This window comes from Vulcanisaeta sp. (assembly GCF_049966235.1).
GTDB lineage: Archaea > Thermoproteota > Thermoprotei > Thermoproteales > Thermocladiaceae > Vulcanisaeta > Vulcanisaeta moutnovskia.
The window spans coordinates 1-57,671 of sequence record NZ_JBMFVA010000010.1 but is presented as its reverse complement, the minus strand read 5'-3'; the positions used below and the strand labels follow the sequence as shown (position 1 = coordinate 57,671).

The following is a 57,671-nucleotide window of genomic DNA, read 5'->3' as shown; positions in this document are numbered from 1 at the left end:
CCTCCTTGAACTGCTGCATCCTCAACCAATTCACCTCATTCCAACACCTCGCAGTCACCACAGCCAGCCCCCTAAGCTTCCCATGAGCATTCCTATCCACAACGAGCTTAACCACATTAGTCCTCCTCATCCTCTTTCCCCCACTGCTCCTCAATATATTTCCTTATGGTTTCACTTGATACGTTACCAGCTGTTGATACGAAGTAGCTTCTAGTCCAGAGTTTTCCGTTGGTGTACTTTCTCAACTCTGGGAATTTCTTCAAAACCAGTCTAGCCGATTTTCCTTTGAAGTAGTTAGCTAAATATGATGGTGAGTATCTCGGCGGGCAGTTAACGAAGAGGTGTATGTGGTCTGGCATCACCTCTAGGGCTATTATTTCACAACCCAACTCTTCTGCAATTGATTTCAAGACCTCCTTAGTGTATTCAGCAATCTCCCCGACTAATACATCTCTACGATACTTAGGAATCCATACGAAATGGTAGTTACACAAATATTTTACATGCCTCGTCGACTTATATTCCACAATACTTTAAAGTATTCAGATTTTAAAAACCTAACCCCACCCCTGGAAGGGGCGAAGCTTGACGCTCATTTGGTCAGGGTTATTCCACTAATCTCTCCATTTAATCCTCGGCTTAAACAATGCCTCAATCCTCTTAATCCTATCAGTGTATGGCTTAAGGTCCTTAAGCATTGTAACAACCTCATCCTCCATTACCCTAGTAAGCCTATAAATACCGAGTTTGGGCAACACCCTTTTCTCTGGCTCGTAGAGCAAGTCCTCCTCAGGCTCAACCCTTGGATTAGGTAGATGCGTTATCTCCGGTTCATAACCAAGCACTTGCTTAGCGGCTCTCCTAACTAATTCGGCCATTCCATTCAGCGTCTTTATCTCCCTATAATGATGCACAGTCCTAAACTCACCAGGCTCCGGCGGATTCTCTATTAATGCAGCTAATGCAGTTATCGTATCCTCAAGAGACGTGAAACCCTTCTTCTGTAAACCACTACCGTATATAGTCAATGGATGATTAACAACAGCCTCAGCACAGAACCTATTTATTACCGTACCCCACACATCATCAACATCAAACCTAGTGAATAACTCCTCCGAAATAATGTCAGTAGTCCTAGTCCCGTACACAGGGCCCTGATGAAAATCAGTTATTGTTAAGCCCCACAATTTATTCGCGTAGAGGAGCATGTATGAATCAAACACCTTACTCCAGTGGTACCAAGAGCCGGCCCACCTGGGCACGGTAATCCTATCCCTAACCCCCTGAATAATGGCATCAATAAAGGCATCCTCCGGTATCCTAAATGCTGGGTAGCCATACTCACCCAGGGTACCCATCTTCAATATGTGGATATCCCTCCTAACCTCCTTGACGGCGTATATCACATTTAGCGTTGACGTTAGGTTATTAATGATTGTGTACTTGGCATGATTAACATCAATCATTGAGTATGGCGCTGACCTCTGCTCAGCAAAGTGAACAATGGTATCGGGTCTATACCTCTCAACGACCTTCCTTACCAAGTCATAATTAGCGACATCACCCTCAATAAACTCTAAACTGGCGCCAAAGATCTCCTCAATAGCCCTAATCCTATCCTGCATTGAGAGTATGGGTAATGCCGAGTCAGAACCAACCTCATTCACGGCCCTTCTTGTATAGAAATTATCAACGCCAACAATCTCGTGTCCTTTCCTAATTAGCCTTAATGCCAATGCCCAGCCCAAATACCCATCAATACCAAGTATTAATACTCTCATTGTATTTCCTAGCATCGAAATTATGCAAAAATAAATTTATTACCCAAGCGATTAATGAACCATAAATTAGGTGGCATAACTTTAAAAGGGGCAGACAATCTTCAAGAATCCAAATAGAATGCCAGGTGCAGTACCAGTACATGTTGGTGTTATACCAGATGGGAATAGGAGGTGGGCTAGGAAGGTTGGATTACCAATAACAGAGGCCTATAGAATTGGCTCAGATAAGGTTGAGGAGTTTCTAGATTGGTCTTTGGATTTTGGTATAAAGGTTGTTACAGTGTACGTATTATCCACCGAAAACTTCCTTAGAAGATCCAAGCTGGAACTTGATCTACTGTATAGTTTGTTAAAGGAGAAACTGATCAAGATTAGAAGAGATGTGAGGATTCATAGGAATAGGGTTAGGGTTAGGGTCATTGGTAGGACTTGGCTCTTACCTGAGGATGTACGTAGAGAAATAGAACTTACTGAGGAGACTACGGCAGATTACTCAGATCATTATTTAAACCTGGCGGTGGTTTATGGTGGTAGGCAGGAAATAATTGATGCAATGAAGAAATTGCTTATTGATTATAATAGTGGTAAAGTAAACATTAGTGACCTTGATGAAAATGCGTTATTTAAGTACCTATACGTGAGTGATGAGCCCTACCCTGAACCAGACCTAGTAATTAGGACTGGAGGAGAACATAGGATAAGTAATTTCCTGCTATATGAAACTGCATACTCCGAACTCTACATCCTGAATAAATATTGGCCAGAAATAACCAGAGAGGATCTTAAGCAGGCAATTGACGAGTATGAAAGGAGAGAAAGGAGGTTTGGCAGGTAATTCTTACTTTAGTAATGATAGCACATTAACTACTGGTATCGCACCATCCCTGGTTATTATAAATGTATCCTCAACCTGAGCCACTAAGCCTTTACCATGCTCTATCAACACGGGGTAACCATAAATATGACCCTTTACGTATAACCCGTTTATTAAATCACCAACTTTATCGCCAAACCTAGGAACAAGCCACCTTGGGGTGAATGGCAACGGTCCAATCTCACTACTTATGTATGAGAGCACGTCATAGTGAGGATCTGTAGGGCTTGGGTTCTTAAGTAGGTGGTAAATCGTGACTTGCGGCCCATCATCTACATAACCAGCTCCATTCGTTGAGAAAGGCTCGACAGCATACACCTCACCCTCAACTATCTTCTGCTTATCACCATTATCATAATTGGGAATTGACTTACCAGCGTGAAGTACATATTTTCTTATTAAATGCCCACTTAGGTTCTTAATGGGCTTAAACCCGAAGGACCTTATAGCCCTCTCTATTTGCGCACCCACTGACGTTAATGTAACGCCAGGTTTCATGATTAATTGAGCAGCCTCTAGCGCTTTCATAGAGGACTTAACTAATTGATTATACATTGGATTAAATGTAACCGTAACCGCGGTGTCCACTATGTAGCCGTCGATATGCGCACCAAGGTCTATCTTAACAATGGCGCCCTTAGGTATTACTGATTTATCGCCTATAGTCGCTGTGTAGTGAGCAGCAACTTCATTAACACTTACATTAACAGGGAATGCTGGCTTTGCACCACTTTGCCTAATCCTATTCTCAACCCTCTCACATAGCTCAAGTATCGGCATTCCAGGTTCTACCATTGACATCGCATAATTAAGCGCATCCCTTGCAATAACACCAAGTCTCTCATAAATCCTCACTAGGTCCGAAGACACGTAAGCTGATCGCATAGACTCCTTTAAATAGCCTTGTCCTATTAGTAATTGTATTGAGTAGGATTAGTAATGTGTGAGATAGTGAGAGAAAATAATGATACTCAATCAAGGTAGTCTAACTATCCACAAAGGGAATCAGGTGAGAAGAGGAGTAAGGCCTGTACTTTGCTAGGAATAACCATAGGCGAAATCATTTTAACCTAGTTTAGTCATGAAGTACTTGGTGTCGTAATGGGAGCCTTAACAATTGTGGCTAAGTACCTAATAGTCGCTAATGTGGAGGTTCAGGGAACTGTGGAGAAGTACGACATAATAGGCGCATTATTCAGCCAAACAGAGGGACTTTTAGGCAATGAACTTGATTTGAGGGAACTTCAAATGAATGGCAGGATTGGCAGGATAGAGGTTGAGACCGAGTATAAGGGTGATAAGACCGTTGGTAAGGTCTACATACCATCGAACCTGGATAGGTATGAAACTGCCCTTGTGGCTGCAATGATAGAGACTGTGGATAAGGTAGGGCCTTACAACGCTAAGGTTCAGGTGGTTGAGATTAAGGATCTCAGGGAGGAGAAGAGGAAGAGGATCTTTGATAGGGCTAGGGAGTTGCTTAAGCTTGTTGAGCATGAGGCATTACCCGATACTAAGGAGTTGATTACGAAGTTTATGGAGAACATTAGGGAAACCGAGGTTATTGAGTATGGACCAGAAAAATTACCTGCAGGGTCTGAAGTGGATAAGGCTGATACAGTAATAATTGTTGAAGGTAGAGCAGACGTACTTAATCTAGTTAAGCATGGGTTTAAGAACGTAATAGGCCTTGGAGGATCAAGCGGTGGTGTTCCGAAAACCGTGATTGAATTAAGTAAGAAAAAGACCACAATCGCCTTTGTTGATGGAGATAGAGGTGGTGAAATGCTACTTAAGGAGTTGCTTAAGTATGCTGATATTGATTACATAGCTAAGGCGCCGCCTGGTAAGGAGGTTGAACAATTAACGGCTAAGGAAATAACAAAGGCGCTTAGAAATAAGGTACCTGCTGAGGAGTACCTAGCGAGCCTTGAGAAGAAAGAAAGGAAGATGATTGAGGAAGCAAGACAAGCACAGACACAACAGGAAATACCACAGGCACAGGCAATAGAAGTTCCAATTCAGGAACAACCGCAACAAACCGAGAAGGTTCAAATAACACCACAGCCACAGCAAGCGCAAGCAGTAACTCCGGTACAAGCTACCACTCCACAACCAGCACCTCAGCCTCAGCAGGCAAGCCTTGAATTACCTCAATTGCCTCAGAATATTATTGATGAGATGAAGAAATTAAGCGGAACCCTAGAGGCAATAATATATGATGACCACTGGACTGAGGTAAAGAGGATACCCGTGAGAGACCTTGTTGATACACTGCAGCAATTACCCAATGCATATGCCGTTGTGTTTGATGGCGTCTGCACACAACGCCTAGTGGATGTTGCATCAAGCAAAGGCGTCAAGTTACTAATTATGTCGAGAGTGGGCAACATAACGAAGGTACCCACTGACATGCTAATACTAACCATAGATGAGTACCTAAGTAAGGTAAATACTGAAACCAAGTAATAAGAACCTTAAGTAAAATAATCCTAGGTTAAATATTTTCATAAGTTATGAGAAGTAGTCAAGTATTGATTTACCTGCCTTACCCTCCATAAGCTGTGACTCCTTAATCCCCAAAACCTCGAGTATCCTCATAGCGGCAGGAACTATCTGCTTCTCAACATAGTAATCAACATCAATCTCCCTAATATCCTTAACAAGTATGTATGGCTTAACCTTATAAGCCAACTTGGCGCCTCCACCCTTAACAACTACGTAACCAATCATGTCACCCTTACCAACCTTATAACCAGCCTCCACCAACTGCTTAGCCGCAGCAACATGCGGCGTCAAAACCTTATACTCATTCAACGACTTATCCAGGGTCTTCCATATTATGATATCATCAATATCGAATTGATACGCCTTAACCTTATCAATTATGGACTTAACATAAGAAACCGCCTTACTAACATCACCCGTTGTTAGCACTATCTCGGCGACGTTTTCCTGAACATCCTTAGCAATCTCAGCCCAGTCGCCTCTAGCGGCCTCAAAACCAACAATGTCTATCTCACCATCGATTGTTAAACCAACATACCTCTTCTTAGCCTCCGTGAACAAAACCCTCCTATACACCTTATCAACCTTTACATCAAATCCAAGCTCATTATTTACGTAGTTAATTAATGCATCAACCTTATCACTGATATTCCTAACAAATAGGCTGTCAGTATCACCATAAATAATTGGAAGGCTCAGGGATTTAGCCTTCTCAATAACAGTCTTGAGCAAGTTTCTGCCCCATGCCGTGACAGCTTCGGCGACCTCACGCCTATACCACCTAGCCCCCAACCAACCACAGTATCCGTACATGGCATTAGCCATAACCTTAAGCGCCCTCTGTCTCTCGTTCAAAAGGATCCACTCAGGACTATTCTCTGGATATTTCTTCATTAACTCCCTTACTTTACGTCTACTTTCAACTAACATCCTAAGTAAACCTGGATATAATCCCTCGGGTGACTTTCTAAACTTGTAATTAACCTCAGGCGCTACGTGGCAATCATCACAATCCCCAAGTACTAGCGTATCTGGTGAAACATTATACTTCATCATGATGCTCGGGTACATACTTGAGAAGTCTATCACGGCAATGTCCTCATGAAGACCAGGCCTTGGCTCAAGCACGACAGCGCCCTTATAGGTCTCGTAGGGTCTCTCCTCACGATTAGGCGCTAACTCGCCTCTCTTAACAGCCTCATAAAATATCATCCACTCAACCCTAGCACCCACACTAGCCGCACCTACTTGATCCAGTGGAAGCCCTGATATTGAGGATAATTGAATAGCAAATGGAAGAAGTTTCTCAGCTAAGCCGTAAGTACTGACCACATCATCCCTGGCATACTTAAGTAGTTGATCGCGTTTAGACTTATCATCCCAGTACTCATGTATTCTGTGGCCAGGTATTAAAACACGTTCATCCCTCTTCATTATTCCAAAAAACTCCGCAGCTCTATCGAGACTTTTCACCTTTATCTCACCAACCTCCTCAATGAAGTTATATAGGTCGACATTTGCTCTGCCAATTATTGACCAGTGGCCATAAACGCTGGGTTCAGGTGGATTACTCATCCTGGATAGGGCCAGCCTAACGCCGATCCTCGAGGATCTATTAACTAGGTAAGGCCAATCAAAACCATTATTATTATAACCAACCACAACATCAGGGTCGTACCTCTTAAAGTAATCTAGGAATTCCCTAATTATTTTAGCATCGTTCTTATCATCATTCACCACAAACATTTTAACACCATCCTCTTTGGTCATCGTTGATATTATTATCACGGGGTCCCTGTCAGGATTTGGCATACCCCTTGGGTTGTAAACCTCAATATCAAATGCAAGGATCTTGAAACTAGGTAATTTATGTTCTTCAATCATCCTAGGCCTTGTTTTAGCAAGACAAACCAGGTCAACCTGGTAATTACCCTTAGTTTCCTCACACTGATCAACAACAACCCAATTGCTCGGCTTAACACCCATATCCAGTAAGTACCTCTGTGAGAACCTAATGTCGGCCTCAAGTACATCCTCGACACCTGGAACCTCAGCAGCGAGTTCCCTAAGTTCCCTAACCTTCTCAGGAATTGTCGCAATTACCTTAATAGCATCAACCTCATTACTAAATAACCTACGCTTAACAATCTCCACATTCAATACCTTACCCTCCAACTTACGCTTAACGTTAGTGAATACATTATTGACATCGCCTGACGGTAATACATAGAAGTAAGGTCGAAAGGATCTATCAAGAACAAGAACCCTTTTATCATCGTTAGTAATACCAAATAATCTAAGCTCTGGTGCGTTACCGACAACACCGTATGTTACGTCCAATAACCAGAATGTTAATTCCATTATTAAGTTAGTAAAGAACAAATATCTTAAACTTACTCTTCATGAATTAATTTAAAGCAACTACGGTAGTTAATCCTTTCCTTTTAGATGGGTAATCTTGGATCCTCCTTAATGACCTTAGCCACTATCAATGTTGATGTTCTCTCAACCTCCTCCATATTCATTATCTGCTCAAGTATCCTAAGAATCTCATCCTTACCACTAGCCCTAACCTGCAATACAAAGTCCCACTCACCAAATATGTAATAAACAATAGTCACGCCACCAATACTCGCCAACTTTTGGCCAACCTTCTCGTGGTAACCAGGACCGTACCTAGCCTTAACTAATACCACAGCCACATAATCCTTACCCATTTTCTCAGGGCTTAACTTGGCGTGACAGCCAAGTATTATGCCAAGTCTCTCAAGCTTCTTAATCCTATAGTAAACCGTTGATTTTGAAATCTTCAGCTTATTAGCCATTTCATCGAGGGTTATCCTGCAATCATCCTGCAACATCTTTAAAATTTCAATATCGGTCTGGTCTATCTCCTCGGTTATTGACATCAATGAAGTACCCAGTGAACTCATTTAAAAAACATTCGCTTGTTATAAAAATATTCATAACGCACATAACCACTTTACATAATTATCTTTTCCACATACCTATTTAGAGATCAATTAACCATGATGATGATCATAAAAGCGTAAATAATTCATGCATACTTAAACCCTGAAAAAACATGAATGCTATAGAGTAATTAATGAATTAATCAAAGAAAATGTTTTTATATTAGTTATCAACGATTGTTCAGCACAAAAGACCTTCTTTGGTGATGACCATGTCAAGTAGACAAACACCTGGATTGAGTAAGGATGAAACGGACGAGAGAATAAAGCAGGCCCTATATTACCTAACTAGGGTTGTTCAGGACATGGGTATACCTAGAAATATTAGAAGGGCCGCCAGTGAGGCTGTTAGGATATTAATGGACCCAAACATGAGCCCAGGCCTAAAGGCTTCAACGGTTATTAGTATACTCGATGATGCATTGGCGGACCCAAACATGCCACTTTTTAGTAGGGTTATTTTCTGGCAGGTAATTTCATTACTTGAACAGATTAAGGACTCAGTATAATTTAAGCCATGTCACTCAGTAAGTCCTTTATTAATCCCTTACCAAATAAGGTCTCAATCATTAACCTAGCACTAGCAATAACTTCCTTAGCTTTCTCATACTCCTCCTTCCAGGTTAAGGACCTCCTAGCAACACCCAGTTCAGCAGCCTTAACAGCAACAGCAGCAGCAACTCTTGGGTAGAAGTCCCACTCCTCCATCGTCGGTAGTATCTTGTCCTCACTCAATTTATCACCAACGAAATTCGCTATTTCCTGAGCAGCGGCTATTATCATTTCATCAGTTATCGTCTTAACCCTAGCATCCAGCGAACCTCTGAAAACGCCTGGAAACACCAGGGAATTATTCACTTGATTAGGGAAGTCGCTCCTACCTGTAGCCACAACCTTAGCACCAGCCTCCTTAGCCTCCCAAGGCCAGATCTCCGGTATTGGGTTTGCTAGGGCAAAGACTATTGGATCCTTATTCATTGACCTAACCCACTCCTTCTTAATCACGCCGGGTCCCTGAACAGATGCGGCAACCACGGCATCTATCCCTACAAGAGCCTCCTTAATACCGCCCTTCCTCCTCTCAGCATTAGTCTTTATTGCTAAGTCATACTTCCAGGGATTAGTAAGCATTAGTTTATCCATGTCCTCTCTCTCAGGGTGTAGTATTCCCTTACTATCAACGAGTATTATATTACCTGGCTTAACACCGTACTTAATCAATACCCTGGCAGCGGCTATGTTCGATGCACCAGCGCCTATGAATGCTATTGTTGAATCCTCGATCTTCTTACCAACGACCTTAAAGGCATTTATTAGACCGGCCAATATTGCACCGGCTGTTCCCTGTTGATCATCATGCCAAACAGCAATCTTCAGCTCCTCCCTTAATTTCTCGAGTATGTAGAAACACTTTGGTGACTCAATATCCTCTAGGTTAATACCACCGAAGGCAGGTTCTATTGTCTTACCAATATTAACAATATCGTCCTGCGTCTTAACCCTTACAGGTAATGGTACTGCATCAACACCGCCAAGGTACTTAAAGAGGAGCGATTTGCCCTCCATGACTGGCATCGCCGCCTCTGGACCAACATTGCCAAGCCCAAGTACCCTACTACCATCAGTTAAAATCGCAATTGCGTTCCACCTCCATGTGTACTCAAAGGATTTATCAACATCCACGTTTATCTCCTTTGAAACCGCGGCAACACCTGGTGTGTACCATATTGAGAAATCCTGTAAACTCCTAACAGGTACCTTTGGTAATATCATTATCTTCCCCCCATACCTTTTTGATGCTTCAATGGCCATCTTAAACCATTTGCTTGACTCCTCACTCATCGCAAGATTCACAACTTAAGGATTTATATTGATTTCTGAATATGAATTCGACAATTGATCAATATAGAAATTATATGAAAAATATTCAACTGAATACAGATTCATTAATTCAATCCTTAATTACATGAACACTTTCCCTAGGTATTAAAAGTAAAACCTTATCGCCAGGCTTGAAGGCACTACTCGATATTGCCGTTAAAGATAGGTTATTACCTATCGAAACCAATAATTGATACCCAAATCTACTCCTAATTACCTCATTAACAACACCCCTAAGCACATTATGACCATCAATATTAACACCTTCATCCCTAGCGACCCTAATCCATTCCGGCCGTACACAAACATAAACCTCACCATCAACGTACTCATCAATACGTAACTCAATCTCATTACTAAGCCTAACGATACTGCCCTCCGCAATACCTCTGATTATGTTTTGAAAACCGAGGAATTTAGCTGTGAAAACCCTGCTTGGTTTATTAAATACTTGCTCAGGATTTCCCTCCTCTATTATCCTGCCCTCCCTCATAATAAATACCTTATCAGCCAGTGAGTATGCCTCATCCCAATCATGAGTCACGTGAATTACCGTAATACCATACCTCCCAGGCAATTCCCTCAGCATAATCATTATCCTATCCCTAGTCTCCCTATCAAGCATTGAGAGGGGCTCATCCAATAGCAGGACCTTAGGTCTAATAACGAGCGCCCTAGCCAACGCAACCCTCTGCTGCTCACCACCACTTAAATTAACTGCCCTCCTATTGAGCAAATAATCAATACCTAAGTCCTTAGCAATCTCCTGAATAAGCCTACGCCTATCCTGCCTTGGCACACCTCTAAATCTAAGCCCATACTCAATATTCTCATAAACAGTCATATGGTCAAAGACCGCGTATCCCTGTGGCACATACGACACATTACGGGACTCTGGCGGCTCCCTAGTCACATCAACACTATCAATCAATATATTACCCATACTAGCCCTATAAATACCTGCAATTACCTTAAGCAATGTGCTCTTACCTGATCCTGTTGGCCCAAGAACCACATTATACGTCTCACGCCCAAATACAGTACTTATGGGGCCTAGGGTAAAGTATCTAAGCCTTGTGACAACCCCTCTCAACTCAACCATGTTAGGCATGACCACCACCTATACTAATTAAGACCCTGTAGATTACGAAAATTACGAGAATAACCGCGACAAGAGCCGCTGAAAACTCCACGGCATTTACTAAACCAATACCTACGTAACTCTCATAGATATAGACAGAGGCTGGGTAAACAAGATTCTTACCAAGTAGTACATAGTATGCAACAATAAACAGGGCACCAGCCTCAGAGACCGATCTTGCCCATGACAAAATGGCACCGGTCGCCATCGACCTCCAGATCCTCGGGAGTATTACTGAAGTGAAGACTCTTAGTGGACTTGCACCTAGTGTTCTTGCGACAGCCTCCATCTCAGGATTTATCATTACAATTGATGACTCAACAACTCTTATGTAGTATGTCGATGAGAGGAAAGCCACGGCAGTTGTGGCCCCCCAAAGCGTATTTATGAAGTTAATACCGTGCGCCTTCAGGATAGGGCCAAGTCCGTAGTATGATGCGAAGGCCAATACAACCATTATTCCAACTATTATATGCGGTATCATTATTGGTATGTCAATCACAGCATCAACAATACTCTTTAGGTGGAAGTTGTATCGAGCCATTACGTAGGCTATTGGTGTCCCCATGATTATGGCTATTAAGGCTGATAGTGTTGACATGGTCACAGTAACCTCAATGGCCTGTATGAAACTCATCACGGATAAAGCCTTAGGTATCAATGGGAAACCAAGCACTATAAGTAGGGCTAGTGGGTATATTATGAGAATTGAGAAAATAAATACGGAGATTAGTAGGATTAGGATTATGGGTATGTTTGATTTTAATGAATGCATACCTTTAATTCCCTTAGCCTTGGCTTGGGAATATGGATGCATACTGTGGGTACTGGCTTAGGGGCGCAACAAAGGGTTTAATTGCATTAGGCACAGCGCTGTAATTACCATATACAATACCGGGTATTATGGGTACAATACCATTCTCCTCAAGTATCTTCTGACCAATTGGACTATAGAGCAGTAATAGGAAGTACTCACCAGCCTCCTTATTCGGTGCCTGGAATGGTATCGTTATTGTGTAAACCACTGGATTGCATGCAAAGGTCTTTGTGACACCATTCTCGGTCCAGGTAACACTAACCTGGTGGTAATAATTAACATAGCTCAAATTGCCGAGGTTTATGAAAGGCGGTAATGTTATGAATACGGTATTGTGATAAGTCTGCGTTTGTGGTATTGCATTGCTCTCGTAGGCTGATAATATGAAGTCCACCTGCCCAGAGGTCATTAGTGTTAGTAGGTCTATCTCTGTATTCCTCATCATGTACTTACTTGGGTTTCCATAAATGGCGTTGTAGAGGTACGATGCATTATTAAAGAAAGCAAGTCCTGCGAGCTTAACGACACACTGTGCTTGGTAACCAGATGGATCCGTGAATGGGTTTGAAACACCAACTACAGTGCTTGAGTTAAGGGCTATTATCTGCCATATTTTCTGCCAGGTCTCGTTATACTGTGCAGATAATGGTGGATACGACTGAGCCTGTTGCCATAGTTGATAAACCTCCTGACCAGCAGTGGTGTTTAGGTCAACTATTATTACCATTTGTGTGATTCCAAAGGCTATCTCATAATTAGTGTAGTTGGGGAATAGTACAGAAGGTATTGTCGTAGTGTCCGCAGAAGCCACAACACTGAATTGCTGAGTAGTTGCCTCAGTATGAGCAACCTCACCACTGCCCTTAAACATGGCAGGGGCTATCGTTATGCTTGGGTACATGCTCTGCATAACATTAAGTATATCACCAAAGGCAAACTTTAGTGTACCAGCAGCACCAACTGCAAATGGTGCCGTTGATACCGTAGTCGTAGTAGTGACGGGGGTAGTTACATTAGTTGTGGTGGTTACATTAACGTATTTAGTAACAGTAACTGTCTTAGGCGGCATTACTGCATAACCAATCGCTATACCAACCACAAGACCCACTATTAATCCAACGACTAACCAAACGGTTGTGCTTGCCATACGCTTGAACCAATTTTTGCCCGTATTAAAGTTTTATTTTTTATCTGATAATTGATAATAACTTTCATTTTTAAATAAACTATAATCACTCTGGCGGTATCTCGGTATATGCCACAGATATGTCAATGCCGTATTTCCTAAGATTAACATAGCGTGACAATAGGTACACCACTATACCGAGTATTACTGCGCCGAGTTCTACGCCGTAGGCCAGCCAATTACCACCCCAAATCTGCGGATAGGCTAGGAATTCATATGTTATGTATGCCATTACACCCACCATCAATACACCAAATATTGTTAAGATTGCCCTGGACCTACTACCCATATTGAATGATGAGTATCTAAGTGTTGCTATTATGATGGCGGCGATGCCAACTACCATATAGTATATTATTGCCTCAACAACGGCACCGTACAATGCCGTAAATGTATTATAGAGGAAACCAGCTGCGGCTATTAACACCGCCGTTACCACCAGGTCAAATGTATGTGCATATATTGGTGTTCCAAACCTAGGGCTTACGTAGGCAAAGAAGCTAGGCCAAACCCTATCAAAGGCAAGGGCAAACCAATACCTAACAACAACAATAGCACCATAAGCTAAAACCGCCAAGTACCAAACAACAGATGCAATGCCTATAAACCAACTTAGCGCTGCATTGTGTGAGGCAACCATTGCCACAGTCCAGAAATTAATAATGCCATTGAGGTTGGGGTTAGACAATGCAGCAGTCACGAAATTGAAGCCCAGTGAGTAGTACATTGCCTCAAACCCGAGGGTTAGGAACACTAATGAGAATAGGAATGCCATAGGCACGTTCCAGTGAAGTGCGTTTTTACCCTTTATCTCGGAGGCGATTGCCGGACCTGCTTGTAACCAGGGGTAGACGTATATTGCGAAGAATGGTAGTAGCATTAGTATTGTATTCATGGAGAAGAAAGGCCCAGAATAACTATGGGTTACACCCATGTATGTATAACCAGTTGGTAGTAATGAGGATATCGCATTAATAACCTGCGTCTTGGGCATAATGAAGAGTATTGCCATGGCGATTATCAACCCAAGTAGTGATACTGTGGTTAGCGCGGTCATTAACTTAATACCATACTTGGTTCCTAGGATGTTTGCAAGCACGATCACCGCAAAGAAGGCTATGCCTATGCTAACCTCCTGAATTGGCGTTAATGAAACATTAACACCAAGTATTGGTAATACAGATTCCAGCTGAAAAACTGCTGCAAATGCTATTAATGCATAGTACGTTAAGCTCTCTATTATGAAGCCAAAAACAAGACCGTTTGTTAACCATGCTAGTTTTGATCCTAGGGCTCTACCTAGCCATACATAGTCCCCACCTACCCTTGGTATGTGTCTAATTAGCGTTGAGTATACGATGACTTGGGGTATCGCGAATAATGCGGCTATTAATGAGGCATAAACAAGATTCGCGCCAGCTACAGTTGGTAAGGCAGCCAAAGTAAAACCGATAGTAGCTAAGGCGGCACCAATGGACATGTTGGCAATATTTATTGAAACAGCATCCCAAAAACCAGCCGACTTAACCAAGCCCGTGGACTCCCTAACAAAGACTTGGTATTCCTTACCCATCATTATAATAGTTATTTTAAATAATTTATAAATCCTCTGTTCACTATTATCGTTTATTGTTTAATAATTTGATTAAACAATAGATTTAACGCATACTTTAAAAATAGTATGTATTATAGACATGCCGTGTTTGAAGTCGAGGTTAAGTATAGGGTTCCTGGTCACGATGCAATTAAGGAGAAATTGAAGGCATTAAACGCTAAATTTCTCGAACATACTGAGGAAACTGATATCTATTTCAACAGTCCAATAAGGGATTTTGCGAAGACCGATGAGGCGCTTAGGGTTAGGATTTATGGTGATGGTACTGTAGTACTAACGTATAAAGGGCCTCGTATTGGTGGTATTGGGAAGACACGTGAGGAGCTGAGTGTAACCGTTAATGACCTCGAAAGCCTTTTAGAAATCCTTAGGAGACTTGATTTTAAGGAGGTTGCTAGGGTTATTAAGAGGAGGGATATTTATAATTATGAGAATTTTACGATATACATAGACATTGTTGAGGGTTTGGGGAATTTCGTTGAGGTTGAGACTATGGTAAATGATAGGGAATTAATAAATAAGGCTACGGAGGAAGTTCTTCAGCTTGGTGATAAGCTAGGACTTAGGAGGGATTGGATTGAGAGAAAGACGTACCTTGAATTAGTACTTGAGAAGAATAGTATGAATAAACCTTAATAATCATGGCTATAGCATTAATTGTGCAATTTGATAATGTCATAATCATTGAGGATAGGTACAGGAATTATTATCCCATATCAATTAGTACACCGCTGAGTGACATAGTAATAGGTGGTCTTCGTTACTATGAACATATAGTACTGTGGCTCATGAGTCTAGGGTATGATGCTAATATCTACGTAATAACCCGCAATTACTTAGCAAAGTATTGGCGAGGAATTGCCGAGTCATTACTGACAAGGCTCAACATGAAGTACTCAATAAGGTACTTAGATAGTATTGAGGATATTAATGGCCCATCCCTCATAATTCACACCTCATTAGTTCCACAAATAGACACATTAAATAAAATATTAAGAAATGTTAGTGCAGGGATTGAGGTTAGGTGTGACGATAGGGTATTAATTAATGTCGTGAATGATAGAGGTAATGAGACGGATAGGGACGTAATTAATAATTGTGATTTGCTAATGAATAATGGTATTTGGTCAGTAATTAAGTGGAACACGGAGTTACTCCGCAGTAATTCCAAGTATTTAATAAAGTTGCTTGGTAGTAAGAACCTGGATTCCGATATTTCAAGTAATGCAATTATTGATGAAAGGGCTGGTGATGTAATAACAATAAACTCCACAGTAGAACCCCTGTCCTATGTTAAGGGTCCTTCATTACTAGGACCTGATTCTAGGGTATTGCCCCATGCATACATTAGGGAAGGCACTGTTCTATACATGAATAATGCCGTTGGTGGTGAGATTAAGAATTCAATAATGGACGTGAACAGCCTTAAGGAACACTTTAGTTACTTAGGTGATTCTTACGTGAGTAGGTGGGTGAATATCGGAGCTGGTTCTGTAACGTCTAATTTGAAAAACACTATTGGTGATATTAGGTATATGGGTATTGATACGGGCATGATTAAGCTTGGCTCAATAATTGGTGATTGGGTTAAGGTTGGGATTAATACATCAATAATGAGCGGCAAGTACATTGGGCAGGGAAGTAGTGTTATTGGTTTTGTCCGGAATAATATACCACCATTTAATATGTGCATAAATAATGACTGTGAGAGGTTTAGGATTGATAAGGTTATTGAGGTTTACAGAAGATTTGTGGAATTAAGGAGGTCTAGCGTTAATGAAATGGAAATTTCATTGATTAAGGCTGTTTATGACGCATCACTCCATGAACCTCCTCCTTAACTCTCTCTTTTCCAACTCATGAATTACGAGCACCAACTTATCAACGTCATTTATCTTTGGCAGGAACTCCTCAATATCATCAATCCTAACCCTACTTGACAATGCCAATACTGCTAATTTACCATGCTTACTAACTAGCTCTGCCGTCTTACCTATGTACTGAATTAACTCATTGTCATCAGACTTAGCCCTACCTTCTCTCCACCTCTCCACAATCTGCCTAATCTTCTCTTCATCAATCTTTAACGCGCCAAGTCTTTCCGAACCACACCTGGGGCACTTGGGTTTTTCTGGCAGGTCTTTGTTCCTAACTGAACCAACCCAACCACAGTTAAGGCATACTAAGGTCATTGATTCATTTAGTAGCCTAGCCTTAACACTCTCCCTAACCAACTTGTCGAGTCTTTCCGGCGCCATTACCTCTAGTCTATGGCTTATCTTATCCACGATCTCCCTACTCATTGGACTAAACTCACTCCTTTCCATCGTTATTAACTTCCTCTCACCATTAGCTAATGACTTTAGGAATAAGTACGTATTATCCAGGTCGAAGTCCCTCGTTAATACCTCCTTAAGGGTTTCCGTAAATACCGGCGACCCTCTATAAAGCTCTACGAGGTTCGTTATCGCTAAGTCACTTAATTCCCTGTCTTTCCTAATAACATTGAATCTCCGGGCAACATGAACAAACTTTCTCTTGAAAATACCAGTCCTTGTTATCGCCCTCATTGCATAGTCAATGAAAACCTTATCATCCATGTTAGCCACATCCATTATTGTGTGTACAATTAGTGTTGTGTCAATACCAGGCCTTGGCAATTGTAGGATAACGGCATAGGCATCCTGCTGAACACCAACTGGATAACCAAGTCTCTCAGTAAGTACCTCACCAAGTATTCTGGCTATTGTCCTGTTAACTAACGTACCACCATGCGTATACAATATTATTAAATCACCAACACGCTCAAGAAGAATGAGCCTATGCGATGGCATTGGAACACCGCTTTCAAGATGCTCCATGACCCTATCAATAACATACTTAATAGTATCCCTAGAAATGCCTAGCTTCGTTGCGAAGACCTCACTGGTCGCTTCAGGACCAACCTTAGTAATGTAATTACTTATCTCCTCCTTAATACTACCAACATCCTGCGCGACCTCAAAGGGTACTGGGATCTCCTCACCAACCCACGATGGTATCGCACCAACAGTATCCTTAGCAGGGGCTACATAGATAGTTTCACCAACAATTTTCTGCAAAACCCAAACACCACCTCTAAACACGAATTTTACGCCGGGCTCCCCATACTCAGCCACAAAAGCCTCATCAAGTACTCCAATGGGTTCCTCATTGGCCTGGTTAATCACCAGGTAATGCTTCTCGTCAGGTATCATGGACATTTGGCTAAAGAAATATCTATACATTTCCCTCCTAGCCCTGAAACCACTTGGCTTAAGTACGACTCCCTCATCCTCAATGAAGTATGCAAGCCTTGGGTTGAGGACCTCACTCATGAACCTCAATACACCCTTAAGCTCCTCAACTGATAACTTCCTGTATGGGTAAGCCCTACTTATTAAATCATAGAGTTCATCAATGGACCACCTATTCTTAATCATTAATAGGCTAACTATTTGATGAACAAGCACGTCATAGGGCTTATCAGGTATTTGCGTAGCCTCAAGAAGCCCAGACTTAGCCCTATTAATTATTGCCACAGCCTCAAGCGTATCATTTAGATCCTCAGTTATTACAACACCCCTTGGTACCTTATCAAGCCTATGACCACTCCTACCAATCCTCTGAACAAGCCTAACCACTTGGTGAGGCGATAAGTATTGGATTACGAAATCCACACGACCAATATCAATACCAAGCTCAAGACTCGATGTGGCTATTACGGCCTTCAACTTACCGTCCTTAAAGGCCCTCTCCGTGGTTATTCTCGAAACCTTAGACAAGGAACTATGGTGTATACCTACGGAATCATAACCAAGCATGGCAAATCTATACATTAATAGCTCGGCCATTGATCGTGTATTCACAAAAACTATTGTAGCGCCATTCTTACTCACTAAGTCCCTAATGAGCCTAAGTCTTGCGATTGCATCTGGGTATAAATAAACGTTCTTAGCTACCTCCTCATCCTCACTCGTAGTTTCTGGACGAACCACATCCAGCTGCATCTCCCTAACAATACTTGACTGTATTATGTCGCACTCATCGTCATTACCGACGAGGAATTTTGCAACCTCCTCAGGACTGCCAACTGTTGCTGATAAACCAATTATCTGTGGCTTTCTACCAATCAACCACTTAATCCTCTCAAGGGTTAAGGCCAGTTGTGTGCCTCTCTTATCCTCGGCAAACTCATGAATTTCATCCACTATTATCCACTTAAGCTTTGTTAAATGCTCTCTCAACCTCTTACCAGCTAGAATTGCTTGGAGTGTTTCGGGAGTTGTTATGAGCATCTGCGGCGGATCCCTACTTTGCTTAACCCTATCACTCTGATCAGTATCCCCATGCCTAACACCAACCTTAACACCGATTTTCTCACCCCACCAAACAAGCCTATCAAGCAGGTCCCTATTTAACGCCCTAAGTGGCGTAACGTAGAGTATGTATATACCCTTATCAATAAATTCGCCCTTATCCATACCCCACCTAAACATTGAGAGCACGGGCAGTACCGCGGCCTCCGTCTTACCACTACCTGTTGGTGCTATTATTAGTACATTACGACCATTAAGTATCCTTGGAATAGCCGATTTCTGGGGCTCCGTAGCCCTTAGGAAACCCCTCTCAACAAGTGCCGATTGAATTATAGGATGAAGTAACTTATAAACATCATCTAACTCCTTGACAGATGCAGAAACTTCAGCACTATGGCTATTCATTGTACCAACACTATACAATTAACACCATGGACCCTACCCATTTTAAACCATTTGCTTCAGTTAAAGTGAAAGTCAAAACCACGAAACTTATAAATAAAGGGTACATAGTATTTCATAAATATTATTTTTTGCGGTGGCGTAAACCTAATATTGATTAGTTATCAATCAATAACAATGCTTAAGTGCAGTGCATGTGGTTCGGTTAAGGTAACTGTTTTGATTAATGGAAAGCCGTATTGCACGTATTGTGGAGCAAAGATACTTAGGACGCACCTAGTAAGGACATTACTAAATATGAAGAAGGAGGGACTAATTACATCAATAATAGACGTGGAAAGTTACGAAGACCCCTAAAGGAAAACTAAAATAAAACCCAGCATCTATTTCCTCAAGTGATGAATAAGCATAGTCTATCGCCCATGGTATTACCGCTCGGAGTGACCCTAGTTCTTTTGATGAGCATAGCAATAACCCATGCAGAAGCCGGCGTGGTCACAAGCCAAATAAATAATGGTATTAGAGAAGCCCTGGAAAAATGCAAGGTGAACCCATATACCGTGTCTATCACGTCAATCACACCAACAATACAAAATAACACAGTGATCATAGATGCCACGCTTAGTAATAATTATAACCTTGAAATAACAATGAACTTAACGAATAAGTTAATACCAATTAATGACATAAACGTAGTTGTAATGAACCGTAATTCAATAATTTGTGGTTCATCAAATATCACAATAAGTAATCCATCAACTAATTATAGCAATACTATTGTAAAGGCAAATCATTTTATTGAGATAATATCATACACAGGATCTTCGCCAATGACAACCAGTAGCACAAATACAGTGGTAGTGTACGGCACAAGCATAAGCTCTGTAATAGTCATATTAAATATGACAGCTTACACAGGTAATATAGTGTGTAGCACGGGATCCCCATTAACACCGATTTACATTGTTGCGCCCAGTAGATCAATACCACTTATGTACATAATACAACCATCAAGACCCATCACATCACTACTATGCAGATATAGTCAAACATTAGGTAGTAGCTACTTATTAATGGCTATCCTTATAGGAATAGCGGCCGCATTACTTTACGAAGCAGTATTAATAATAGTAAGGATGAACCACCTAAAAAATACTTAATAGCCAATCACCTAAGGCCCTAAATGCCTTGGCTCTATGGGATAACCTATTCTTAATGTCAATACCTAACTCAGCGAAGGTTTTGTCATAATCACTCGGTATGAATATTGGGTCAAAGCCAAAGCCCTCAGAGCCCCTGGGCTCCATAGCTATATTTCCATACACAACACCAGTAAATAGCTTAATAGTTGCCTTAGGGCCGCATAGACCAACCACGGATTTGAAGTATGCCGTCCTATCATCAACACCACTCATTAGTTTTAAGATCCCTGTAAGCCCTATCGTCTTGTAGACATAGGATGAGTACGGTCCTGGGAAACCATTCAGTTTATTTATGAAAAGGCCGTCATCCTCAACTACGAAATAGTCACCAGTATTGCCATTGCATATTTCCTTTAGGGCATTGCTAACAATATCTTCAAGATTATCACTTTGAATTTCAACCTTCCTATGATTGGTATCAATTAGGAGATCTATGCCGAATTCCTTAAGTACCAGGGATGCCTCACGAAACTTAGCCTTATTACTTGTAACGAAGAATACCCTCATAGTCTCATTTTACGTTGAAATGAAAAATTTATATTTTTAAGGTATTTTTAACTCACTGTAGATTAACGCCACTATAATCAAGTACCTTCTTTAATAAGTCGCTCTCTGGAGGAACTCCTATAAACTCAACATTACCAACGTCCTGATCCTCCCTCTTAAGGACCACAGTCGGTACGGCAGTCACCTGATACATATCTGCAATATCACCCTCTTCATAGGCTTCAATAGTTACTGATACGACCTTACCCTTACTGTCATAAGCAAACATATTAGCCATTAAGACGGCGTATGGGCAGTATGGGCATGATGGCGTAACCACTGTCATGACCTCAACCTTCTTACTATTGCTTGAATTTAGTAGAGCTTCGAGCCCCTTCTTAGTCCTTGGCCTTAACTTGGTTTCACCGACGGATATCCTTACTATGGTCTCTATGAATGCTCGAACTTCCTCACCGAGCGGCGCGCCTAAGTACTTAATTGCACCATCCAGTAGGTATATGACGGGAACTCTTTGTGGTTCAACATTATACTTTGTGAATGTCTCATTGTTTTCCTCGTATTTTACCTTCCTCAGTATTAACTTACCAGGGGGTGCTAATTCAGCGAGTAAGTCCAGTAGTTCCTCTGTTGGTACACACCAATTAGTGTCCCTGTTACCACAAGTATTGCTTGTGAAGAATAAGACCTCAACCGGATTCTTCATCTGTGACAGTATCTCCTTTATTATTTCCTTAGTCTCTTCATCAACCTCTATGTGCGGTACCTCTACTGCGCCTTGTGTTTTTTCGAAGGGTGTTGCGGACATTCTATCTTCGTAGGAAATAACCCCTATAAAAAGTCTTTTTTCCACTTATTTTCAATAACAAAGGTATTCATGCCCTCCTTGACCTCTTCTTCCTAGACCTTCTCCTTTTACCCTTATTACCCTTAGAAGATTTACTCCTCTTCCTCCTGCTTCTCTTTCTCCTTGACTTTCTGATTTTCTTAGTCTCCTCCACCTCACTCGATACCTTATCAACTAATTCCTTAATTACGCCATTAGAGATCCACATACTTATCTTGCTTGCCTCATTATCTATTAAATCGTTGATTAAGGACTGACCAACCTGATCTCCACCCACTAGTAATACCTTAGTTAAGGCCTTGCCCGTATTAAGAGTAATAATTCCAGAAAACTCCTCATTAAGTTTCTCCTTGATATACTTCCTCAATTTCCTATACTTCTCCTCACTAAAGCCCTTAACGTATAGAGCCTCTAATATGAAAGTAGGTTCATCCCTAATAAAGATGAACTTCAAATCATCACCTCCAATCTCCTTAATTACGTCCACATCATCGGCAATCAATAAGAACTAATAAATCTTATCTAATGACATTAAAAATTAATCAAGTCAGTACTTAAAGGATTCCTCATTAGTCAGGGAGGTGAAGCATCATCACACTGGAGTATAAGGCAACCCTGCTTATAAATGCTTTTATACAAATTAGTTAAGGGCTAATAATGATGAAGAGGGACTTAAGTGCTGATTGGATGAAGATGAATCCACGAACTGATAAAATTAAACTTACACGAGCCCCAGATGACTGAGCAGGTCGTATGCGTTGTACTCAGGGGCTAGCTTAACATAGGCCTTCTTCTCACCAGTCATTGTTATTAATGTATTCACACTCTCCACCTTAACATTATACGTCTTCTCCACATAATCCCTAATCTCCTTCTTAGTAGTGTTCCTAGGAACAACAATCGTTATCTTATTCTCCCTCTCAGCAAGCCTAAGGCTCTTCTCTGTTAGTACGAACCTCACGATCATGCCACCTCACCCCATAAATAGACCCTTACGTAACTCCTCAATAGCACTCGAGGTCCATAGTGTTAACCTACCAGGGACACCACCAGGCGCTAGATACAGCACGCCTAAGTTTCTCACAGGAACAACATCAACGCCAGGTAGGTTCCTTGCAACCTTAATAATCGATGCATCAGTGGATGAAACAACAATTAACAAACTCTTCCCCTCCTTATACCTCCTACCCCTCATCTTACCCTTACCAGACCTGATCCTAATCCTCTCAGCAACCCTCTCAATATCATCCCAAAGACCCAATGATTCAAGCGACTTCTTCAAATCAGCCATAACACTAATTCTCTCAAAATCATCACTGACAATAAGTGGTATCTGCGGAACCTTATCAACAGTATGACCCCTAGCAATTACTAGGTCCTTTATTGCCGTAGCGGCTATGGCGGACCTAATGGCCTTCCTACGCTCCCTCTTATTAATCCTCTCATGAAGAACCTTCTCAACCTTAGGTGGATGTGCCCTCCTACCCTTAACAACGTTTGGCGCTAACCTAGCGGTTGGCCATAGGCTACCCTTAACCCTGGGAACCCTGGCAATACCAAGCCCAATACCAAAACTCACTGCCGTGGTCCTCTTACCGGCCATTGGATCTGTTCCCTTGGGCTGAAGCCTAGCCGTCAATGCACTTATGTAGGCCCTGAGTATTAAGTCAGGTCTTATGGGTTCGAAGAATTGGGAAGGCAATTCTATTTCATTAATAGCATTACCATTTATATCGAATACCTTCACAACACTTGGTACATTATACAAAGGCCTTATTAATGGTGACATGTCTAGGGATACCATGCTCATGCACCCTGCAGTGGCTGTGTTGATAACCAGACTATTTGAACCTTACCAGTTGGGTATGTTGGCGGTCTAGGTCTTACTGGGAACCTAAGTGTCACAAGTCTCTTAACAATACCAGGTACTGAACCTTCAAGGGCCATGTAAGGTCCCTTAACTATACCATAATGCGGAAAGCCGGAGCTTGGGGTTACCTCAGCACCATTAAGACCCATCTTGAGTATCCTCTTGTTATACTCCGTCCTCTTATGCAGACCCATTTGACCAGGTCTTGGCGTTGTGAAGGCCAGAGCTGGGTTTTGCGGACCAATGGCTCCAATCCTCCTATAACCCTTCCTATGCTTGTGCCATTTTGGTAATATCTTAACGTTGAATCTCTTAACCACACCCTGTAATCCCTTACCCTTCGTTATTGCGGCGACATCAACATATTGACCCTCATTAAACACGTCAGTTACATTAATGTCCTTACCCAGGATTGAATCAGCATACTTAATTAATTGATTAATATCATCAACACCACCAATGGGTATCTCCAAAAGCTCTGGGGTTTTCTTGCCAATGCCACTAAGTCTTGGTTGTGTTGCTACGAGGGCTCTAATCTCCGTAATTACATCCACATTATCAAGTATCTTCTTCATCATCTCCTCCTTGTTAAACTTCTCTGGAAGTGTTGGTATTTTCCTAGCAATGTCCTTAGGTACATCAGGCATCCAAACCTCGCCAAGGCTCAACTTTAGGTTTTTCCAGGGATCGTACGTGTAGGCCTTAAAGGCTATTACCTTAATTGGTGGTGAGTCCAATATTGTGACTGGCTTAATAACTTCCTTACTGTAGAAGGGACTCGTTGGCCTATCATCTATGAGCACGGCATGCGCCATACCTGCTTTATACGCCACGAAACCAAGCAACATGGGCTTACCAGGCCGTGGATCTGGCCATACCCTGAACTTAGCCACTAGGGACTCGGCTCGCTTCCTTGGGTAGTAAGCCATGGATCCGCGCTTAGGCCTATGAATCTTTAAACCCATAGTTCAGCCCTACGTAGTCACAACCCTATTTAAAAATTATTAGTTCCCTGGACTAGGGCAACGAACCATGCAGGTGCCTAATCAGGTTTAGTATTGATAATACGGCTATCACGGCCTCCTCGGTCCTCACGGTTTCAACGCCCTGACCAGGTATGAAATTAATAAATGGATATTTCTTCAATGTATTCTCCATGCCCTCAGCCCTAAGTATCTCGTCAACTCCATGATAAGGTGATCCAAAGACCACGAGAAATCTATCCCCACTTAAAAAGTCATTAATTTGTTCTATGGCATTCTTAATGCTAATTCCCTCCTTACCCGTCAAAATTACATAAATATATTCATCAAATAACTTACTTACATCCATGATCTCTGATTCAAATCCCCAATAAATACTTAGACGGTCTCTTGGAACAACATGTGCCCTATAAGTGTCATCCCTTGTTGTCGGCGCATCAATCTGAACAATGACCCTAGTACCCAGTGGCATTGGCCTTGGTATCTTAGCGTAAATGCCATCACCAATCTTGACAATTGAGTAGTAACCATCCCACTTAATGACAATACCCTCCCTATACTCACCTCTTTGTGGCTTACCTTCAGGTGCATGATTAGGTGTCTTTAACGGTGGCAATAAGCCTACATACTTAAGATCCTTATCGAGTTTGAACAAGTCCTTTCTTAAGTATGGTGGCGTTGATAGATACCTCAGGTTCTTAATAATGAACTGAGCCTTATCCCTATCGCCAGCCAGCCTATGCCTATAAACAATAATTCTACTTACCTGGAATATCGCGGCACCCCTACCAATATAACCAATCTTCCTAATTGCCTCCCTATTGTCAGGGGACTCCGCAAGGAAGTCACTGGGTATTGCAATATCAATAATTGGTTTTAACCTTAATACCCTCATTTTAACATCACTAATCACTTATGGTTTATACCTCACTTCTTACCTCCCTTAGCCTGCTTACCCTGTTGCTGCTGTGATGAACCCGTCGCCTCAGTTAATGCCCTACCTAGTCTCCTCTCCTCTTCCTCACTCGTCATGAATAGACTTGTCCTTTGTCTACCTCCCACGAAATCTACAAGTATGGCCTTAATTTATAAGCTTTTTCACGTTTAGGATTTACCTTAACTAAAAGTCTCGTCTTTTAGAGTGGGAAGTAGGTCATTCCTTACCAAGGAGCCTCTTAAGGCCTGGGTAAATCTCGAATAACTGCTCCTGCAACGCCAATGAGTAGTACTGTATCACTATCTCCACAACCAGTATCAAGCCAATACCACCACCAAAGACACCGGCAATGTCGCCAAGGGCTGCAATTACGCCAACTATTAAGCCACTGATTATTGTTAACATCCTAATGTACCTATCGAGAAACCTAGCGATAACCTTAGTGCTCGGTCTAAAGCCTGGTATGTGCATACCACCCTGCACTATGTACTTTGCCTGATCCTCAGCGCTTAGACCCGCCAGGTTAACCCAAACAATTGCGAATACAACTGATAGTACGGCGTACATAATTATGTGAACAGCTATATACGTGGCATCTATGTTTCTAGGAACAACCGTGAAGTAATAGAGCAGTGAGTTGGGGCATGGTATTAGACCTAGAGATGTCGAGTGCGCACAAGCCAGCCAGTTAAGGAATGGGTTAGTATTCGCCTTGTTATATGCGCTCCAGAGAAGTGTTAAGCCCTCACCTACTAAGTAAACAGTGTATGCGGTGAATATTATGGGTAGTACTGATACGTACATTAGCTTCAACGGCACTGAGTATCTATACCCCCTATACTGCACGAGTGCTACTGGTATTGAAACCTCCATTAACTCTAGGTACAATACAATTAATGCAAGGGCTATTGTCGCTATTAAGCCAGTTAGACTTGGGAAATTGACTTGATAAAGTATACTCATTAAGTAACTTAATTTGCCACCTATTGCGTAGTAAATGGCCGCTGCGAGGGCGGGTATGGCGCCATAGGGTATTACTGAGCCTGGTAAGATGAATGGTGAGAAGGCCATTGCGAACATTTGCTTAACTATGGTTACGAGGATGAATAGCGATATACCACTACCTAATCCCCAGCCCTTTGATATCATGTCATCCATTAAGATTATTATTACCGTGGCCACTAACAACTGAATAACTATTAGGGTTCCACCAAGGGCATTAACGGGGATTAACTGGCCACTGGTTACTAGGGCTATGGCTTCGAGAAGCCCAAAGACTATAGCAAGGAGCTTAAGTAACGCATTAAACTTGGCCTGATCCTCTGGATCCTCAAGATCTACATTGATCATATCCGAGAAAACGAGTATCTCAAGTATTATACCGGCGACGACTATTGGGGTTATACCCAACTGAGCCAGCGTTCCGAAGGTTATGCCTAGTATGGATGCTATGGCAGGTGATAGAAAGAAGGATGGTGTCACTGGGCTTAACCCATAAAGTGGTGTTATCGACATTAGCAGATAAACAGTTACCGCTAGAAACGTCCAGAATAGCCTTGAACCCATGCTCAGGGCTTCCCTGGGTTTGGGTACAGTCGGTATGAAACGCAGTATCGGCTCCACAGCATCAATGAACCTACGCTCATTATTAGCCATGCACTACCCCCCGTATTAATTCCACGGAACCTCCAGCAGCCCTGATCTTCTCCTCAGCCTTCCTCGAAACCCAAACAGCCCTAACAATCATGGGCCTACTGACTTTACCCCTACCCAGCAATTTATTAAAACCAATCTTTAATAAATCAACTACGTACTTACCATCAACTACCTGCACCAAGCCCTTGTTAACCAATTCATCAAGCATTGAGTCAAGCTCACCAACATTAATACCAACCCTAGCCGCGACTATAGCCTCGGGCTGCTTAAACCCATGCTTACCAAAGAATGGATAACCACTCGAATCCTCGGCATACTTCATAACGAGCGACCACTTATGTTTATGGAGACCAGACTTACCCCTACCACCACTTGAACCACTCTTCCTATGCTGACCAACCCTACCCCAACCATGGGTTCTCGAACCCCTATACTTCCTAGACTTTCTCTCAAATCGCCTAACCATGACTACGATTGACTATTGAAACCCTTAATAAATTTTATGACCTTACCTGCACTATACGTAATAAATTATTAAGGTCCTACACAATAATTATTAATAACGCGGGTTATTAATTTATGGTTAAAATTAATGATTAAATTATAGCATCCTAAGTATCAACTCATTAATTGCAATGCCCCTATAACCCAGATCCCCACCTTCATTAAAGCCCTTCTTAATGCCCCTAAGGCCTCCTGATGGTGGATGAAGCCTAAAGACCGGTTTTAACTTAGGTATGCATAGCACCTTATTACCTGATTTAGGCCATGGCTTGTTCTCAGGGCATGCGAGTTGATTAACTTCACCCATTATGTACGCCAGCGCAAACTCATCAATACTTGACCAGCCATACTTCCTAACCCAATCATCAGTTAGAGGCTTATTGCCAATTAACCTACCCCTCCTTCTTAGTAACTCAGTCAATGTATCGGCGTCTATCTCACCCCAGGTGACCCAGTCCTTAATAACATTAAGCATTCCCACGTATGATGGTCTCTCATCAATCACTGCGCATGTATACCTCCTCCTTAATCTAAGTAGATCAAGTGCTCTTTCAACATCTGGCGGTGTATCAGCTAATCCCTTAAGCCTTATCACTGCTATGCGTGTGTAAGGCGCCTCCTTACTAGACCGGGCACTTTCCTGAACCTGCATAAACAACGCCCAGTAAAACTATGAATTATTAAACTTTAGCCCTCCTGCGATTAGATGGAGAATGCATAGGTCTTCTTCAGGGCATCGTATGTAGCCTTGACCAGGTTGTGCGTTGTCCTCGTCTCGCCCCAGGTATATGACCAGATATCCTTAATGCCAGCTAGTCTAAGTACAACCTTAGCGGAATCAGCAGCGACAAGACCAACACCCTTAGGTGCTGGTATTAATACGATTTCCACACTACCACTCTTACCAATAACCTTAAATGGAATGCTATGGGGTTCATCACATGAGCAGTGCCATGAGCCGCAGCCCCTCCTTACAGGGACTATGTTTAGCTTAGCCTCCCTAGTTGCCTTCTCAATGGCCTGGTTAACCTGCTTACCCTTACCCATGCCGACGCCCACATAACCATCCTCATTACCAATAACCACAGCCACCTGGAACTGACTAACCTCACCAGCGTCAGTCTGTCTCTGCACAATGTTTATACCAACAACTTCATGTTTAAGGTTTGGCAGAAAGAAGTCGATGATCTCAGGCTCCTTAATGGGCAGGTTAAGTCTGAATAGGTCATCAATGGACTTCACCTTACCCTCCTTAACTAACCTACCAATCCATGTCCTAGGCTGCCAAGCCTCAACAGCAGACTCGGCACTCATTGACCAAAGCGTAACTAAACCATTTAAAAATATTTACACCATAAATTAACAACGTAGCTCCTTATTAATCAGAGTGAGATTAGTACTTAAGATGGCGCTGGATAGGCTTATTGCCGAGTTAATGCTGTTAGTAGGATCAATATACCTAGGCTACACCCTATTCATAGTGTTAAGTCATATGGGAACAGCAATATCGTTGGTTAATTCCATGGATCAAATGGCTAGTGCGAGTATTTACGTGCCCGACGCAGTAATAATAACCAATGGTACAGGTAATCAATTATACTTGGTAATTTATAATAACGGTCACATAGCAATAAACTTAAGGGAAGTATACATGAACTGTCAGGGTAGTACAATGAAAATAGACCTGAATAATACATACCTAGTCCCAGGTAATTACTTAATTATTCATGAGCAAATACCTTACCAACAATGCAGTGTCAGCAATATCTTTTGTATTGCCAACACAACAATATGCATGGCCTACGAAACAAACACCACACGGTACGTTATTTCGCAGTCTTAATTAACCATTAGTGACTTAAATATTAACTTGAGATTAACCTACTGATGTATTACAGGAATAATACAAGAAGAATAAACAGACAAAAAAGAGGAGACCTAAGTGGGCCGATATACACAATACTAATGATAGTCTTCGTAATAGTAGCCGCAATAATGCTATACAATTACTTCCAATCAAGAACCTCAGTACTAACCACACAGGCGCAGATAAGCATTGTTAATCCGCAATTAGCTGGAAACGTTTACTCAATAACCGTTGAGAACATAGGAACAACACCAGTAACAATAACCTCAATATCAATATACCCACAGAACTCACAAACACCCGTAATAACGCAGACAATAGACACTGAATTAAATCCGGGGCAATCAACGAGTATTGTTGGTACATCATCAACACAATTCATAACTGGTAATAAGTACATAGTCGTTATTGAGGGACACACCGATGGTGGGCAGGAGGTTGCTGCAGAGAGTATAGCCATATCGCAATAAGTTAGTCAAAATAACTATAATAATCCTCGGTTAAAACCACGTTAGTGGCTTATATCTTTAATTGAGAGGTTCTAATTGATGGATAATTACGTAGTTCCAGTCAGCATAGAGGGGTTTACGTTTAAGGTACCTGTTTCCATAACCACTAAGGAAAATACGTACTACTATATAGTGAAGGAGCCGAAGTGCGATACCCAATGCCTAGACCTAAAGAGTAGGGTTATTGAAATCATGAGGCAACGAAACACCACAATACTTGATGCCGTAAATAATGCAATAAGGAACACAAGCAGTAAGCAATTAGTGGAGTCAGTGGTTTATTACTTATTGAGGGATTTAAAGGGGTATGGCCCAATAACGGTACCACTCTCAGACATGAATATTGAGGAAGTTGAGCTCAATAATTGGTTACACCCAATAACTGTTGTACACAGGGATCTTCCAGGGATTAGGTTGGTGACGAATATCAGGTTTAATTCAGAGATTGAGGCTAAGGACTTTATAATGAGTATTAGTAAGAGGGGCTTGCCGAGATCAATCTCATTATTAAAGCCGTACTTGGAGACAATACTTCCTGAAGGGCATAGGTTCACGGGTACTATTGGTGAAATAACCATAGGACCAACATTTAGCATAAGGAAGTTCCCACCACAACCCCTAACCCTTGAAGAACTAATGCTGAAGGAAACCCTCAAGCCCAGTGCGGCTGCCTACCTATGGTTAATTGCCGAGCTTAAGGGCTTCATAATGATTACTGGCCCAATGAGCAGTGGAAAAACAACGCTATTAAGCGCGATAGCCAGCAAGTTACCCACGTACTCAAAGATTGTGACGATAGAGGACACGCCAGAGATACGCTTACCACATCCACACTGGATTAGGATGTTCACTAGGGAGAGCGATGATGAGAAGTCTAGAATAGAAATGTTTGACTTAGTTAAACTAGCCGTGAGGTATAGGCCTGATTACATAATTGTTGGTGAGGTCAGGGGTGAGGAGGTTCATGCATTATTCCAAGCCTCAGCACTTGGACATGGCATGTTAACAACATTCCACGCATCATCACCTGAGGAATTACTGATAAGATTAACAAATCCACCGCTGAATGTCAATCCAGGTAATCTACAGTTATTGACTACGGTTGTATTTACAGCCATAAGAAACGGTAAGAGAATAATCACCAACATAGCCGAACCAGAAATAAATAATGGGGAAATAGAGTTTAAGAATGTATTAACAGGCACAGGTGATATAGATATTGAGAGAAGCATGAAACTAAAGATATTAAGCAAGGCCTATGGAATAGACGTGAAGGAGGAACTAATTAGAAGAGAGAGAATGCTGAGGAGCAATAAGGTTACTGATTACGAGATCGAGGAGGTGATTCAATGGTAATTAGTTTTGATACCCAACAGCATCCGTAATTTCCAAGGAAATTAACCCATATTTTTCATCATTTAGCTTAGATCCAGAACTCATCTTATTATTCTTCCTATTGTTATTATTGCAGTGATTTTATTTCGCATAATAATGTATTACGCATTCAATCTATAAGCATCATAACTAATTAATCAAAGCACCCCTTACTAGACAACTGAGTTGGCTAAGAATGAGACCCAACCCCGTGCTCTGTGTTGTATGGTAAACCAGGGATTTCACCGGCCCATTCTCCAACCGGCAACCCCCTGAACGCGCCCACCCCGACTTAGGGCCGCTCCCTCCCGGGCCTAACCCGGTTCGTCGGGTTCCGTAGCCGATCAACCCTACGGTTGACCGACTACGGCGTGGACGCCCCAGGGGACCGGCTATCATTGAGGTACCGGTGGTCCTTGGCTTACCATACAACACAGAGCACGGGTTTCGGCCTCCGAACCCATCGGCCTGGGTTTTGCCCAGGGGAGGACTGGGTAGGTCCTCCAGGCCTGGTCCCTGTCTTGTTTTTCTTAATGGGGAAATAAATTTTTTCATTGAATATGGGCGGTAGGTTTATTTTGCTGTTTTCGATAATTATTTTGATGAGTAGTTCTGTTGTTGATGAGTTTGTTAGGTCGTTAATTGGTGATGTTAGCGATAGTGCTGTTAAGGAGGTTATTAGGATTAGTTATGCCGTTGCTTCTTTTGTTATTTATGGTATGGCGTCATTAATAAGGGATGGAAAGGGATCTAGGTTTTCTCTTGTTGTTTCATTATCGAAGATATTTAACGCGAGTTTTATGAAGGATATTTTTGAGGTTCTTTTTGCCTCTCAGGGTGATGGTGATGATGTTATTGATGCTGCAGGTATCGTTTCTGAGACATATATGGTTAAGTTTATTTATGGTAATGAGAAAGACCAGGCAAGACCCAGTTTTCTGAAACCCGTTAAGGTTGATCATAGTGTTTATGCAGTTGTTTATAATGATGTTAGGGATTATATTGATGATTTTGAAGGTAAGAATAACGTGGCCTTTGGACTTATTGGTAATGTGATGTCCGTATTACTAACCACAGTAATCATAATGCTGATAATAGGGATGTGCCAGGGCATAAGGAGTGAGGGTTATCCTGACGGTATTAGGGACTTCCTAAATTACGCATTGACGCAGGGCACTCACATGGCCCTTTCTGAATTACTTAGTCATGGATAAGAATTTAACTGGGTATTAATCATGGTATTGCGTGGTTGATGAAGTTATTGAGGCTAGGGATTACGTAACTCAATTAATCAATAAGGGTTGGTTTAAGCATGCCGTTGGTGAACGTGGCGTTAAGCACATAATTACGTTACTAAGATTCGTTGATCTTAATTATAAAGGATGCTCTGTGAATCTTGACTTGGACTTCCTGGTTAATCTACTTGATGATTACTACAATACAGAGGGTAGGATTAGGTATTTCATTAGGGAGTTGATGAGGATTCGGGACTACGATGATGTAGCAAGGCAATTAATAAATGCCTACCCAGTACTACCGCCTGACCTTAGGGAGTTCCTTGATAAGGTGGCGAAATCACTACCCTCGGATGCTGCTCCAGGGACTTTAGTTGAGGAGGCAATAAATGAACTAATGAAGGAGTTAGAGAGTTTTAGGGAGAGATTGATTTCTATTATTAATGTTGCCAAGTCTCAATGCCCTAAAGCTTATAACCAAACCGCCTAATTAATTCTCTACGCTCCTTAATATCGGAATCACCCTCAACACTAAGTGGTGAGTGACCATCAACAACACCAACCACACCCCTCCTTTCAGGAGCTATCTCGGCAACAATAATAGAGAGAGGGTTTGCAGTGGCTGCGTATATATTCACGACCTCGACCACATGTTTCAATGCATTTAATACGTTTATTGGCCATGCGTTTCTTAGGTAGATCACGAACGTGTGACCAGCTGCGATCCTACCACATAAATCTATTGCTAACTTCCTTAATTCATCATCAGTACCTTCATGCCTAATTAACCTCTTACCAGAGGCTTCACAAAAGGCCAATCCAAACTTTATATTAGGTACCGAATTTACCAGGGCTTCATATACATCTTCAAGAGTCTTTATGAAGTGACTATGGCCAACAATTACATTTGTACCCTCCGGAATTGGTACGTCTATTACCTCAAACTTTATACCCTGAGACATTATGATTATTCAAGAGGATACGCTTTAAGCATTACCACCGTGTAGCTTCTCAATGATATAACCTAGCGTATCAAGCATTTCCCTAGGTGTGTAGCCCTTCTTAGTTCTTTTTAGATTTACCTTATTTTCGCCATATATTATCCTCACACTCCTCTTCGTAATGCTTATTGTTATGGTCTTCATTATATCTACATACGGCTCATAGGTAAACCTTTCACCAGAATATACATACCTGCCTAGGAACGTGTAATAATTGGTATCGGTCATCTTAATAACCTTACTAATAATGGGTGAGAAAGCAAATAGTAGTTTCCCGAATCTTTCATCATCAAGTCTCACGTAATCATGCTCATTAATCACTGCAGTTAACATTACACCATTTATTACCTGAGATACAAATAATCCCTTAGGACCTGTAATACTCAGTGCTCTAATACCATGCCCTTTGGTGAAGGACATTAAGCCCGTTAGAATTGCCATCGTCACTTAGCCTCTAGTGGTGTTCCATCCGCTGGACACTTATAGAACACCTTCTTGGCGCATGTTGGGCAGTATATTGCATGGCATTTGGGACATACGTAATAATCATCATACTTAAATATCTTCCTACCACACCTCCAGCACCTACCAATCACTAGGGTCTTAGATACGTACACAACTACGTTTGATCCTTAGTGCTTTTAAAGTCTTACGCCAATACGGGTATTTCCATGGCCATGAACATGAAAATTAGCGTTATTGGTATTGGTATTGTTAATTTTATTGTTGGACTTAGGGTTAAATTGCTCAATAGTGAGGTTAACAGTGCTATGGATAGGCTTATTATGTATGCCGTAAGTAATAAAGGCATTAGTATGGTGTTTACACTGGGTATTGATAGGCCAATTAATGTATAGGAGGCATTTCTTATGATGGAGCTTATGGTTAAAACCACAAACCTGCTTATATACGTAACTCCACCGAATATGAAAGGTAATGAAAAATTAAGTAACTGCAATGGTTTTGCGTTGTAATTAATGTTCGTGATTATGGTTTTTAAATCCAAAAACACCTCAACAAGCCTATCAAGGGCTCTTGATGGAGAACCAAGGTTAGCCACTTCCCTTAAGGCGCTAATTGCGAATTTTATGATCCATGGCTCATGAACATCAACATTATCATTCAATTGATTAATCCTTTGTAAATATGTAGTTAATGACCGTGGGTATGGATTATCTACCACCCTCTCAAACGCAGCGCCTATACTAACTCCTGCCTTAACTATTTCCGATATATCGCGCGTTAAGTCGGGTAATGCCATTATTGAGCTCTTAATGTCATTGATTCTACGCGTCACTAATATGGAAAAGAAAAGTGGCGGTATTACCAGGGACACTGCACCCCTAATTCCAAAATAAATAATGAACGGAACGGTAATAATTACCGATATGCCTAGAACAATGTATGTACTTTTATCATGATTGAGATCCATACGTATTATGTATGGTATTGATTGATGAACTCTCACTATAAGGGCAGGTAGTAATAATGCCATGGCCGGCATTATGTATAGTATTGCGTAGTTCATACCGAGTATTGTCGCAATAATTACGAAGAGTATTAATACGATTAATGATGATACTATTGCTATTACAACATCGATTATTTGCTTTGATAATGCTGACAATTTATTACTCAGTATTGATAAGTACGTGTTTTCAACACTCCTAACGTAAGTGTTTACATCACCACTATAACCCCACACAGATACATAACCGTTTATGAACCTCTGGAACTCAATACTCGGATGAAACCTAGCCCTTAATTGCATGGCGTTTGTTACTGAATTTGTAGTTAATGAGAAAACCTTAATTAATGACCACTCCCTGCCAATCCACTTAAGTCCAACCTTGTTGCTTATTTCAAAGGCATGCGTTATATTACCACCAATGTCGTGTATTATATCTAGCAGGACCACAAAGAATGGTAATTCCCACTCAACACCATCCTTAACAGCATCCACAGAGTAAGTGGCCCAAATAAGCATGAGTACTATGGGTAATGCTGGTATTGGTATTAAAATTAGTGATAGAAATAATGACTTAGTGACCATATAAATAATGAGTGGAGTCGGTATTAGTAAGTACGTAGTCTTTTCCGCAATTGACGACAATTCATTGGTATTCCATGAATATCCACCAACAAGAGCCATCCTATCCAGGTAATTCTTAATCACCTGTCTCAGTGTCCTCACATTATTAAAATCCTCAATACGTCTTATAAGGCACTATTTAATTAACTCTCGAATTACGTTAATAATTAACTGATTTACATTAACCTCGGTATACCTTGTTGGTATTGTGTTGGAGCACGTTATTGACGATACACCAGCCTCAAACATCCTTGAATCGGCCATGTTCAGTAATAGACAGTGCGTTGCGATTGCATGAACCCTAGTCACACCTAGAGACTTTAATATTTTTGTGGCCTCTATTATTGTGCCGCCAGTCGCTATTATATCATCTATTATAAAGACCTCCTTACCAGCAACATCGAGTTCCTTAGGCTTCATTGTGACCTCGCCTGTAACCCTATCACGGAACTTCTCAAGGTAACTAAATGGCGCCCCTAAATACTCACTAACCTTCTCAACTCTCCATAGGGAACCAATGTCAGGGCTTAGCAATACGGCATTGCTAATTCCCCTAAGTCTATCTGCATATAGTTTAAAGGGCTCGATATTAATGCATTGTGCATTATTAATCCTAAAGGCTTCGGGTTTATGAATATCCACGGTAATTATTGTTGAGGCGCCAAGTGATGATAACAATGAGAGAATGGTTTGTAGACTCACAGGTTCACCATCCCTAAATCTCCTATCTTGCCGTGAATATGGTAAGTAAGGTAGAACAACATGAATGCTCTTAATGCCCAAATCATGCGCTGCATGCATTGCGAGCATTACCTGGATTAACCTATTATTTTGCTCAGGATAAGCTCTCTGAATGAGTATTAAGCCGTCATATGTCGTAATATCAATGGGGTATCTAATGTATGATTCACCATCTGGGAATTGCTTTGTCTCAAGGGTCACGTGGATTAGCCCTAGGGCATTTGCTACATCATTACCCACGTCTGAGGACCACGGAAACGATGCAATTAGGTACTTCGCCACGGTTAATTAATTATTTACCTTCTTTTAAGAAATTTATCCTTATGGATCCTCAGGGGGCTGCACCTCATAAAGTCTCCTACCTCTCGATGTTTTCGGCGCTAACCAGTCAATGAGTCTCTTGGGATCGTTCGTTTCAACGATAAAGGTTATGGGCCCCAGTGGACTTTCGTTTTCCTCGGTAACGAAGGTGAGCATACCAGCGTATGCAGCCTGCTTATGTAAATGAAATACTACTCTATTGCCGTCAATTCCCTTCATTAGGACTGACCTAGCGCTGTCCTCAATACCCTGCTCCTTAATTAAATTATGCACCCTAACTAATGACTTAAAACCAATGCCTAAGGCAACGATGTACTTCTTTCCTTCACTTTCCTCAACCCTCAACTCATCATAAATAAACACATTACTCAATGCCCTCTTAACCTTATCCTCATCCTCCGTGGGCCTAACCTCAACCCAAACCTCGGTTCTCACGTTATGACTCAGTACTGAGGTATTTTAAGGATTAGGTGTCATGCACATTAATCTTTAAATATTCAGTTAAAGTTTGGGTTGCGTATGAAGACGCTGTTTTTTGAGGTACTTAATACATTGGTTAGGCTGACCCATTTTGAAACTGAAAGCGCCAGGCTAATTAGGGATGAATTAAACATAAGGATGTCACTTGATGAATTAGCAAGTCAATTCAGGAAGGAGTGGGAGGACAGGTATAATATGTTGATAAGTAAGGGTGTTTACAGGTCATTGAGACAATTAGCTAGGGAAACAATGATATCACTGCTAAGGAAATACTCGCTAAGCCTAAGTCCGGCTGAACTTGATTACTTTGGTAATGCAATATCATCGCTCATAGTTGAAACATCAGAGCTTTATCCTGATGTTATTGAGGCTATAAACGCGTTATCCCAGATGAGCATTTCAATGTATATACTCACGAACCTAGATAACGACGTAGCAAAGAAAATACTCCTTAGGAATAATTTGTTAAGGCATTTTAAGGGAGTTGTTAGTTCAGACTTAACAAAGGTTGGTAAACCTGCGATTAAGATATTTCAAGCAGCACTAAATAGGGCTGGTGTCCCGCCGAGTGACGCACTAATTGTGAGTGGCTTGGTTGAGGATGTTATTGGTGCTAAATTCCTTGACTTGAAGGTAGTGTTTGTGAGGAGAGTTGATGTGCAATTACCCGTTAAGCCATTTTATGAAATAAATACACTAACGCAATTACCAGAAATAATAAGTAAGCTTACCTAAATTAATGACCGCCCTTGGTCCTAACTACCTCATGCCTCCTTTTCTCAATCCTTTCCCTAGCCTTCTTCCTCCACTTATGTACATGAGTCTCCCTCAACCCAACACTCATTAAGCCCCTCATCTTACGACCCGCAGGTGTCAATGCCCTAAATACCCTGCCCTTCTTACGCTTTATCTTAATAGTCTTATGTAATGCAGGTTCTGGTGGTAATACCTCACCTCTAATGACCTTACCCAACCACTCCCTAAGTCTCTGAACATTAATATCCCAAACGGTATCCCTATTAGGATCAACCCTAATGCCTAGTAATCTAGCCTCACTTACCGTTAAACCAACAGCCCTAACCTCACCAATTGAGTAACCCCTACCAACCCTCCACTCACTACCTAAAACACTACCACCACTACTAATTAACCTGGGCTTCTTAACGAGTGGATCCGGCGGTGGTGATATGGACGGTTGTGTTGTTTGCGACATCTCGTACGCGTAACCAACACCCCCCTTTATAAGTATTAATGCCCTTCACGACATTACCTGAGAGAATACTTAATTAACACAGTAGCTCTAGATCTAGGTTGATGTATAGGTTGTTTACGTACATGGCCTTAATACGGTATGTGGAATTCATGCTTATAGTACTTGACCTTGCCTATTTAGGTATACTCAATCCACTGAATAAGTTCCTGATAGCAATACTGATGACCGCAATAGTGTATTCATTACTTGCCGTGTCGAGTTACTCCTTCGTAATAAATATGTGGATAGTATTACTATTAGTATTGGCGATGACCGGCGCAGATGCAACATTGCTTGTTTTAGCTGTGGCAACACCCCCAGTATCAGCCATTGGACTATACACGACTTGCTTCATAAACATTATACTTGATATATTAATAATTGTTATAGTTTTTGAATTAATAAGGAGATAATACAATGAGTTGAATAGGGATTACATAGAGCGTAAGGCGGGGAAGGCCGTGGAATTCCTGATGAAGGTATTCAGTGAGTATAGGAAGCCTGTCGGGAAGGCAATTAAGGAGTTTGGACCACCAGCCAGAGACCACCGCTGGTGCTGGGCTATGGTGATGTGGATATTGAGGAGAGGATGGTTAGGCTCATCATGGGTAAGTCGAAGCTTGAGTTGTGGGGCGGCATAATCGAGAGATTGGAGGGCCTTGGGTTTAGGAGGGTTGATGGAGGGTATGCAATTAGGTACGTGGTTAGGTCCTCTAAGGCCGTTGAGTTGGCTAAGAGAATGCTTGGCGACCTAGTGATTAAGGCGTTGATTGAGGACTTGGCTCAATTACCAGATGCAGAGAAGTTAAGGCGGTTGAACGAATTAATGAATATGAGGGTTAAACCGAGGGGTGGTTCAATGGTTGAGGTTGCGGGGGTAAGGATGAATGTTCACGTGAATAACAACGGCACGGTTGAGCTTAGGGCTTGGCTTAGGGACTATGGGGATGCCGTGAGGATTTTAGAGGTGCTTGAGGACGCAGGCTACGAGACTGGGCTGAGGCTTGATGGTGGCGATTTCGAAATCTATGTGGGCATGTACGAAATCGAGAAGGATAAAGAACTCACCGCCAAAGTCTGCGAAGCCCTGAAGAGAATGCACGAAGAGACAGTCAGCAAGGGTTAAGGAAAAGAGGGCAAGGGCGATAACAAAAGCAATGGCGAGACTAAACTGCCAAGACCCTCGCCCAGGGCCCGCTGGACCCAAATAAAATCCTAAAAATTAAGGAAATAAAATAATTTTTATGATGCCTTTAACGGGATAATCCCCCAATCGACCAACTACAACGGCCTCCACAAGAATTTTTACTTCAGAATTATTAATAATGCCCTCCTTATTAATAATCCTAATCATGTTACCATGAACCTCAACATCGATATTATCCGTTAATGGCTTAACATCAATTATCCTAATGTGAACCAATGATGGGTATATTGGTAGCATTAATTCACGAAATGCGGAAACCTTTATCTCTTTCCGAAGTATTCTTGAGATTGTGGCAATAATCCTATAATCATTAACTAACGCCGTAAATATGGAGAATCCGATAATCAATATTATTATTGATATTATTAAGTCAACAATCTCAAAGGCCATACTCCCTCACCGCATTCCTTATTTTACTCACGGACTCCCTAACGGTTTCTGGAACAACCTTAACATTGAAGAATAATGTCATGAAACTCACATCACCATTCCACCGAGGAACCACCTGAACATGTACATGCGGCGTTAACGATATCCCCACATTAAAGCCATGTGGATTATAAACCCTCCCTAGAATATTAATGAATCTCTTTGTTATCTCCATAAGCTCAATAAGTAGTGACTCACTAATTTCATTAATTGATTGATGCCTAATGGGTGCAATTATTAAATGGCCGTTATTAAATGGATGTGGGTTATGAAGAACTATTATTCTTTCATTTTTCATTATTATCAATTCCTCATTACCCATTAAATCACATATTTCGCAATTCACTAAAATCCCAGGAGGAATAGGAGGATTAATAATTTTTAAGGCTTTTAGCCTTACTTTATTGGTATTTTGATATTCAATTCCCTTGCCAACTCCTTATACCTATTCCTAACCGTAACCTCCGTGACCTGGGCGGCCATGGCGACCTCCTTCTGTGTCCTGACCTCACCCCTTAGCAAGGATGCTATGTAGACCGCAGCGGCAGCGAGCCCAGCTGGGTCCTTACCCGCCGTTAAGCCCTTCCTCTTAGCCTGCTCGAGAATATTAAGCGCCTCCTTAAGTATCTCGCCACTAAGTTTCAACTGTTCGACAATCCTAGGCACATAGAGCTTGGGGTCACTAAGTGGCAACCTAACACCCAACTCCCTAGCAATAAGCCTAAAGCATCTAGCAACCTCCTTCCTACTCGCCCTAGTGTATTGACTAATCTCATCAAGACTCCTGGGCATTCCAATCTTCCTACAGGCCATGTGCAGGCATGCAGCGACAATAGCCTCAACGCTCCTACCCCTGACCAAGCCCTTCGTTAATACTTGTTCATAGACACCCATAGCCTCATCAACGCATGCCTTAGGAATACCTAGCTGAGAGGATATCCTGCTCAACTCATTCATTGCCTGTATTATGTTACGCTCATAGCTCGTCTGAACCCTAACCCTCTGCTGCCACTTCCTATACTTCAAAATCTCAAGCTTCCTCTTAATATCAAGCTCCTTACCACTTGCATCCTTGGTTGCCCAATCAATCGTCGTAGTTAAAGCCTCGCTGGTTAATCTATTAAGTGGACCACCAGCCCTTGCCCTTGTTTCCTTCTCCTCAGCCGTGAATGCCCTCCACTCAGGCCTTAGGTCAATAACGTGTTCAAGAACCACTGAACCACATTTAGCACAAATTACTTGACCATTTTCGTAATCGAAGATGAACGTTGTTGATCCACAGTATGGACACACAAGCTTTTCCTCACCCTCGGATTTGAATTCTATAATTTTACCTGATACTTTCAACTTACTTAATAAATTAGATCCACCCTGCTGATCCTTCCTTTCCTGTTCGGGGTTAGACATAAATATCCCCTATTAAAGCTTTTCGCGTATTGTTTAATTATTTATAAACCTTTCTCTCCATAAAAAGTTATTTATAGCCTTCACGAAGTAACCTCCTAATTCTGGCTAACAAACCATATACCTGCAACTCACCGCTAGACCCCCTAAGTAACCTATAATGATGCTCACCAACTATGTAGATAGCCTTGGGCTTTAGTTCCTCAGGGACCTTTAACTGCGAGGTCGCAGAGGCAACTTCCCTATGGGCTATCTTAATTATATCAAGCGGGTCGGCACCCTCATCCCTTATCAACGACATCGCTTCCTTAACGGCTTTACTGAAATCACCGATAACAGCCTCCGTTATTATTGCCCTAACCCTTGTTGGACTGACCTTACCCAACGCCTTATAAACCGCTTCCTCATCAACTACGCCACCTAACGAAGCCGCTGCCTGTAGTGTGTTTATTGCTTTTCTCATGTCTCCCTGGCTTATGTCCCAGATGGCCTCGAGGGCCTCATCAGTAACCTTAACACCCTCCCTCGAAGCAATATCCCTAAGCCTACCAAGAACAGCATCCTTAGGCAAAGGAGAAAACCTGAATAAGGAGCACCTTGATTGAATTGGTTCGATAATTCCAGATGAGTAATTTGCCAATAAAATGAACCTAACAGATGATGTATACATCTCCATTATCCTCCTAAGGGCTTGCTGAGCGTCTGGCGTCATGTTATCAGCCTCATCAAGTATTATCAACCTAAAGGGAGCTTTCACAGTAGGTATTGTTTTTGCGAATTCCTTAACCTTCTCCCTAATCATTGCAATACCTCTCTCGTCGCTTGCGTTTAGTTCAAGGACATTCTCACGCCAAGCATCACCATAGAGCTCACGGGCTATTGCGAGAGCCATCGTAGTCTTACCAGTACCAGGAGGACCAAAGAACAGCAGGTGAGGTATATTACCATTGGCAAGCATCTCCTTTACTCTAGCTTTAACGTGGTCCTGGTCAATAATGTCATCAATCCTCGAAGGACGATACTTCTCAACCCATAGAGTCTCTTCAGAGGACATTATATTAATCCTTACTTCTTTCCTTAAATAAATTCCTTTGCAGCGTCTGAGACAACGTATTTATTATCCTTAAGTAAGACATATCCCAATCTATTTAGTATTGTTAGTAATTCATATTCCCTATCACTGAGTTTATCAATTTCATTAATCGATATTGGTAATTTACTTAGTAATCTTCTAATGATCTCCTTTGTCGTGACTATCTCCCTATTGGCTGTCTCATCTCTAAGTAGGATAACTCTTCCATTATCTATCAACCTCTTAAGAAGTCTCTTGGATATCACGTCCCTAGTCTCAAGGAATAAATTATCATCTATTGCCCTAAGTAAACCTCCACCTACCTGCTTTGTTTCCGGTGATGACCGAGACTCCCTAACCCCCTGACCACGCAACTCCCTTATCTCCTCCCTAATTAGGTCTAGTTCTCCCTCAATCGATGCAAGACGCTCAAGAACCTCCTTAAGCAGTTTAACACATTCGTTACATGATGAACTCATTACTATAACCACCTAGATCTAATTAATAAGGGCTTTATTTTATAATGATGAGTGTATCTCCACAATATCACCATCAGCAAGAACGTAATTAATACCGACCCTCTTAACACCCAGTGGAAACCTATCAATTCTCCAAACCCTGGCATACCTAAATCCCTCATAAAACCTGCTATGAATCCTCTTGGCTAAATCACCAACAGTAGAACCCCTCTTAAGAACAAAGGGTTTTGGTGAGTATGTATCTGCATCAGGTTCCTTCGTATAAATTCTTATTAAGTCCATGATCTTCAATAACGACTCACCAAGAGCCCTAGAATCAATGGCACAGTTCTTAAGTGACGTCGTTAGTACCGTCACCTCACCACTTAACTTCGCGGTAATGCTCTTTACATAATCATTATCTGCCAGGTCTATCTTATTTATCAATACGAGCGAGGGCTTATACACTATTTCCTTAAATATTGATTCCTCAACATCATCTAGCGTGGCCTCACCATTTATCGTAACCAACGCATTATTTATGCCATAATTAACCAGTAACTTCTTAACGTCCTCTGCAGTACCATTAATCAACCTACCAATAACCTGAACACCGCCTGTTGGCTTTCTCTCTATTGTAACAAATCCCCTGGGCCTAATTATGTATATGCCGTTCTCCCTTAGGATGCTCTTCAAGGCATTGTACTGAACCTCAACATCGCCACTTGCGTCAAGAACCACTATTGCACTATCCGCATTCCTAATCATTGACAGCGCCATGGAATTCACATCAGAATCTACATCCTCAATATTCATTGATGGTAACTTCACCAATTGGAAGTATACATTGTCATGAATAAACATGCCAGGTATCGGCTCAAGAGATGAGAATGGTACATCATCGGGTTCAACCTTAACGTTCGTTAAGCACCTCAATAGGCTTGATTTGCCTGATGATGGTGGACCAACAATCACAACCTGGGCATCACCCTCCTTCTCAACATAGATATTAACCCCACTACCTGATCTCAATGATCTCTCCTTGACCTTCCTCTCCTCTATTTCCCTTCTTAACTGAGCCATCCTCCTCCTGGCCCAGTGAACCAGGTTCTCCGTACCCTTATGTTTAGGCACAGCACTAAGGAACTCCTCAAGCGCCTTCAGCTTCTCCTCAGGTGTCTTGGCCTCCATGACCTTCTCCCACTTCTTCCCAGCCTCAGGTGGTAAGTTAGCAGGCATTACTAGTAATTACCTAGGAAACTATGAGTTAAATAAATTATTTAAACGTCACTAAACATCCTCAATGCCCTTATCCGTGATCCTAAACATGGCGCTGGCCTTGAATGGTAGTCTCGGTGAGTCCAGGACCTCCATCACCTTGACATCCTCCTTTGACTTCCTGAGAAAAAGCCTATGAGTAACAGCGTGGGCAAGCACATTACCGCCAGCCGGTCTCTTAATCTCTATGTAGCCCATGGGTACGTCGAGTACTTGATTCGTGAGAACAACGTAAACATTATACAACTTAGCAATCCTCATCAGCCAATCAAGGATATAATTAAGCCTCTGCTGCCTCTCGGCAAGTCTCTCCCTACCCTTAAACTCAGCCCTGTAAAGGGCTATTATTGAATCAACAACTATAAGCCTAGCATTAGCCTGTTCCACGAGCTTAACAACATCGAACTTAATCCTATCCTCCAGATCCGCGGCATTAATAACCTTGATAACGTATATGTTATCTAAGGTCTCATTGGGGTCCAGGTCAAACCTCTGGGCAATATTAATAATCCTACCTGGTGAGAATGCCTCCTCAGTATCTAAGTAAACGGCCGCACCACCAACACCACCCTTATCCTGACTTAGCTGAACAGTCACTGATAATTGATGACAAAGCTGAGTCTTACCTGTGCCGAACTCACCAGCGAACTCATAGATAGCCTTAGGCTCTAAACCACCCTGCAGTAATTCGTCAATGGCCCTAACATTAGTTCTCAACCTGGTAATACCCTCAAAGCTCTTGGCAATATCAGTAGCCCTTGAAACCCTATTACTACCGAAGACAATATCCCTCGCAGACCTCAGTATTTTCTCAACCCTATCAGGGGTCATGTCTGTCAATTCAATTAGCTCCTCAGGGTTAAAGAGAGCCAGATGCCTCACACTAAGTATTCCCTTGGACTTCAGCAATTGCGCTGTCTTGGGTCCAATACCCTCCAAATCCTCTAAATCCACGCTATTCTGAACCATGCCTCCTCAATAACATAATTCATTGCCAATAATAAATAGGTATTTGTTAAGAATTAAAAATCAAGGTATTTTAACTGAGATTTGTGACAAGCATCGTTAGTCTAATTGGTGATTTATTCCTGGTAGTATTTCCAATAACCATGTTTATTGGTTATATCACTAGGAATAGAATAAAACACCTCCGAATTGGTAATTACCTGCAGTATGTTGTTATGGCCTTAATATTCACCATGGCCTTTTGGGCGGGCAACATCGTAGCCAGTAACTACGTTTTTTACATAATAATTTACTCAATAATTTACGCACTATTCTCCATAGTAACAAGCCTGGTCTTTACCATACCCATTGGTCTTATTTTCAATTCAAGACATGCCCTAGAAATACGTGTGAATAATGATGGCAAAACAGGTATGAGGTTACCATTAATATTATTAACAATTCTAATCATTGGATGGTTACTTGGTTATTACGTGAGGTACAAATCAATTAATTACTATATTAATTACTTAATTACACTTGAGCTACTTATATTGATCCTGGTGATAGGCCTTGACATTGGTTCCTCAATAAACACATCACTCCTTATGCAGGGTTACCTAGGCATAATAATTGCCATAACATCATTACTGGGAAGCTCCATAAGTGGCTTAATACTGCATTATTTAATTAAAATACCGTTAACGGCGTCCCTGGGGATATCGATGGGTATGGGCTGGTACTCATTGGTTGGGCCACTCCTTAGCGTTAAGTTCGGGCCAGCAATTGGCACACTGGCATTCCTAACCAACTTCCTCAGGGAGCAACTAACATACCTACTGGTGCCTTCAATAGTTGTTGCTGGTTTTAGGAATGTAACCCTTGTATCGATTGGCGGCGCTACGTCAATGGACGACACATTACCAATTTATAGGCTTTACATGGGTGAGACGGGCGGTTTTATAGCGTTTGTGAACGGTTTCGTAATAACAATGATACTCCCGGAATTACTGCCGTACGTTATCACACTTTAGGGATTACCTACCCTCATCAATATTTATTATGTCCTTAATCATACTAACCTCCTCCTCCGTAGCTCCAAGTCTCCCCATACCCATATCAACAAGTAGTCTCGCTAATATTATTGCCGTATCTCTAATTGATATTATGCCAACTATCTTTCCATCTTCATCGACTATTGGCAAATGCCTAATACCATGTTTAGCCATTATATGCACGGCCTTTATTAAACTGGCATCCTGCTCAATAACTATTACATCCTTAGTCATAACATCACCAACAGTCAACGTACTAATGTCAATATTACTTGCAACAAGCCTTAATAGGTCCCTCTCGGTAAATACCCCAATGACCCTGCCCTCCTCATCAGTTATTATTATTGAACCAATATTCCTCTCATTCATTATCCTAATTACACTAATTAATGGCTCGTCATCCCTCACGGTTACGGGAACCTCCTTCATCACGTCCCTAACACGCGGTATTGCCATGCATAAGTAAGTGCCTTAGGACCTATATATACTTTTTAGACTATGAAGAGCTTAACCCACCTTAACCCAAGCGTGAATGGTGTGAATAACACACCAGCGCCACTGAAGAATTTCGTATACATCTCATAGAAGTGAAGCCTCAGGCTTTGTACGAAGGCTACGAATCCCTCACCAAGTATTATTATCAAGTTGAATATTATCAGCACGGCTAAGCCGGCCGGCGTGAACAAACCCAGCGATACAGCCCAGGCATAGGTCATTGCCGTAAATACCGCATGCATAATCGCCACTATGCTCAATCTCATAAAGGATATCGTATTGGTTAAACTTGGTATTGCTGCCTCGGCGCTAACCTCAACGGCTAACTGAGCGGCACTAAACCCTGGAACACCCCTGTACTTAGCCCTGAAGTAAAATAGCGAGAACATTAGTATTGCAAGCACGGCAAATGCGGCATACGCCCAATACCACATTAAACCCTCTATTGCATTAAACAATGGATACAGGGGCTTTAATAATGGTGTCTTCTCACCAATCCTTATGACAGGTACGAATCCAGGACCCATTAAGGCGAGCACTAGGAATGTGAAGAAGAAGAATAATGGTACATAAAAGCCTATGGCTAGATCCCTCTCACCACCCCTATGTGCATTAATGGCCTTAAGAATGAAGGCTAATAATAATGATACTATACCAACCATTATCGATACAGCCAGCATTGCATATATTGAGTTGGAAAGTACCTCCAGCGCTGTGCCACTAACGTGAACTAGCCTGAAGAGTGCCGGTAATACCTCTATACCAAATATTGTGCCACTCTCCACAAACGTGAATATTATGGACCATATACCAGCCATCAAGAACACCAAGCCCCACATTGAGTACTTACCGCCAAATATCGACCGTAGAAAGGCATTGGATCCCTTATAACGAGACCTATACAGGGAATAACCGAATAGGGATAGTACTATGCCGTGACCCAGGTCTGGGTACATCCAGCCGTAGAATGCTGGAAATAGTATGAATGTAAGTATTATTGGGCTTATCTCGATGTACTTCGGTACACCGTACATATACGTTATTTTCTTAAACGCATCAACGGGTTTTGGATACTCCTCGAGCGTCGGAGCCTTCTCTGGTTCTATTTCCTTAACATAGGCAACCTTGCTTTCCTTCCTAACCTTAGCATCAATGGCTAATTTACTTAATAGTGATGTTAGCAAGATATCAAACTTACTTGAGAGGCTTTCCTTAACGTAGCCAGCTATCGTTATGACATCACCACTGACCTTATTAATACCCTCAACACCGTATGTGGAGACCTCATTAAACTCCTTCACGAATTCCTCATACTCCTTCTCTAGGTCCTTAAGCCTAGACCTTAGGTCTGTTAATTCCCTACCTGTTAATTCATACGCCGACTTAATATTGGTTAAGTAATCCCTACTTATTTCATAAACCTCCTTTCCAAGTGACCTTACGTCTAAACCCTCAGGAGGCTCTACTAATGTGAGTATTGATAGGTCTGTACCCTCAACATCACGCTTAATGTACATTAATCCCTTAATAGTATCCTCATTTACACCACCTCTAATCATGAATACCCTAATCCTTAACCTACTAAGGCCTTCAAAGGAAATACCTGTCTTCTTCATATAACCTAAGGCTTCATGAACAACCTCCAACTCCCTAATCCTATTCCTGGTATCGTTTACAGAATTCATAATTTGTAACAACCTATCACCGATATCCTTACCCTCAGGAATTGCCGAGTCCATGTATTGCCTAACTATGTTCGTTATTGTGTCTGAAAGATCAATAATTGCATAGGCCCTATCACTAACCTTGGTCAGGAAGTCCCGAAATTCCTGCTCAAGCTTTCCCAACCTACCCTCTAACTCCGCCAACTTACTCTTCATGGAATTCAAATCAATGGTACTGGGTACCTCAAGTGGAGTTGCATTGAATAGTTTATACGTGTTTAATAAGCCCTGCCTAGCCCACTCTGGGTATATCACCAATGCGTAAAACCTTTCTTGAACCTTTATTGGCAACGTCTCTGCGCCGTGGTTAATGACCGCGTTCCTGAATTCATTGAAATCCTCCTCACTTATTGGCACAATATCGACCGAGAAATGCCTTAATTTCTCAATGACGATATCACCAACTGATGATAAAACATCTACAATGCCCCTCAATCTCATGTACTCATTTCTAATGCCCTCAATAGAATCTAGGTACTGCCTTACCCTGGTGAGTAGGTCCTCACCATCCTCAATTATGTACTCAAGAAGTTCATTAAATAGACCGATCTTCACTTCGTGAGGGGTTACAGGCGGTGGTATTGAGTACTGACTTAATATCCTGTTTAACTCCCTGGAAATATCCTCAACCCTCCTAATCCTCTCTGAGTATTTACCGGGTACCTTAGGCGCTGGTATTACCCCGGGCCTAGTTATTGGCATGAAGTAACCAGCATCACCAATATTCATCAGTAGATCGAAGGCGTACTCTGATGGTAATGCAATCTTATACTCAATAAGTCTCGCTATTGGCATTCGAAAGACAAAGGTTAATTGTAGAATTTAAGCATTATTCCTCCAGAGACCTGGTGACGATTACCCACGAAAGTAGCATTTAAAAATTCTGAGTTTTGATAGTAACGTGTCGACGCAGATAAGGACCATTAAGGCCAGGATATACTCAATAAGGAGGGGTTCCATTGGCTACTCAAGGGATGCAATAATCATAGTACCTGGCATCGAGACCGCGATAGATGCGGCCAAGTTCATAAATGCCAAGGTTATTTGGAAATCAAGGACGGGTATTGAGACAATAGGCAATGTGCTTAGGGTGTGGGGTAAGCACGGTCAATTACTTGTTAGGTTTAGGCGAGGATTGCCTGGACAAGCCCTAGGTGATACTGTGGATTTGATACTTAATAGGTAATGGCAATAAATCACGCTGACTTGCAAGGCGGCTTCGTCGGATCAACTATCCTATATCCAAATAACAGGCACATGCCAGTATTCGCTCCATAGTAAACGCATTCCCTGCAATCGTTAGGCCTACCCACAACTATCTTAACACCACTTGGTAATGGAGTTTGGAGCGTAGGTAATGATGGTAATTGAGGCCTCTCGCTAACTGTTGTCTCCACCTGCCTTAATGGCTGTACTTCTATCGCCTCCGTTGTCTGTGGCTTAGTCTCTACCTGTGGAGGCGGAGGCGGTGGAGGCTGAATTGGGGGTGGGGGTGGTGTGCTTGGTGGTTGTGGTGGGGGTGGAGGCGCCACCTGTGCTGGTTGTGGTTGTGGCGGTGCTTGTGGTGGTGATAGGGCGGTCATTACCTCATCCATCACTGTCTGCTTAACGGTATCTGGTGGTGGTAGTTGGCCTTCGTATATCTTCTTACCATTGATTATTAATGCGGGTAGTGATGTCACGCCATCCTGCTTCATTGACTTGACTAGATATATTAGGTTCTGCGGTACCTGGCTTTCGGGCATACTTAATGCATTGAGGGCTGCATCGACAGCCTCAGGCTTTATCCTAATGAATGTGGCATTAACATTTCTCTCACTCCCCTTAAACTTCTCCCTAATCTCCGAAACAACGTTTCTAATAACGTTTTCGTAGTTCTCATCCCTACCGACAACCATATAAAACTTAATCATGACCGGCATATACCTCAATTCTTGATATAAGCCGATATTAATAAATCTTTAGTGTCTAAAATAACATTAATCAGATTAACCACTCGTTACTACTGATATTTTTACACTATTCTTTAATAACCTATTAAGGTAAAGCTTACGCTCGATTGCATTACCATCAGGACGCAATTCATATATTATTTGAGTCTCAAATGCCTTAATACTCATGGGATTGCATATCTTTAGGGATTCGCAAAGCTCCTTAATGAAGCCCTCATTATCAAGTGGCTTACTCACCCTTTGATAATAATTCTCCGCCATCTCCACAACCTTCTGTGGAAGTAGTATTGATGCTTTCCCTGATTCAACGATGTACAACCCATGATAACCAAGCACCATATCCCTCCTAACCCAATCAATACTGACATCCGTTAGGGGGGATACGATTGTGATCTCGAGCACGCAATTCTTAAATTCAGCAATGGATATTGGTGAGAATCTCGGGTCGTAAAATGCAGCGTGCGTTGCGGCTGTCATGGAATCCTCGAGAAGATTCTTTATAGGCCTTATTGTTCCCATGCTCCCCCTGAGAACCCTCTTGATCATGCCATCTGAGTACATAAGTTTCTCTATTGATACGAAGACCCCGAACTTAAGCTCCGCAATCTTAACCAAGTGCGTTGGATCAATATCATACTCAGCCTTAACACCGAGTCTCTCAAGAATCCTAGACCTCAGGTACTTAATGAGGCTTGTGTACTCCTGCTCATTAAGCGGCCTGAATAATTGCATGCGTATAATGCTATAAGTAATGATTTATATGCAGTGCCCTCCCTGATTATTCACGAATTATTAGTAAATTATTGCCAACACAGGAGGTACTGAGCGTACCTAAGACGCCACGTGCAACCTCTAATTCCTTATTTATACGTGCATGGTGACTACCGACCCAATAAACCTTACCACAACCAGTACAAAGCCAGAATTCATTATTCCTAAGTAATACGCTACTTGGTACCTTACCAATAACCGAATCCCTACTGACCCTAACAAGCCCTGAGCCACAGATGGGGCATAGGCTTTTCTCCATGTTTAGCATTAATGGAAAACCAAGAACCAATGATAAGACGGACAACCACTCAACATGCCTAGGCGTACTCAGTAGAAGGCTTAATCGTGACCTCTTCCTAAATAATTCCCTATCCTTAGTAACTAATAAATGATTTACATTAAGTAACTCATTATCACTAAAGTTCGGACTATAGATCACCCTAACACCCAACATCCTCAACCACCTAACAAGCCAACCAAGCATTGAATCGACAAAAACCTCATCATCACTTATGGGCAGGGAAACACAGGTATTAACTCGGGCAATCTCCAAGGCAGATCACTTCACCAAACTCTCTAATTTGTCCCACGGCATTGGACTGCTCTCGTAAAAACCCTCAATAATCGATGGACCCGGCACCACATCCACAACATTACTCAAGTTAATTACCTTGGTAAATCCAGGCACCTTACTCTTAAACCAATTATAAATCTCCTTACTAATATTGACCTTATCCCTCGACCCAGGCCTTAATACGGCATAGTAATTAGTCAGAGAACTAACCATGCTTAATGGTGCCGTGATCAACCTAATCAGGGAAGCATCACTAAGGTTATCTATCCTCACGCCAACCCCAAGCCTAAGTTCAACATTTCTAATCCAACCCCGTGTCCCATAGATCATGAAACTACCCTTACCAAGGTATTCACCAGACGGGGCCTTCTTGGTCACCTGCTCACCCCTAACATAGAATACATCGAGTACTGACAAACCCATGACCCAAGCCCTTGAATAGGCTGCAGCGTACTGCGCCGCCTCGTAAATATCACTATTACTGGCATTATCACTAGGGTTCGAGAGCCGAATAACCACAACCGCAGCACCTGGTATGTCGGCGTGTACGAATATGTCCCAAGGCCTTAAATAATGCCTCACGATTACCTCATTCTGCGCAGCATCCCTACCTGCTATCACCAGCTTACCGCCACTGGTTATGAACCACCTAAACCTTTCAAACCACTCCCTAGCACCATAAATCACACGAATAGACCCCTCCCTAATACTCTCAATTACCTTCTCTCCCTCAGCCCTAAGTTCCTCAATACGCGCCCTAAGTTGGCTCATCACCTCCTCTGCGCTTTTGGCCTTGCGCTCAAGCTCCTTAGCCCTATTGAAGAGATTATTAATTACATCACCAACATCGGTATTCAATGGTATTGACACCGTAATACCATTAATATCAAGAAGCACTACCTTACTTCTCGGATCAAAGCCCTTAACCCTAATTCCCTGGTATTCCATACCCTTGATCAACTCCTGGAACTCATCCTTATACGATGACCAATAATTCCTAAGCACATTAAGTAACTCCTCAATTACGTACTTCCAATTAAGTACTGTCTCCGCCTTAATCCTCAACTCCTCAGAACCCTTCCTAAAACCCTCAATACTCATCATTAATTCATCAATACTCTTCTCAAGTCTCATAATCTCACCAGTAATACTGGCAAGTTTTTTCTCAGACTCCTCCCTAACCTCAATCTCATGGAAATACTCATCAACAGCCTCATTAAATCTCCTAAACTGCTTAATGTTATCGTACTTAATTGATAGGTACTTAATTGGAGTTACTGTTATTGGTGCACCATTACTATAATAAATGGTGGGCTCCAATTCCCCCCTGCCTACGGTATTTACCATGGACCTAATTACTGAGATAACACTATCTAAATTAATGGAATTAACGGGTAATGCACAATCAATCAATGCCCTAGTGCATACCTCATTGGCGATTTCACCACCTAAACCTAAGCCTCTGGCAATTGCCTTACCTATAGTATCATAGCCCTGTAAGGCCTTAACCACACTTTCACGATCATCAGTGGGCTTGACAAAGCTTTGGGGCGGTGGCTTATACTCAAGGCCAATATTTATCACTCTATCCCTACTTCTATATGCCCTTAAGACCCATCTAATTACGTTATCATTACTCATGTAAATGGCGTTCCAGGGCTCCAGTAATTCAATTACCAGATAACCGTCACTAAACACTAACTTAACAATCCTATCAAAATTCAATAACTCAATGCTCCTTAGCCTCATTCCCTCAATCAACCTCCTAAGCGGTGTTACTCCCTCGGCTCCATGCTCAAGGACGTAACTCGTCAATCCAAACCTATGGGAGTTGGCTATTACGAAGTACTTCTCAGACTCCTTCCTAAACCTAAGTAGTAATGAGTTACTCATGGTATAAACCTTATCAATTATTGAATCCCTTAACTCAGTAAGTTCAATTGAGATTGCTAATAGGTCCAGGACATTTAATGACCTCTTCTGATTAGGCATTTACCTTAAGTTTTAAGGAGAGTAGGCATTTAAAAACGATTTACTTCTTCGTAGTGGTCGGCTCTCCCTGTTCCCTTAGTAGTGTGGTTAATTCATTAATTGATTCCTTCAGGGACCTTATCTCCCTTATTAACTCATCAATACCCTCAAACTCAACCTTAAACCTAATACCTCCTGATTGCTCGTAATCCTCATTACTCTCACTAACGCGTTTCCTAACCCTACTTCTTCCATCACCATCCTCATCGCCAGTCAACTCCTGAAGAAGCTCCTCAAGATCCACCTTCCTTTTCCTGCCAAACATATCAATTAGGAAATCTCAAGTAGATTAATAAGGCACTATGATAATTCAGTAATTATGATTGGTATAATCTATGACAATGCATACCTGGAACATAAACCCCCAAGAAGCCACATTGAGAACCCAAGTAGGATTATGACAATCATTAAATCAATAAGCGGTACTGTAACTATGGAGAAGCCCATTAATGATGTTAATGAGTGGTTACTTAAGGTTCATGACCAGGATTACGTGAGGCGAATTGATGAGGCTTGTGATATGGGTTACGTATTCATAGATGCGGATACATACGTTAGCCCAGGTACCTGCAAGGCTGCGAGACTTGCTGTAGGCGCTGTCTTAAAGGGGGTTGATAAGGTGCTAAGTGGTGAGTGGGGTACTGCTTATGCGGTTGTTAGGCCGCCTGGCCATCATGTCGGTCGTAGTGGTAGGGCATTAATGGCACCCACCCAGGGCTTCTGCATATTCAATAATGTAGCCGTCGGTGCCGTTTATGCCTTGGAGCACGGTTTTAATAAGGTGGTTATACTTGATGTTGATGTTCATCATGGAAATGGCACGCAGGAAATATTCTATGAGGATCCAAGGGTTTTGTACGTAAGTCTTCATCAGGACCCATTAACTATTTATCCAGGTACTGGATTCATTGATGATGTTGGTGAGGGGGAGGGCGAGGGTTTTAACGTTAATGTTCCATTACCGCCATTTACGGCGGATGATGCCTACATGAATGCCCTAGATAGGGTTGTATGGCCGATAATTGAGGAGTTCAGGCCGCAATTGATCCTGGTTTCCCTGGGCTTTGATGCGCACATGCTTGATAGTATAGCTAACCTGAGACTGTCCCTTAATACGTATGCCTATGTATTTAGGAGATTGAGGAATATGATTGGTAAAGTTAGGGGTGTTGTCTTCGTGCTTGAAGGTGGTTATAATAGTGATACCCTAAGCAGGGGTTCAAGGCTTTTAATTGATATCATGAGTAATAGGGACGTGGAGATTGATGAGGGGGTGACACAGACTGAGCCAAGGATTATGGCCCGTGTGAACTCCGTTATTAAGGATGTGATCAATACCCAGAGAAATTACTGGCACCTGGCTTAAATGACCTAAATACTTATAATTTACCATAGTTAATGCGTACCTGCGTGATGATGCTGGGCTTGATGATCAGTGATTTAGGTTAATAGCGCTGATCCTAAATCTTTGGCTAATTATTGTGAGTTAGTGATTTATTTCCCTGCACAATGTAAATAACGTGGTGAGGTCTCAATACCTATTAATGATTATGGCGCTTGCCATACTTATGGGTATTGCCTCGGTTTTGTATGCTCAGCAAGTTCAATTACCCATATACATACCTGCCGTCAACGTAAGCATAACCGCATTATCAGCAAACGGCATGCCACTAACGAAGTATGCTACCGTCGGCTTATCATGCGCAGGGTACAATGTAAGTAATATAGGCCTTATGAGCACTGTGATACCAATACCGAGTACAGGCTCAATAACCTGCAGAGCCTATGCCTACTCCTTTGGTGTTTATTCAAGTAAGACCATAGTACTCACCGCAAACGAGAGTGGGGAAGCAATATCAGTGACCTTGGTAGTACCGATCAGTGGTTACTACGTACCAGGCATAGGCTTCATACCAATAGGCACTTTGATAGCAATTGCCGTGGTAATCATAATAGTCATAATACTAATAGTCATCGGCTTAATTGAATATGCTAGGTGGAGGAGAGAAAGACTGGCGAGACTTATAAGGCCACCTAAGTAGGGTTAAGTGACCACTTAGGATGATCTGCGGCATTATATTGAGTGGCGGTTTATCGCGGAGATTTCAGGTACGTGGTGAACCATGGATTGATAAGGCCCTGTATATGGTGGGTAACGAACCAATGATAAGACTCATCTATAACGCCTTGTCACAAATAACCAGTAAAGTTATCATAGCAGTGAACGAGGTTGATAGAGCCTTGAAATATAGATCGATAATACCAAGCGCCGAGTATGTCATTGATGATGAGAAATTCAAGGGACCACTCGCGGGTATTTACTCAGCACTTAATAAGTGTGGTGAGGAGTACGCCGTGGTTGTTCCCAACGACATGCCTTACATAACGCCAAAAGCCCTCGAACCATTAATAAGCGAACTAGGAAATTTTGATGCTACTACCTATGTATACCCAAATGGACATTTAGAGAATGCATTAATGGCGGTCAGGAGAACCGTAACTCTCCAATACATGGACTTACTTGTTAATTACGGTAGATCGAAAATCTTCGACTTAATCAGGGGATTACCAAAGGTACTATTCCTAGATCCATTGATACATGAAATTGAGTTGAAGAATCTCGTAAACGTGAATACACGTAGTGACTTAACGGGCACTTCCATGAGAATTAGCGGGCAGGTAATTAAGAGCGATATTTCAATAATTAGGGAGTACGTAATTAATGACGTAGTGGGTAAAGACCTTAATAAGATAATAGGCTCGCTCTGGTATACATTAATTACAAGTGATCCCTGGCCCGAGTTCAGGCTATATGCTGAGGCAGGTCTTCACTTCCTGGCTGCTCATGTACTGCTTGACTCAGTTAATGAGAATGTTAAGCAGCTCGGTAGGCGCATATTGACCTCATTCGGTGTTGATAAGGCATGAATGTAATAATCATGGCCGGCGGCGCAGGAACTAGACTCTCTAACCCCAATAAGCCGTTGATTGAGGTATGTGGTAAGCCGATTATGATACGCGTCATTGAGGCTGTTAAGGACTTAGGCACTGTATACATTGCAACCACAATTAGGCACCCATCCATTATAGAGTTTGCGAGAGATCAAGGCTATAAAGCCCTAATAACAAGCGGTGAGGGTTACCCTGAGGACTTCCTGGAAGCCCTAAGTAAGGTAGGTGTACCTGCCCTCATAGTTCCTGCTGATATGCCATTTCTAAGTAAGCAGTTTGTTAGGAAGTTCTTGATTATGGCTGCGTATGTCATGGCACCAATGATAACACTCATGTATAGGAAGGGTGAAACACTAGGATTTACGGGAATAAGCCTTGTAAGGAGAATAAAGCTAGACCAAGGCATTATCCCGTGGGTATCACTAGTAATACCAT

General features: G+C 41.9%; 66 protein-coding genes, 1 other RNA gene and 1 pseudogene (1 of these 68 running past the window's edge). 22 read left to right on the top strand and 46 right to left on the bottom strand.

All coding sequences use genetic code 11. The annotated features are described in order from the left end of the window. The 3 genes and pseudogenes from ACP5L5_RS07330 to agl3 all read right to left on the bottom strand — a co-directional run. Positions 1-130, bottom strand: a pseudogene (locus ACP5L5_RS07330) (RNA-guided endonuclease TnpB family protein); its annotated part reaches 333 nt to the left of the window's first position; the annotation flags it as partial. Continuing rightward, the gene (gene tnpA, locus ACP5L5_RS07325; protein WP_428762704.1) at positions 117-527 is read right to left on the bottom strand and encodes an IS200/IS605 family transposase; all 411 of its coding nucleotides are present in this window, start codon (positions 525-527) and stop codon (positions 117-119) included. The gene tnpA and the pseudogene ACP5L5_RS07330, both read right to left, overlap by 14 nt. Positions 528-614: 87 nt before the next feature. Then, on the bottom strand, positions 615-1,781 hold the full coding sequence (agl3, locus tag ACP5L5_RS07320; protein ID WP_428762702.1) for a UDP-sulfoquinovose synthase: 1,167 nt from the start codon (positions 1,779-1,781) through the stop codon (positions 615-617). 118 nt (positions 1,782-1,899) lie between these two features. On the opposite strand from agl3, the gene uppS reads away from it, so the two are divergent. Beyond that, complete coding sequence (gene uppS, locus ACP5L5_RS07315; protein ID WP_428762700.1) at positions 1,900-2,616, top strand: polyprenyl diphosphate synthase; 717 nt, start codon at positions 1,900-1,902, stop codon at positions 2,614-2,616. Between the two features lie 3 nt (positions 2,617-2,619). On the opposite strand, the gene map is transcribed toward uppS, so the two are convergent. Further along, a complete protein-coding gene (gene map / locus ACP5L5_RS07310; RefSeq protein WP_428762698.1) occupies positions 2,620-3,525 on the bottom strand; it encodes a type II methionyl aminopeptidase in 906 nt (301 codons plus the stop codon). Positions 3,526-3,756: 231 nt separating this feature from the next. Between map and dnaG the strand changes: the two genes are divergently transcribed. After that, a complete protein-coding gene (dnaG, locus tag ACP5L5_RS07305) occupies positions 3,757-5,124 on the top strand; it encodes a DNA primase DnaG (protein WP_428762697.1) in 1,368 nt (455 codons plus the stop codon). A 45-nt stretch (positions 5,125-5,169) separates the two neighbouring features. On the opposite strand, the gene ACP5L5_RS07300 is transcribed toward dnaG, so the two are convergent. Beyond that, positions 5,170-7,524: a DNA-directed DNA polymerase gene (locus ACP5L5_RS07300; protein WP_428762695.1), complete on the bottom strand. Its 2,355-nt coding sequence runs from the start codon at positions 7,522-7,524 to the stop codon at positions 5,170-5,172. 83 nt (positions 7,525-7,607) lie between these two features. Next, positions 7,608-8,072 carry an Lrp/AsnC family transcriptional regulator gene (locus ACP5L5_RS07295; protein WP_273304687.1) on the bottom strand — a complete coding sequence of 155 codons (465 nt, stop codon included), beginning with the start codon at positions 8,070-8,072 and terminating at the stop codon, positions 7,608-7,610. A gap of 275 nt (positions 8,073-8,347) precedes the next feature. On the opposite strand from ACP5L5_RS07295, the gene ACP5L5_RS07290 reads away from it, so the two are divergent. Continuing rightward, positions 8,348-8,644, top strand: coding sequence for a UPF0147 family protein (locus ACP5L5_RS07290; RefSeq protein WP_048057271.1), 297 nt, complete (start codon positions 8,348-8,350; stop codon positions 8,642-8,644). A gap of 1 nt (position 8,645) precedes the next feature. Here the strand turns inward: ACP5L5_RS07290 and ACP5L5_RS07285 are convergent, their stop codons facing one another. From ACP5L5_RS07285 to ACP5L5_RS07265, 5 genes are all read right to left on the bottom strand, one after another. Next, positions 8,646-9,977, bottom strand: coding sequence for an NAD(P)-dependent malic enzyme (locus ACP5L5_RS07285; protein WP_428762693.1), 1,332 nt, complete (start codon positions 9,975-9,977; stop codon positions 8,646-8,648). 109 nt (positions 9,978-10,086) lie between these two features. Beyond that, positions 10,087-11,127: an ABC transporter ATP-binding protein gene (locus ACP5L5_RS07280; RefSeq protein WP_428762692.1), complete on the bottom strand. Its 1,041-nt coding sequence runs from the start codon at positions 11,125-11,127 to the stop codon at positions 10,087-10,089. Further along, positions 11,120-11,932, bottom strand: a complete 813-nt coding sequence (locus ACP5L5_RS07275) for an ABC transporter permease (RefSeq protein ID WP_428762691.1) — start codon at positions 11,930-11,932, stop codon at positions 11,120-11,122. The genes ACP5L5_RS07280 and ACP5L5_RS07275 overlap by 8 nt, the downstream gene beginning before the upstream one ends. A gap of 13 nt (positions 11,933-11,945) precedes the next feature. Continuing rightward, positions 11,946-13,121 carry a substrate-binding domain-containing protein gene (locus ACP5L5_RS07270; protein WP_428762689.1) on the bottom strand — a complete coding sequence of 392 codons (1,176 nt, stop codon included), beginning with the start codon at positions 13,119-13,121 and terminating at the stop codon, positions 11,946-11,948. 85 nt (positions 13,122-13,206) lie between these two features. Then, complete coding sequence (locus tag ACP5L5_RS07265) at positions 13,207-14,733, bottom strand: APC family permease (RefSeq protein WP_428762687.1); 1,527 nt, start codon at positions 14,731-14,733, stop codon at positions 13,207-13,209. A gap of 126 nt (positions 14,734-14,859) precedes the next feature. On the opposite strand from ACP5L5_RS07265, the gene cyaB reads away from it, so the two are divergent. Together cyaB and ACP5L5_RS07255 are read left to right on the top strand one after the other, a co-directional pair. After that, positions 14,860-15,411, top strand: coding sequence for a class IV adenylate cyclase (gene cyaB, locus ACP5L5_RS07260; RefSeq protein WP_273304700.1), 552 nt, complete (start codon positions 14,860-14,862; stop codon positions 15,409-15,411). Positions 15,412-15,434: 23 nt separating this feature from the next. Further along, positions 15,435-16,616, top strand: coding sequence for a hypothetical protein (locus ACP5L5_RS07255; protein WP_428762685.1), 1,182 nt, complete (start codon positions 15,435-15,437; stop codon positions 16,614-16,616). Here the strand turns inward: ACP5L5_RS07255 and ACP5L5_RS07250 are convergent. Continuing rightward, positions 16,593-19,517, bottom strand: a complete 2,925-nt coding sequence (locus ACP5L5_RS07250) for a DEAD/DEAH box helicase (protein ID WP_428762705.1) — start codon at positions 19,515-19,517, stop codon at positions 16,593-16,595. The two genes, ACP5L5_RS07255 and ACP5L5_RS07250, sit on opposite strands and share 24 nt — an antisense overlap. Before the next feature lie 150 nt (positions 19,518-19,667). Here ACP5L5_RS07250 and ACP5L5_RS07245 point away from each other — a divergent pair, with 150 nt between their 5' ends. Next, positions 19,668-19,871 carry a TFIIB-type zinc finger domain-containing protein gene (locus ACP5L5_RS07245; RefSeq protein WP_273304703.1) on the top strand — a complete coding sequence of 68 codons (204 nt, stop codon included), beginning with the start codon at positions 19,668-19,670 and terminating at the stop codon, positions 19,869-19,871. A gap of 41 nt (positions 19,872-19,912) precedes the next feature. Next, positions 19,913-20,674, top strand: a complete 762-nt coding sequence (locus tag ACP5L5_RS07240; RefSeq protein ID WP_428762683.1) for a hypothetical protein — start codon at positions 19,913-19,915, stop codon at positions 20,672-20,674. Here the strand turns inward: ACP5L5_RS07240 and ACP5L5_RS07235 are convergent. The 12 genes from ACP5L5_RS07235 to ACP5L5_RS07180 all read right to left on the bottom strand — a co-directional run bounded on the left by ACP5L5_RS07235 (position 20,660) and on the right by ACP5L5_RS07180 (position 29,331). After that, entirely contained in the window at positions 20,660-21,223 is a 564-nt protein-coding gene (locus tag ACP5L5_RS07235; protein WP_428762681.1) for an XTP/dITP diphosphatase, read from the bottom strand. The genes ACP5L5_RS07240 and ACP5L5_RS07235 overlap by 15 nt on opposite strands. A gap of 52 nt (positions 21,224-21,275) precedes the next feature. Then, positions 21,276-22,028, bottom strand: a complete 753-nt coding sequence (gene pdo, locus ACP5L5_RS07230; RefSeq protein ID WP_428762679.1) for a protein disulfide oxidoreductase — start codon at positions 22,026-22,028, stop codon at positions 21,276-21,278. A gap of 67 nt (positions 22,029-22,095) precedes the next feature. Further along, positions 22,096-22,554, bottom strand: a complete 459-nt coding sequence (locus tag ACP5L5_RS07225) for a hypothetical protein (protein WP_428762677.1) — start codon at positions 22,552-22,554, stop codon at positions 22,096-22,098. Between the two features lie 234 nt (positions 22,555-22,788). Continuing rightward, on the bottom strand, positions 22,789-23,034 hold the full coding sequence (locus tag ACP5L5_RS07220) for a 50S ribosomal protein L23 (RefSeq protein ID WP_013605131.1): 246 nt from the start codon (positions 23,032-23,034) through the stop codon (positions 22,789-22,791). A gap of 6 nt (positions 23,035-23,040) precedes the next feature. Then, the gene (gene rpl4p, locus ACP5L5_RS07215; RefSeq protein WP_273304711.1) at positions 23,041-23,877 is read right to left on the bottom strand and encodes a 50S ribosomal protein L4; all 837 of its coding nucleotides are present in this window, start codon (positions 23,875-23,877) and stop codon (positions 23,041-23,043) included. Continuing rightward, the gene (locus tag ACP5L5_RS07210; RefSeq protein WP_428762675.1) at positions 23,874-24,902 is read right to left on the bottom strand and encodes a 50S ribosomal protein L3; all 1,029 of its coding nucleotides are present in this window, start codon (positions 24,900-24,902) and stop codon (positions 23,874-23,876) included. The genes rpl4p and ACP5L5_RS07210 overlap by 4 nt, the downstream gene beginning before the upstream one ends. Before the next feature lie 52 nt (positions 24,903-24,954). Then, positions 24,955-25,815 (bottom strand): putative RNA uridine N3 methyltransferase, encoded by an 861-nt coding sequence (locus ACP5L5_RS07205; RefSeq protein ID WP_428762673.1) that lies wholly within the window; start codon positions 25,813-25,815, stop codon positions 24,955-24,957. A 32-nt stretch (positions 25,816-25,847) separates the two neighbouring features. Further along, positions 25,848-25,982, bottom strand: a complete 135-nt coding sequence (locus ACP5L5_RS07200; protein WP_013605127.1) for a hypothetical protein — start codon at positions 25,980-25,982, stop codon at positions 25,848-25,850. Between the two features lie 91 nt (positions 25,983-26,073). Further along, complete coding sequence (gene secY, locus ACP5L5_RS07195; RefSeq protein WP_428762671.1) at positions 26,074-27,513, bottom strand: preprotein translocase subunit SecY; 1,440 nt, start codon at positions 27,511-27,513, stop codon at positions 26,074-26,076. Next, on the bottom strand, positions 27,506-27,979 hold the full coding sequence (locus tag ACP5L5_RS07190) for an uL15 family ribosomal protein (protein ID WP_013605125.1): 474 nt from the start codon (positions 27,977-27,979) through the stop codon (positions 27,506-27,508). Before ACP5L5_RS07190 ends, secY begins: the two co-directional genes overlap by 8 nt. A gap of 135 nt (positions 27,980-28,114) precedes the next feature. Next, the gene (locus tag ACP5L5_RS07185; protein ID WP_428762669.1) at positions 28,115-28,669 is read right to left on the bottom strand and encodes a 50S ribosomal protein L30; all 555 of its coding nucleotides are present in this window, start codon (positions 28,667-28,669) and stop codon (positions 28,115-28,117) included. Between the two features lie 50 nt (positions 28,670-28,719). After that, a complete protein-coding gene (locus ACP5L5_RS07180) occupies positions 28,720-29,331 on the bottom strand; it encodes a 30S ribosomal protein S5 (RefSeq protein ID WP_013605123.1) in 612 nt (203 codons plus the stop codon). Between the two features lie 73 nt (positions 29,332-29,404). Between ACP5L5_RS07180 and ACP5L5_RS07175 the strand changes: the two genes are divergently transcribed. The 3 genes from ACP5L5_RS07175 to ACP5L5_RS07165 all read left to right on the top strand — a co-directional run bounded on the left by ACP5L5_RS07175 (position 29,405) and on the right by ACP5L5_RS07165 (position 31,749). Next, the gene (locus tag ACP5L5_RS07175) at positions 29,405-29,860 is read left to right on the top strand and encodes a hypothetical protein (RefSeq protein WP_428762667.1); all 456 of its coding nucleotides are present in this window, start codon (positions 29,405-29,407) and stop codon (positions 29,858-29,860) included. A 44-nt stretch (positions 29,861-29,904) separates the two neighbouring features. After that, on the top strand, positions 29,905-30,354 hold the full coding sequence (locus ACP5L5_RS07170) for a hypothetical protein (protein ID WP_428762665.1): 450 nt from the start codon (positions 29,905-29,907) through the stop codon (positions 30,352-30,354). 78 nt (positions 30,355-30,432) lie between these two features. After that, positions 30,433-31,749 carry a type II/IV secretion system ATPase subunit gene (locus tag ACP5L5_RS07165; protein ID WP_013605120.1) on the top strand — a complete coding sequence of 439 codons (1,317 nt, stop codon included), beginning with the start codon at positions 30,433-30,435 and terminating at the stop codon, positions 31,747-31,749. A 214-nt stretch (positions 31,750-31,963) separates the two neighbouring features. Here ACP5L5_RS07165 and ffs read toward each other — a convergent pair. Then, positions 31,964-32,286: signal recognition particle sRNA (gene ffs / locus ACP5L5_RS07160), an RNA gene on the bottom strand. A gap of 83 nt (positions 32,287-32,369) precedes the next feature. Between ffs and ACP5L5_RS07155 the strand changes: the two genes are divergently transcribed. Beyond that, complete coding sequence (locus ACP5L5_RS07155) at positions 32,370-32,981, top strand: hypothetical protein (RefSeq protein WP_428762663.1); 612 nt, start codon at positions 32,370-32,372, stop codon at positions 32,979-32,981. A 31-nt stretch (positions 32,982-33,012) separates the two neighbouring features. Beyond that, the gene (locus ACP5L5_RS07150) at positions 33,013-33,492 is read left to right on the top strand and encodes a hypothetical protein (RefSeq protein ID WP_428762661.1); all 480 of its coding nucleotides are present in this window, start codon (positions 33,013-33,015) and stop codon (positions 33,490-33,492) included. On the opposite strand, the gene ACP5L5_RS07145 is transcribed toward ACP5L5_RS07150, so the two are convergent. Genes ACP5L5_RS07145 through ACP5L5_RS07120 form a run of 6 tightly spaced genes read right to left on the bottom strand, consistent with a single transcriptional unit; the run spans position 33,467 to position 37,592 of the window. Then, positions 33,467-33,964: an adenosine-specific kinase gene (locus ACP5L5_RS07145; RefSeq protein WP_428762659.1), complete on the bottom strand. Its 498-nt coding sequence runs from the start codon at positions 33,962-33,964 to the stop codon at positions 33,467-33,469. The two genes, ACP5L5_RS07150 and ACP5L5_RS07145, sit on opposite strands and share 26 nt — an antisense overlap. Positions 33,965-33,988: 24 nt before the next feature. After that, positions 33,989-34,444 carry a hypothetical protein gene (locus tag ACP5L5_RS07140; protein WP_428762657.1) on the bottom strand — a complete coding sequence of 152 codons (456 nt, stop codon included), beginning with the start codon at positions 34,442-34,444 and terminating at the stop codon, positions 33,989-33,991. 2 nt (positions 34,445-34,446) lie between these two features. After that, on the bottom strand, positions 34,447-34,620 hold the full coding sequence (locus ACP5L5_RS07135) for a hypothetical protein (RefSeq protein ID WP_013605116.1): 174 nt from the start codon (positions 34,618-34,620) through the stop codon (positions 34,447-34,449). A gap of 32 nt (positions 34,621-34,652) precedes the next feature. After that, entirely contained in the window at positions 34,653-36,197 is a 1,545-nt protein-coding gene (locus tag ACP5L5_RS07130) for a type II secretion protein F (RefSeq protein WP_428762655.1), read from the bottom strand. A 33-nt stretch (positions 36,198-36,230) separates the two neighbouring features. Then, positions 36,231-37,118, bottom strand: a complete 888-nt coding sequence (prs, locus tag ACP5L5_RS07125; RefSeq protein ID WP_428762653.1) for a ribose-phosphate diphosphokinase — start codon at positions 37,116-37,118, stop codon at positions 36,231-36,233. Between the two features lie 39 nt (positions 37,119-37,157). Then, positions 37,158-37,592 (bottom strand): RNA-binding domain-containing protein, encoded by a 435-nt coding sequence (locus ACP5L5_RS07120; protein ID WP_428762652.1) that lies wholly within the window; start codon positions 37,590-37,592, stop codon positions 37,158-37,160. Between the two features lie 84 nt (positions 37,593-37,676). Here ACP5L5_RS07120 and ACP5L5_RS07115 point away from each other — a divergent pair, with 84 nt between their 5' ends. Further along, positions 37,677-38,372 (top strand): HAD family hydrolase, encoded by a 696-nt coding sequence (locus ACP5L5_RS07115; RefSeq protein ID WP_428762650.1) that lies wholly within the window; start codon positions 37,677-37,679, stop codon positions 38,370-38,372. A 1-nt stretch (position 38,373) separates the two neighbouring features. On the opposite strand, the gene ACP5L5_RS07110 is transcribed toward ACP5L5_RS07115, so the two are convergent. Next, entirely contained in the window at positions 38,374-38,850 is a 477-nt protein-coding gene (locus ACP5L5_RS07110; RefSeq protein ID WP_428762648.1) for a ribosomal protein L13e, read from the bottom strand. A gap of 101 nt (positions 38,851-38,951) precedes the next feature. On the opposite strand from ACP5L5_RS07110, the gene ACP5L5_RS07105 reads away from it, so the two are divergent. Genes ACP5L5_RS07105 through ACP5L5_RS07095 form a run of 3 tightly spaced genes read left to right on the top strand, consistent with a single transcriptional unit; the run spans position 38,952 to position 40,015 of the window. Further along, positions 38,952-39,302 carry a hypothetical protein gene (locus ACP5L5_RS07105; RefSeq protein WP_013605110.1) on the top strand — a complete coding sequence of 117 codons (351 nt, stop codon included), beginning with the start codon at positions 38,952-38,954 and terminating at the stop codon, positions 39,300-39,302. Positions 39,303-39,311: 9 nt separating this feature from the next. Beyond that, positions 39,312-39,530 (top strand): hypothetical protein, encoded by a 219-nt coding sequence (locus tag ACP5L5_RS07100; protein ID WP_428762646.1) that lies wholly within the window; start codon positions 39,312-39,314, stop codon positions 39,528-39,530. Beyond that, positions 39,461-40,015, top strand: a complete 555-nt coding sequence (locus ACP5L5_RS07095; protein ID WP_428762644.1) for a hypothetical protein — start codon at positions 39,461-39,463, stop codon at positions 40,013-40,015. Before ACP5L5_RS07100 ends, ACP5L5_RS07095 begins: the two co-directional genes overlap by 70 nt. A gap of 96 nt (positions 40,016-40,111) precedes the next feature. Here the strand turns inward: ACP5L5_RS07095 and ACP5L5_RS07090 are convergent, their stop codons facing one another. The 7 genes from ACP5L5_RS07090 to radA all read right to left on the bottom strand — a co-directional run bounded on the left by ACP5L5_RS07090 (position 40,112) and on the right by radA (position 45,706). Beyond that, a complete protein-coding gene (locus tag ACP5L5_RS07090) occupies positions 40,112-40,486 on the bottom strand; it encodes a hypothetical protein (RefSeq protein ID WP_013605107.1) in 375 nt (124 codons plus the stop codon). Next, positions 40,476-40,871: an HIT family protein gene (locus ACP5L5_RS07085; RefSeq protein ID WP_237699635.1), complete on the bottom strand. Its 396-nt coding sequence runs from the start codon at positions 40,869-40,871 to the stop codon at positions 40,476-40,478. Before ACP5L5_RS07085 ends, ACP5L5_RS07090 begins: the two co-directional genes overlap by 11 nt. Positions 40,872-40,921: 50 nt before the next feature. Continuing rightward, positions 40,922-41,932 (bottom strand): transcription initiation factor IIB, encoded by a 1,011-nt coding sequence (locus tag ACP5L5_RS07080; RefSeq protein ID WP_013605105.1) that lies wholly within the window; start codon positions 41,930-41,932, stop codon positions 40,922-40,924. A gap of 67 nt (positions 41,933-41,999) precedes the next feature. Beyond that, a complete protein-coding gene (locus ACP5L5_RS07075) occupies positions 42,000-42,983 on the bottom strand; it encodes a replication factor C small subunit (RefSeq protein WP_013605104.1) in 984 nt (327 codons plus the stop codon). 23 nt (positions 42,984-43,006) lie between these two features. Next, the gene (locus tag ACP5L5_RS07070) at positions 43,007-43,480 is read right to left on the bottom strand and encodes a hypothetical protein (RefSeq protein ID WP_428762641.1); all 474 of its coding nucleotides are present in this window, start codon (positions 43,478-43,480) and stop codon (positions 43,007-43,009) included. A gap of 39 nt (positions 43,481-43,519) precedes the next feature. Beyond that, positions 43,520-44,698 (bottom strand): OBG GTPase family GTP-binding protein, encoded by a 1,179-nt coding sequence (locus ACP5L5_RS07065; protein WP_428762639.1) that lies wholly within the window; start codon positions 44,696-44,698, stop codon positions 43,520-43,522. A 51-nt stretch (positions 44,699-44,749) separates the two neighbouring features. Then, complete coding sequence (gene radA / locus ACP5L5_RS07060) at positions 44,750-45,706, bottom strand: DNA repair and recombination protein RadA (RefSeq protein WP_428762637.1); 957 nt, start codon at positions 45,704-45,706, stop codon at positions 44,750-44,752. 83 nt (positions 45,707-45,789) lie between these two features. Between radA and ACP5L5_RS07055 the strand changes: the two genes are divergently transcribed. Next, the gene (locus ACP5L5_RS07055) at positions 45,790-46,716 is read left to right on the top strand and encodes a lysine exporter LysO family protein (RefSeq protein ID WP_428762635.1); all 927 of its coding nucleotides are present in this window, start codon (positions 45,790-45,792) and stop codon (positions 46,714-46,716) included. Between the two features lie 3 nt (positions 46,717-46,719). Here the strand turns inward: ACP5L5_RS07055 and ACP5L5_RS07050 are convergent, their stop codons facing one another. Then, positions 46,720-47,193 (bottom strand): CBS domain-containing protein, encoded by a 474-nt coding sequence (locus ACP5L5_RS07050; protein WP_013605098.1) that lies wholly within the window; start codon positions 47,191-47,193, stop codon positions 46,720-46,722. A gap of 35 nt (positions 47,194-47,228) precedes the next feature. Beyond that, positions 47,229-49,751, bottom strand: a complete 2,523-nt coding sequence (locus ACP5L5_RS07045; protein ID WP_428762633.1) for a V-type ATPase 116kDa subunit family protein — start codon at positions 49,749-49,751, stop codon at positions 47,229-47,231. A gap of 106 nt (positions 49,752-49,857) precedes the next feature. On the opposite strand from ACP5L5_RS07045, the gene ACP5L5_RS07040 reads away from it, so the two are divergent. Next, positions 49,858-50,142, top strand: a complete 285-nt coding sequence (locus tag ACP5L5_RS07040) for a 50S ribosomal protein L35ae (RefSeq protein WP_428762632.1) — start codon at positions 49,858-49,860, stop codon at positions 50,140-50,142. Between the two features lie 10 nt (positions 50,143-50,152). On the opposite strand, the gene ACP5L5_RS07035 is transcribed toward ACP5L5_RS07040, so the two are convergent. From ACP5L5_RS07035 to ACP5L5_RS07015, 5 genes are all read right to left on the bottom strand, one after another. Then, complete coding sequence (locus ACP5L5_RS07035) at positions 50,153-50,878, bottom strand: hypothetical protein (protein ID WP_428762630.1); 726 nt, start codon at positions 50,876-50,878, stop codon at positions 50,153-50,155. A 66-nt stretch (positions 50,879-50,944) separates the two neighbouring features. Then, positions 50,945-51,640, bottom strand: coding sequence for an AMMECR1 domain-containing protein (locus tag ACP5L5_RS07030; RefSeq protein WP_013605094.1), 696 nt, complete (start codon positions 51,638-51,640; stop codon positions 50,945-50,947). A 46-nt stretch (positions 51,641-51,686) separates the two neighbouring features. Beyond that, entirely contained in the window at positions 51,687-52,232 is a 546-nt protein-coding gene (locus ACP5L5_RS07025; RefSeq protein WP_428762628.1) for a Mut7-C RNAse domain-containing protein, read from the bottom strand. A 6-nt stretch (positions 52,233-52,238) separates the two neighbouring features. Beyond that, positions 52,239-54,245, bottom strand: coding sequence for a ribosome rescue protein RqcH (gene rqcH / locus ACP5L5_RS07020; protein WP_428762626.1), 2,007 nt, complete (start codon positions 54,243-54,245; stop codon positions 52,239-52,241). Between the two features lie 40 nt (positions 54,246-54,285). Beyond that, positions 54,286-54,549, bottom strand: a complete 264-nt coding sequence (locus tag ACP5L5_RS07015; protein ID WP_428762624.1) for a hypothetical protein — start codon at positions 54,547-54,549, stop codon at positions 54,286-54,288. Positions 54,550-54,603: 54 nt separating this feature from the next. Here ACP5L5_RS07015 and ACP5L5_RS07010 point away from each other — a divergent pair, with 54 nt between their 5' ends. The 4 genes from ACP5L5_RS07010 to ACP5L5_RS06995 all read left to right on the top strand — a co-directional run. After that, positions 54,604-55,650: a histone deacetylase family protein gene (locus ACP5L5_RS07010; RefSeq protein ID WP_428762623.1), complete on the top strand. Its 1,047-nt coding sequence runs from the start codon at positions 54,604-54,606 to the stop codon at positions 55,648-55,650. 157 nt (positions 55,651-55,807) lie between these two features. Next, the gene (locus ACP5L5_RS07005; protein ID WP_428762621.1) at positions 55,808-56,326 is read left to right on the top strand and encodes a hypothetical protein; all 519 of its coding nucleotides are present in this window, start codon (positions 55,808-55,810) and stop codon (positions 56,324-56,326) included. Between the two features lie 19 nt (positions 56,327-56,345). Next, entirely contained in the window at positions 56,346-57,212 is an 867-nt protein-coding gene (gene mobA, locus ACP5L5_RS07000) for a molybdenum cofactor guanylyltransferase (protein ID WP_428762619.1), read from the top strand. Further along, positions 57,209-57,671 (top strand): NTP transferase domain-containing protein (locus ACP5L5_RS06995; protein WP_428762617.1); only part of this gene is annotated, 463 nt, incomplete at its 3' end. The genes mobA and ACP5L5_RS06995, both read left to right, overlap by 4 nt.

Bases quoted from the DNA above. Each gene is read 5' to 3' on its own strand.
- agl3 (WP_428762702.1), bottom strand. From the start codon at position 1,781: ATGAGAGTATTAATACTTGGTATTGATGGGTATTTGGGCTGGGCATTG.
- uppS (WP_428762700.1), top strand. From the start codon at position 1,900: ATGCCAGGTGCAGTACCAGTACATGTTGGTGTTATACCAGATGGGAAT.
- dnaG (WP_428762697.1), top strand. From the start codon at position 3,757: ATGGGAGCCTTAACAATTGTGGCTAAGTACCTAATAGTCGCTAATGTG.
- ACP5L5_RS07300 (WP_428762695.1), bottom strand. From the start codon at position 7,524: ATGGAATTAACATTCTGGTTATTGGACGTAACATACGGTGTTGTCGGT.
- ACP5L5_RS07295 (WP_273304687.1), bottom strand. From the start codon at position 8,072: ATGTCAATAACCGAGGAGATAGACCAGACCGATATTGAAATTTTAAAG.
- ACP5L5_RS07290 (WP_048057271.1), top strand. From the start codon at position 8,348: ATGTCAAGTAGACAAACACCTGGATTGAGTAAGGATGAAACGGACGAG.
- ACP5L5_RS07285 (WP_428762693.1), bottom strand. From the start codon at position 9,977: ATGAGTGAGGAGTCAAGCAAATGGTTTAAGATGGCCATTGAAGCATCA.
- ACP5L5_RS07280 (WP_428762692.1), bottom strand. From the start codon at position 11,127: ATGCCTAACATGGTTGAGTTGAGAGGGGTTGTCACAAGGCTTAGATAC.
- ACP5L5_RS07275 (WP_428762691.1), bottom strand. From the start codon at position 11,932: ATGCATTCATTAAAATCAAACATACCCATAATCCTAATCCTACTAATC.
- ACP5L5_RS07270 (WP_428762689.1), bottom strand. From the start codon at position 13,121: ATGGCAAGCACAACCGTTTGGTTAGTCGTTGGATTAATAGTGGGTCTT.
- ACP5L5_RS07265 (WP_428762687.1), bottom strand. From the start codon at position 14,733: ATGGGTAAGGAATACCAAGTCTTTGTTAGGGAGTCCACGGGCTTGGTT.
- ACP5L5_RS07250 (WP_428762705.1), bottom strand. From the start codon at position 19,517: ATGAATAGCCATAGTGCTGAAGTTTCTGCATCTGTCAAGGAGTTAGAT.
- ACP5L5_RS07240 (WP_428762683.1), top strand. From the start codon at position 19,913: ATGAATAAGCATAGTCTATCGCCCATGGTATTACCGCTCGGAGTGACC.
- ACP5L5_RS07235 (WP_428762681.1), bottom strand. From the start codon at position 21,223: ATGAGGGTATTCTTCGTTACAAGTAATAAGGCTAAGTTTCGTGAGGCA.
- pdo (WP_428762679.1), bottom strand. From the start codon at position 22,028: ATGTCCGCAACACCCTTCGAAAAAACACAAGGCGCAGTAGAGGTACCG.
- ACP5L5_RS07220 (WP_013605131.1), bottom strand. From the start codon at position 23,034: ATGATCGTGAGGTTCGTACTAACAGAGAAGAGCCTTAGGCTTGCTGAG.
- rpl4p (WP_273304711.1), bottom strand. From the start codon at position 23,877: ATGAGCATGGTATCCCTAGACATGTCACCATTAATAAGGCCTTTGTAT.
- ACP5L5_RS07210 (WP_428762675.1), bottom strand. From the start codon at position 24,902: ATGGGTTTAAAGATTCATAGGCCTAAGCGCGGATCCATGGCTTACTAC.
- ACP5L5_RS07205 (WP_428762673.1), bottom strand. From the start codon at position 25,815: ATGAGGGTATTAAGGTTAAAACCAATTATTGATATTGCAATACCCAGT.
- secY (WP_428762671.1), bottom strand. From the start codon at position 27,513: ATGGCTAATAATGAGCGTAGGTTCATTGATGCTGTGGAGCCGATACTG.
- ACP5L5_RS07190 (WP_013605125.1), bottom strand. From the start codon at position 27,979: ATGGTTAGGCGATTTGAGAGAAAGTCTAGGAAGTATAGGGGTTCGAGA.
- ACP5L5_RS07185 (WP_428762669.1), bottom strand. From the start codon at position 28,669: ATGCAGGTTCAGGAAAGTGCCCGGTCTAGTAAGGAGGCGCCTTACACA.
- ACP5L5_RS07180 (WP_013605123.1), bottom strand. From the start codon at position 29,331: ATGAGTGCCGAGTCTGCTGTTGAGGCTTGGCAGCCTAGGACATGGATT.
- ACP5L5_RS07170 (WP_428762665.1), top strand. From the start codon at position 29,905: ATGTATTACAGGAATAATACAAGAAGAATAAACAGACAAAAAAGAGGA.
- ACP5L5_RS07165 (WP_013605120.1), top strand. From the start codon at position 30,433: ATGGATAATTACGTAGTTCCAGTCAGCATAGAGGGGTTTACGTTTAAG.
- ACP5L5_RS07155 (WP_428762663.1), top strand. From the start codon at position 32,370: ATGAGTAGTTCTGTTGTTGATGAGTTTGTTAGGTCGTTAATTGGTGAT.
- ACP5L5_RS07145 (WP_428762659.1), bottom strand. From the start codon at position 33,964: ATGTCTCAGGGTATAAAGTTTGAGGTAATAGACGTACCAATTCCGGAG.
- ACP5L5_RS07140 (WP_428762657.1), bottom strand. From the start codon at position 34,444: ATGGCAATTCTAACGGGCTTAATGTCCTTCACCAAAGGGCATGGTATT.
- ACP5L5_RS07115 (WP_428762650.1), top strand. From the start codon at position 37,677: ATGAAGACGCTGTTTTTTGAGGTACTTAATACATTGGTTAGGCTGACC.
- ACP5L5_RS07110 (WP_428762648.1), bottom strand. From the start codon at position 38,850: ATGTCGCAAACAACACAACCGTCCATATCACCACCGCCGGATCCACTC.
- ACP5L5_RS07105 (WP_013605110.1), top strand. From the start codon at position 38,952: ATGTATAGGTTGTTTACGTACATGGCCTTAATACGGTATGTGGAATTC.
- ACP5L5_RS07090 (WP_013605107.1), bottom strand. From the start codon at position 40,486: ATGGCCTTTGAGATTGTTGACTTAATAATATCAATAATAATATTGATT.
- ACP5L5_RS07080 (WP_013605105.1), bottom strand. From the start codon at position 41,932: ATGTCTAACCCCGAACAGGAAAGGAAGGATCAGCAGGGTGGATCTAAT.
- ACP5L5_RS07075 (WP_013605104.1), bottom strand. From the start codon at position 42,983: ATGTCCTCTGAAGAGACTCTATGGGTTGAGAAGTATCGTCCTTCGAGG.
- ACP5L5_RS07070 (WP_428762641.1), bottom strand. From the start codon at position 43,480: ATGAGTTCATCATGTAACGAATGTGTTAAACTGCTTAAGGAGGTTCTT.
- ACP5L5_RS07065 (WP_428762639.1), bottom strand. From the start codon at position 44,698: ATGCCTGCTAACTTACCACCTGAGGCTGGGAAGAAGTGGGAGAAGGTC.
- radA (WP_428762637.1), bottom strand. From the start codon at position 45,706: ATGGTTCAGAATAGCGTGGATTTAGAGGATTTGGAGGGTATTGGACCC.
- ACP5L5_RS07050 (WP_013605098.1), bottom strand. From the start codon at position 47,193: ATGGCAATACCGCGTGTTAGGGACGTGATGAAGGAGGTTCCCGTAACC.
- ACP5L5_RS07045 (WP_428762633.1), bottom strand. From the start codon at position 49,751: ATGCCAATAGCGAGACTTATTGAGTATAAGATTGCATTACCATCAGAG.
- ACP5L5_RS07035 (WP_428762630.1), bottom strand. From the start codon at position 50,878: ATGCCGGTCATGATTAAGTTTTATATGGTTGTCGGTAGGGATGAGAAC.
- ACP5L5_RS07030 (WP_013605094.1), bottom strand. From the start codon at position 51,640: ATGCAATTATTCAGGCCGCTTAATGAGCAGGAGTACACAAGCCTCATT.
- rqcH (WP_428762626.1), bottom strand. From the start codon at position 54,245: ATGCCTAATCAGAAGAGGTCATTAAATGTCCTGGACCTATTAGCAATC.
- ACP5L5_RS07015 (WP_428762624.1), bottom strand. From the start codon at position 54,549: ATGTTTGGCAGGAAAAGGAAGGTGGATCTTGAGGAGCTTCTTCAGGAG.
- ACP5L5_RS07010 (WP_428762623.1), top strand. From the start codon at position 54,604: ATGATTGGTATAATCTATGACAATGCATACCTGGAACATAAACCCCCA.
- mobA (WP_428762619.1), top strand. From the start codon at position 56,346: ATGATCTGCGGCATTATATTGAGTGGCGGTTTATCGCGGAGATTTCAG.